The 52,517-nt window shown below is 70.8% G+C and carries 55 protein-coding genes (1 of these 55 running past the window's edge); 31 read left to right on the plus strand and 24 right to left on the minus strand.

What is annotated here, in order from left to right; translation table 11 throughout:
- The 5 genes from AB0H78_RS20620 to AB0H78_RS20640 form a co-directional block, all read left to right on the plus strand.
- A protein-coding gene (locus tag AB0H78_RS20620) for a SpoIIE family protein phosphatase (RefSeq protein ID WP_363235925.1) crosses the window boundary here: on the plus strand, nt 1-183 show its 3' end. Its footprint begins 1,890 nt before the window's first position; only the last 183 of its 2,073 coding nucleotides appear in the window; its start codon lies off the left edge, out of view; its stop codon occupies nt 181-183.
- 104 nt (nt 184-287) lie between these two features.
- Nucleotides 288-1,634: a wax ester/triacylglycerol synthase family O-acyltransferase gene (locus AB0H78_RS20625; protein WP_363235926.1), complete on the plus strand. Its 1,347-nt coding sequence runs from the start codon at nt 288-290 to the stop codon at nt 1,632-1,634.
- 24 nt (nt 1,635-1,658) lie between these two features.
- Nucleotides 1,659-2,615 carry an aldo/keto reductase gene (locus tag AB0H78_RS20630; protein ID WP_363235927.1) on the plus strand — a complete coding sequence of 319 codons (957 nt, stop codon included), beginning with the start codon at nt 1,659-1,661 and terminating at the stop codon, nt 2,613-2,615.
- On the plus strand, nt 2,612-2,923 hold the full coding sequence (locus tag AB0H78_RS20635; RefSeq protein WP_363235928.1) for an L-rhamnose mutarotase: 312 nt from the start codon (nt 2,612-2,614) through the stop codon (nt 2,921-2,923). The genes AB0H78_RS20630 and AB0H78_RS20635 overlap by 4 nt, the downstream gene beginning before the upstream one ends.
- A 4-nt stretch (nt 2,924-2,927) precedes the next feature.
- Nucleotides 2,928-3,770 carry an amidohydrolase family protein gene (locus tag AB0H78_RS20640; protein WP_363235929.1) on the plus strand — a complete coding sequence of 281 codons (843 nt, stop codon included), beginning with the start codon at nt 2,928-2,930 and terminating at the stop codon, nt 3,768-3,770.
- Here AB0H78_RS20640 and AB0H78_RS20645 read toward each other — a convergent pair.
- Nucleotides 3,758-4,414, minus strand: coding sequence for a zf-HC2 domain-containing protein (locus AB0H78_RS20645; RefSeq protein WP_363235930.1), 657 nt, complete (start codon nt 4,412-4,414; stop codon nt 3,758-3,760). The two genes, AB0H78_RS20640 and AB0H78_RS20645, sit on opposite strands and share 13 nt — an antisense overlap.
- Before the next feature lie 72 nt (nt 4,415-4,486).
- Between AB0H78_RS20645 and AB0H78_RS20650 the strand changes: the two genes are divergently transcribed.
- Genes AB0H78_RS20650 through AB0H78_RS20665 form a run of 4 tightly spaced genes read left to right on the plus strand, consistent with a single transcriptional unit; the run spans nt 4,487 to nt 8,301 of the window.
- Nucleotides 4,487-5,236 carry a LytTR family DNA-binding domain-containing protein gene (locus AB0H78_RS20650; RefSeq protein ID WP_363235932.1) on the plus strand — a complete coding sequence of 250 codons (750 nt, stop codon included), beginning with the start codon at nt 4,487-4,489 and terminating at the stop codon, nt 5,234-5,236.
- Nucleotides 5,237-5,291: 55 nt separating this feature from the next.
- Nucleotides 5,292-5,654, plus strand: a complete 363-nt coding sequence (locus tag AB0H78_RS20655) for a hypothetical protein (RefSeq protein ID WP_363235933.1) — start codon at nt 5,292-5,294, stop codon at nt 5,652-5,654.
- Nucleotides 5,651-7,120 carry a cation acetate symporter gene (locus AB0H78_RS20660; protein ID WP_363235934.1) on the plus strand — a complete coding sequence of 490 codons (1,470 nt, stop codon included), beginning with the start codon at nt 5,651-5,653 and terminating at the stop codon, nt 7,118-7,120. Before AB0H78_RS20655 ends, AB0H78_RS20660 begins: the two co-directional genes overlap by 4 nt.
- Entirely contained in the window at nt 7,117-8,301 is a 1,185-nt protein-coding gene (locus AB0H78_RS20665) for a histidine kinase (RefSeq protein WP_363235935.1), read from the plus strand. The genes AB0H78_RS20660 and AB0H78_RS20665 overlap by 4 nt, the downstream gene beginning before the upstream one ends.
- 15 nt (nt 8,302-8,316) lie before the next feature.
- Here the strand turns inward: AB0H78_RS20665 and AB0H78_RS20670 are convergent, their stop codons facing one another.
- Nucleotides 8,317-8,805: a hypothetical protein gene (locus tag AB0H78_RS20670; RefSeq protein WP_363235936.1), complete on the minus strand. Its 489-nt coding sequence runs from the start codon at nt 8,803-8,805 to the stop codon at nt 8,317-8,319.
- A 113-nt stretch (nt 8,806-8,918) separates the two neighbouring features.
- Here AB0H78_RS20670 and AB0H78_RS20675 point away from each other — a divergent pair, with 113 nt between their 5' ends.
- Nucleotides 8,919-9,128: a zf-HC2 domain-containing protein gene (locus AB0H78_RS20675; protein WP_363235937.1), complete on the plus strand. Its 210-nt coding sequence runs from the start codon at nt 8,919-8,921 to the stop codon at nt 9,126-9,128.
- Here the strand turns inward: AB0H78_RS20675 and AB0H78_RS20680 are convergent.
- The gene (locus AB0H78_RS20680) at nt 9,050-9,643 is read right to left on the minus strand and encodes a sigma-70 family RNA polymerase sigma factor (protein ID WP_363235938.1); all 594 of its coding nucleotides are present in this window, start codon (nt 9,641-9,643) and stop codon (nt 9,050-9,052) included. The two genes, AB0H78_RS20675 and AB0H78_RS20680, sit on opposite strands and share 79 nt — an antisense overlap.
- 152 nt (nt 9,644-9,795) lie before the next feature.
- On the opposite strand from AB0H78_RS20680, the gene AB0H78_RS20685 reads away from it, so the two are divergent.
- Nucleotides 9,796-11,007 (plus strand): CapA family protein, encoded by a 1,212-nt coding sequence (locus AB0H78_RS20685; RefSeq protein WP_363235939.1) that lies wholly within the window; start codon nt 9,796-9,798, stop codon nt 11,005-11,007.
- Nucleotides 11,008-11,010: 3 nt separating this feature from the next.
- Here the strand turns inward: AB0H78_RS20685 and AB0H78_RS20690 are convergent, their stop codons facing one another.
- Both AB0H78_RS20690 and AB0H78_RS20695 read right to left on the minus strand, forming a co-directional pair.
- On the minus strand, nt 11,011-11,478 hold the full coding sequence (locus AB0H78_RS20690) for a universal stress protein (RefSeq protein ID WP_363235940.1): 468 nt from the start codon (nt 11,476-11,478) through the stop codon (nt 11,011-11,013).
- Nucleotides 11,479-11,524: 46 nt separating this feature from the next.
- On the minus strand, nt 11,525-11,698 hold the full coding sequence (locus AB0H78_RS20695) for a hypothetical protein (RefSeq protein WP_363235941.1): 174 nt from the start codon (nt 11,696-11,698) through the stop codon (nt 11,525-11,527).
- Between the two features lie 112 nt (nt 11,699-11,810).
- On the opposite strand from AB0H78_RS20695, the gene hemC reads away from it, so the two are divergent.
- Together hemC and AB0H78_RS20705 are read left to right on the plus strand one after the other, a co-directional pair.
- Complete coding sequence (gene hemC / locus AB0H78_RS20700) at nt 11,811-12,743, plus strand: hydroxymethylbilane synthase (RefSeq protein WP_363235942.1); 933 nt, start codon at nt 11,811-11,813, stop codon at nt 12,741-12,743.
- Nucleotides 12,744-12,868: 125 nt separating this feature from the next.
- Complete coding sequence (locus AB0H78_RS20705) at nt 12,869-13,279, plus strand: DUF6221 family protein (RefSeq protein WP_363235943.1); 411 nt, start codon at nt 12,869-12,871, stop codon at nt 13,277-13,279.
- An 8-nt stretch (nt 13,280-13,287) separates the two neighbouring features.
- Here AB0H78_RS20705 and AB0H78_RS20710 read toward each other — a convergent pair whose 3' ends face one another.
- A complete protein-coding gene (locus AB0H78_RS20710; RefSeq protein ID WP_363235944.1) occupies nt 13,288-13,737 on the minus strand; it encodes a hypothetical protein in 450 nt (149 codons plus the stop codon).
- Between the two features lie 159 nt (nt 13,738-13,896).
- On the opposite strand from AB0H78_RS20710, the gene AB0H78_RS20715 reads away from it, so the two are divergent.
- Both AB0H78_RS20715 and merB read left to right on the plus strand, forming a co-directional pair.
- Complete coding sequence (locus tag AB0H78_RS20715) at nt 13,897-14,682, plus strand: aspartate/glutamate racemase family protein (RefSeq protein WP_363236067.1); 786 nt, start codon at nt 13,897-13,899, stop codon at nt 14,680-14,682.
- A 20-nt stretch (nt 14,683-14,702) separates the two neighbouring features.
- On the plus strand, nt 14,703-15,326 hold the full coding sequence (merB, locus tag AB0H78_RS20720; protein ID WP_363235945.1) for an organomercurial lyase: 624 nt from the start codon (nt 14,703-14,705) through the stop codon (nt 15,324-15,326).
- Here merB and AB0H78_RS20725 read toward each other — a convergent pair.
- Together AB0H78_RS20725 and AB0H78_RS20730 are read right to left on the minus strand one after the other, a co-directional pair.
- Complete coding sequence (locus AB0H78_RS20725) at nt 15,323-16,087, minus strand: hypothetical protein (RefSeq protein ID WP_363235946.1); 765 nt, start codon at nt 16,085-16,087, stop codon at nt 15,323-15,325. The genes merB and AB0H78_RS20725 overlap by 4 nt on opposite strands.
- A 16-nt stretch (nt 16,088-16,103) precedes the next feature.
- Nucleotides 16,104-16,607 carry a hypothetical protein gene (locus tag AB0H78_RS20730; RefSeq protein WP_363236072.1) on the minus strand — a complete coding sequence of 168 codons (504 nt, stop codon included), beginning with the start codon at nt 16,605-16,607 and terminating at the stop codon, nt 16,104-16,106.
- Nucleotides 16,608-16,819: 212 nt separating this feature from the next.
- Here AB0H78_RS20730 and AB0H78_RS20735 point away from each other — a divergent pair, with 212 nt between their 5' ends.
- The 3 genes from AB0H78_RS20735 to AB0H78_RS20745 all read left to right on the plus strand — a co-directional run bounded on the left by AB0H78_RS20735 (nt 16,820) and on the right by AB0H78_RS20745 (nt 20,944).
- Nucleotides 16,820-17,758: an SCO0930 family lipoprotein gene (locus AB0H78_RS20735; protein WP_363235947.1), complete on the plus strand. Its 939-nt coding sequence runs from the start codon at nt 16,820-16,822 to the stop codon at nt 17,756-17,758.
- A gap of 202 nt (nt 17,759-17,960) precedes the next feature.
- Complete coding sequence (locus AB0H78_RS20740; RefSeq protein ID WP_363235948.1) at nt 17,961-18,773, plus strand: SAM-dependent methyltransferase; 813 nt, start codon at nt 17,961-17,963, stop codon at nt 18,771-18,773.
- Nucleotides 18,770-20,944: an EAL domain-containing protein gene (locus AB0H78_RS20745; RefSeq protein WP_363235949.1), complete on the plus strand. Its 2,175-nt coding sequence runs from the start codon at nt 18,770-18,772 to the stop codon at nt 20,942-20,944. The genes AB0H78_RS20740 and AB0H78_RS20745 overlap by 4 nt, the downstream gene beginning before the upstream one ends.
- Here AB0H78_RS20745 and AB0H78_RS20750 read toward each other — a convergent pair.
- A complete protein-coding gene (locus AB0H78_RS20750; protein ID WP_363235950.1) occupies nt 20,914-21,816 on the minus strand; it encodes a LysR family transcriptional regulator in 903 nt (300 codons plus the stop codon). The genes AB0H78_RS20745 and AB0H78_RS20750 overlap by 31 nt on opposite strands.
- Before the next feature lie 121 nt (nt 21,817-21,937).
- Between AB0H78_RS20750 and AB0H78_RS20755 the strand changes: the two genes are divergently transcribed.
- Genes AB0H78_RS20755 through AB0H78_RS20765 form a run of 3 tightly spaced genes read left to right on the plus strand, consistent with a single transcriptional unit; the run spans nt 21,938 to nt 25,303 of the window.
- Nucleotides 21,938-22,609, plus strand: a complete 672-nt coding sequence (locus AB0H78_RS20755) for a succinate dehydrogenase (protein WP_363236068.1) — start codon at nt 21,938-21,940, stop codon at nt 22,607-22,609.
- 1 nt (nt 22,610) lies between these two features.
- On the plus strand, nt 22,611-24,560 hold the full coding sequence (locus AB0H78_RS20760; protein ID WP_363235951.1) for a fumarate reductase/succinate dehydrogenase flavoprotein subunit: 1,950 nt from the start codon (nt 22,611-22,613) through the stop codon (nt 24,558-24,560).
- Nucleotides 24,557-25,303 (plus strand): succinate dehydrogenase/fumarate reductase iron-sulfur subunit, encoded by a 747-nt coding sequence (locus AB0H78_RS20765; RefSeq protein WP_363235952.1) that lies wholly within the window; start codon nt 24,557-24,559, stop codon nt 25,301-25,303. The genes AB0H78_RS20760 and AB0H78_RS20765 overlap by 4 nt, the downstream gene beginning before the upstream one ends.
- Here AB0H78_RS20765 and AB0H78_RS20770 read toward each other — a convergent pair.
- Nucleotides 25,293-26,150, minus strand: a complete 858-nt coding sequence (locus AB0H78_RS20770) for a helix-turn-helix transcriptional regulator (protein WP_363235953.1) — start codon at nt 26,148-26,150, stop codon at nt 25,293-25,295. The genes AB0H78_RS20765 and AB0H78_RS20770 overlap by 11 nt on opposite strands.
- 101 nt (nt 26,151-26,251) lie before the next feature.
- On the opposite strand from AB0H78_RS20770, the gene AB0H78_RS20775 reads away from it, so the two are divergent.
- Nucleotides 26,252-26,803 (plus strand): YceI family protein, encoded by a 552-nt coding sequence (locus tag AB0H78_RS20775; protein ID WP_363235954.1) that lies wholly within the window; start codon nt 26,252-26,254, stop codon nt 26,801-26,803.
- On the opposite strand, the gene AB0H78_RS20780 is transcribed toward AB0H78_RS20775, so the two are convergent.
- The 3 genes from AB0H78_RS20780 to AB0H78_RS20790 are packed head-to-tail and all read right to left on the minus strand — an operon-like array spanning nt 26,763 to nt 30,401.
- Nucleotides 26,763-29,120, minus strand: a complete 2,358-nt coding sequence (locus AB0H78_RS20780) for an excinuclease ABC subunit UvrA (RefSeq protein WP_363235955.1) — start codon at nt 29,118-29,120, stop codon at nt 26,763-26,765. The two genes, AB0H78_RS20775 and AB0H78_RS20780, sit on opposite strands and share 41 nt — an antisense overlap.
- 9 nt (nt 29,121-29,129) lie before the next feature.
- A complete protein-coding gene (locus AB0H78_RS20785) occupies nt 29,130-30,131 on the minus strand; it encodes an LLM class flavin-dependent oxidoreductase (protein ID WP_363235956.1) in 1,002 nt (333 codons plus the stop codon).
- 42 nt (nt 30,132-30,173) lie between these two features.
- Complete coding sequence (locus AB0H78_RS20790; RefSeq protein WP_363235957.1) at nt 30,174-30,401, minus strand: dodecin; 228 nt, start codon at nt 30,399-30,401, stop codon at nt 30,174-30,176.
- Nucleotides 30,402-30,606: 205 nt separating this feature from the next.
- Between AB0H78_RS20790 and AB0H78_RS20795 the strand changes: the two genes are divergently transcribed.
- Entirely contained in the window at nt 30,607-31,869 is a 1,263-nt protein-coding gene (locus tag AB0H78_RS20795) for an extracellular solute-binding protein (protein ID WP_363235958.1), read from the plus strand.
- Nucleotides 31,870-31,875: 6 nt separating this feature from the next.
- On the opposite strand, the gene egtD is transcribed toward AB0H78_RS20795, so the two are convergent.
- The 4 genes from egtD to egtA are packed head-to-tail and all read right to left on the minus strand — an operon-like array spanning nt 31,876 to nt 36,135.
- Complete coding sequence (egtD, locus tag AB0H78_RS20800; RefSeq protein ID WP_363235959.1) at nt 31,876-32,841, minus strand: L-histidine N(alpha)-methyltransferase; 966 nt, start codon at nt 32,839-32,841, stop codon at nt 31,876-31,878.
- Nucleotides 32,841-33,593 (minus strand): ergothioneine biosynthesis protein EgtC, encoded by a 753-nt coding sequence (gene egtC, locus AB0H78_RS20805; protein ID WP_363235960.1) that lies wholly within the window; start codon nt 33,591-33,593, stop codon nt 32,841-32,843. The genes egtD and egtC overlap by 1 nt, the downstream gene beginning before the upstream one ends.
- Complete coding sequence (egtB, locus tag AB0H78_RS20810; protein WP_363235961.1) at nt 33,593-34,936, minus strand: ergothioneine biosynthesis protein EgtB; 1,344 nt, start codon at nt 34,934-34,936, stop codon at nt 33,593-33,595. The genes egtC and egtB overlap by 1 nt, the downstream gene beginning before the upstream one ends.
- Complete coding sequence (egtA, locus tag AB0H78_RS20815) at nt 34,888-36,135, minus strand: ergothioneine biosynthesis glutamate--cysteine ligase EgtA (protein WP_363235962.1); 1,248 nt, start codon at nt 36,133-36,135, stop codon at nt 34,888-34,890. Before egtA ends, egtB begins: the two co-directional genes overlap by 49 nt.
- Before the next feature lie 126 nt (nt 36,136-36,261).
- Between egtA and AB0H78_RS20820 the strand changes: the two genes are divergently transcribed.
- A complete protein-coding gene (locus AB0H78_RS20820; protein ID WP_363235963.1) occupies nt 36,262-37,095 on the plus strand; it encodes a TIGR02452 family protein in 834 nt (277 codons plus the stop codon).
- On the opposite strand, the gene AB0H78_RS20825 is transcribed toward AB0H78_RS20820, so the two are convergent.
- Entirely contained in the window at nt 37,080-37,532 is a 453-nt protein-coding gene (locus tag AB0H78_RS20825) for a type II toxin-antitoxin system PemK/MazF family toxin (RefSeq protein ID WP_363236069.1), read from the minus strand. The two genes, AB0H78_RS20820 and AB0H78_RS20825, sit on opposite strands and share 16 nt — an antisense overlap.
- A gap of 83 nt (nt 37,533-37,615) precedes the next feature.
- Here AB0H78_RS20825 and AB0H78_RS20830 point away from each other — a divergent pair, with 83 nt between their 5' ends.
- Complete coding sequence (locus AB0H78_RS20830) at nt 37,616-38,677, plus strand: glycosyl hydrolase family 18 protein (RefSeq protein WP_363235964.1); 1,062 nt, start codon at nt 37,616-37,618, stop codon at nt 38,675-38,677.
- 15 nt (nt 38,678-38,692) lie between these two features.
- On the opposite strand, the gene AB0H78_RS20835 is transcribed toward AB0H78_RS20830, so the two are convergent.
- Complete coding sequence (locus AB0H78_RS20835; RefSeq protein WP_363235965.1) at nt 38,693-39,868, minus strand: ROK family transcriptional regulator; 1,176 nt, start codon at nt 39,866-39,868, stop codon at nt 38,693-38,695.
- 160 nt (nt 39,869-40,028) lie between these two features.
- Between AB0H78_RS20835 and AB0H78_RS20840 the strand changes: the two genes are divergently transcribed.
- Nucleotides 40,029-41,483 carry an APC family permease gene (locus AB0H78_RS20840; protein ID WP_363235966.1) on the plus strand — a complete coding sequence of 485 codons (1,455 nt, stop codon included), beginning with the start codon at nt 40,029-40,031 and terminating at the stop codon, nt 41,481-41,483.
- 61 nt (nt 41,484-41,544) lie between these two features.
- On the opposite strand, the gene AB0H78_RS20845 is transcribed toward AB0H78_RS20840, so the two are convergent.
- Entirely contained in the window at nt 41,545-43,032 is a 1,488-nt protein-coding gene (locus AB0H78_RS20845) for an SPFH domain-containing protein (protein ID WP_363235967.1), read from the minus strand.
- A gap of 122 nt (nt 43,033-43,154) precedes the next feature.
- Entirely contained in the window at nt 43,155-43,373 is a 219-nt protein-coding gene (locus AB0H78_RS20850) for a hypothetical protein (protein ID WP_363235968.1), read from the minus strand.
- 48 nt (nt 43,374-43,421) lie between these two features.
- Between AB0H78_RS20850 and AB0H78_RS20855 the strand changes: the two genes are divergently transcribed.
- Nucleotides 43,422-44,444, plus strand: a complete 1,023-nt coding sequence (locus tag AB0H78_RS20855; protein ID WP_363235969.1) for a LacI family DNA-binding transcriptional regulator — start codon at nt 43,422-43,424, stop codon at nt 44,442-44,444.
- 49 nt (nt 44,445-44,493) lie between these two features.
- On the opposite strand, the gene AB0H78_RS20860 is transcribed toward AB0H78_RS20855, so the two are convergent.
- Together AB0H78_RS20860 and AB0H78_RS20865 are read right to left on the minus strand one after the other, a co-directional pair.
- A complete protein-coding gene (locus AB0H78_RS20860) occupies nt 44,494-45,345 on the minus strand; it encodes a patatin-like phospholipase family protein (protein ID WP_363235970.1) in 852 nt (283 codons plus the stop codon).
- A gap of 183 nt (nt 45,346-45,528) precedes the next feature.
- A complete protein-coding gene (locus AB0H78_RS20865) occupies nt 45,529-47,034 on the minus strand; it encodes an IclR family transcriptional regulator C-terminal domain-containing protein (RefSeq protein ID WP_363235971.1) in 1,506 nt (501 codons plus the stop codon).
- A gap of 52 nt (nt 47,035-47,086) precedes the next feature.
- On the opposite strand from AB0H78_RS20865, the gene AB0H78_RS20870 reads away from it, so the two are divergent.
- Entirely contained in the window at nt 47,087-48,271 is a 1,185-nt protein-coding gene (locus AB0H78_RS20870; protein WP_363235972.1) for a thiolase family protein, read from the plus strand.
- Between the two features lie 52 nt (nt 48,272-48,323).
- Nucleotides 48,324-49,499, plus strand: a complete 1,176-nt coding sequence (locus AB0H78_RS20875) for a 4-hydroxybenzoate 3-monooxygenase (RefSeq protein ID WP_363235973.1) — start codon at nt 48,324-48,326, stop codon at nt 49,497-49,499.
- Between the two features lie 31 nt (nt 49,500-49,530).
- On the opposite strand, the gene trxA is transcribed toward AB0H78_RS20875, so the two are convergent.
- Nucleotides 49,531-49,926, minus strand: coding sequence for a thioredoxin (gene trxA / locus AB0H78_RS20880; RefSeq protein WP_363235974.1), 396 nt, complete (start codon nt 49,924-49,926; stop codon nt 49,531-49,533).
- 116 nt (nt 49,927-50,042) lie between these two features.
- Here trxA and AB0H78_RS20885 point away from each other — a divergent pair, with 116 nt between their 5' ends.
- Complete coding sequence (locus tag AB0H78_RS20885; protein ID WP_363235975.1) at nt 50,043-51,467, plus strand: NAD(P)/FAD-dependent oxidoreductase; 1,425 nt, start codon at nt 50,043-50,045, stop codon at nt 51,465-51,467.
- A 368-nt stretch (nt 51,468-51,835) separates the two neighbouring features.
- Nucleotides 51,836-52,456 (plus strand): pyridoxamine 5'-phosphate oxidase family protein, encoded by a 621-nt coding sequence (locus AB0H78_RS20890; RefSeq protein WP_363235976.1) that lies wholly within the window; start codon nt 51,836-51,838, stop codon nt 52,454-52,456.
- Nucleotides 52,457-52,517: the final 61 nt, after the last annotated feature.

Raw genomic sequence — 52,517 nt, forward strand, 5'->3', positions numbered from 1 at the left:
CGCGTCGAGGTGGAGGACCGGTCCAGCGCCCTGCCGCGCCGTCGGGAGGCGGGGGAATCGGGGGTTTCGGGACGCGGGCTGATGCTCGTGGACCGGCTCGCCGATGTGTGGGGAGTGGAGTCACGAGGCAGCGGCAAATGCGTGTGGTGCGAGTTCATCGTGCCGCATCGCGAGGCAACCTGATCGATACTCGATGGTAACGGTCCGTATCATGAGCGTACTTGACCGTAACCGACTGTGGGCGCTTGACTGCTGGTTCACCCGCCTTCGATGACATCGAGGATCCATTGAGCACCGAGCTTCTGGCACCGCTTGATCTCGCGTTCTGGCACCTCGAATCCGCCGAGCACCCCATGCATCTGGGCGCGCTCGCCGTCTTCGACCCCGCACCCGGCTCCGGCGCCGAGGAGGTGGTGAAGCTCCTCGCGGCGAGGGCCGCCGCGATCCCCCGGCTGCGGATGTGTGTGCGGGGCGTGTGGCTGCCGGTCGGCGGAGCCGCCTGGAGCGAGGACAAGCAGTTCGACGTACACCGCCATGTGCGGCTGGTGCGGCTGGCCGCGAGCGACTTCGACAGCGAAGTCAGGGAACTCGCCGGGGAGTTGATGGAGCGTCCGCTGGAACGCGGAATGCCGCCCTGGGAGATGTACGTGCTGACCGGAGGCGCCGACGGCTCCTTCGCCGTGCTGGTGAAGATGCACCACGCGCTCGCCGACGGGATGCGCGCCGTCGCCATAGGAGCCGGGATCTTCGACCAGATCGCCGGGGCGCGGGCCGCGGTCGGCGCCCGGCGGGGGAGGGCCGTGGCACCCCGCTCGTGGCTGCCCGGACCGCGGCAGGTCGCGGGCTTCGCGCGGGACAGGATGGAGGAGTTCGGGCAGGCCGTGGGCATCGGGGCATCCGTGATGCGGGCCAGCAGGCTCGATCTGTGGGGGGACTCCGCGCTGACCGCGAGTTCGAGCGGGACGCGGCGGCTGGCGACGGCCGTACTGGACCAGTCCGATGTGCTGCGGATCCGCCGTGCGGTGGGCGGCACCGCCAACGACGTGCTCATCGCCACGGTCGCCGGCGGGCTGCGGCGCTGGCTCCTGGAGCGCGGAGAGCAGCTGCCGGGCGCCGACCCGCGTGCGCTGGTGCCCGTGTCCCGGCGCCGCCCGGGCGCGGCGCCCAGTGCCGGGAACAAGCTCTCGGCCTACCTGGTCCCCCTGCCGGTGTCCGAACCCGACCCCTGGCTCCGGCTCGGCGGCGTACGCGACGCGATGAACCGCAACAAGGCGGCGGGCCCCTCGCGAGGGGCCGGAGCGGTGGCCGTACTGGCCGACCAACTGCCGCCCCTTGCCCACCGTTTCGGGGCGGCGCTGGCAGGAAGCGCGGCCCGGGTGCTCTTCGACGTACTGGTCACCAGTGTCCCGCTGCCGCGCTCCACGCTCTCACTGGGAGGCAGTCCGCTCCGCGAGATCTATCCGATGGCGCCTCTGGCGCGCGGACAGTCCCTCGCCGTCGCGCTCTCCACGTACGGCGGACGGGTGCACGTCGGGCTGGTCGCCGACGGCAAGGCGGTGCCGGACGCCGGGCGCCTCGCCGAGTGCGTGAGGGAGGAGCTCGCGGAATTGCTGGCTGAGGTGTTGACTCACTGAAGTGATCCGATGAATATTCGTCGCATGCGGCGGAACATGATCGGACACAGCGGGGTCGAAGTCACCGAACTCTCCTTCGGCGCGGCCGGAATCGGTAATCTCTTCACCCCGGTCGACGACGAGGCGGCTCAGGCGGCGGTCGATGCGGCCTGGGCCGAGGGGATCCGATACTTCGACACCGCACCGCACTACGGCCTCGGGCTCTCCGAGCGGCGGCTGGGTGCCGCGCTGCGCGGGCGGCCGCGCGAGGAGTACGCCGTCTCCACCAAGGTCGGACGAATCCTTGAACCCCGTACGGGCGGAGGCGACGACCTGGCCAACGGCTTCGCCGTGCCGGCCGACTCCCGCCGCGTCTGGGACTTCAGCGGGGACGGTGTCCGCCGAAGCATCGAGGACAGCCTGCAACGCCTCGGCCTGGACCGTATCGACCTCGTCTACCTGCACGATCCGGACGACCATGCGGAAGCCGCCTTCGAGCAGGCCTACCCGGCACTGGAGCGCCTGCGCGCGGAAGGCGTGATCGGTGCGATCGGCGCCGGCATGAACCAGACCGCGATGCTCACCCGCTTCCTGTGCGACACCGACGTCGACGCGGTGCTCTGCGCGGGCCGCTACACCCTCCTCGACCGCACGGCGCTCGCCGAACTGCTGCCCGAGGCGTCCGCGCGGGGCAAGAGCGTCGTCGTGGGGGGCGTCTTCAACTCCGGGCTGCTCGCCGACCCCAGGCCCGGAGCGACCTACAACTACACCGCGGCATCCGCCGAACTCCTCGACCGTGCACTGCACTTGAAGGACGTTGCCGCCCGCCGCGGCGTACCCCTGCGGGCCGCAGCCCTCCACTACCCCGCCCGCCACCCGGCCGTGGCGAGCGTCCTGGTCGGCACCCGGTCGGCCGACGAGGTGCACGACGCGGCCGCCATGCTGCGCCACGAGATACCCGCCGCGCTCTGGGACGAGCTGCACACCGAGGAGCCGAGTTGAGAATCGCCCTGCACACCAAGGTCCGCGAAGACCGGATCGAGGAGTACGAAGCCGCACACCGCGAGGTCCCCGAAGAGCTGACCAAGGCGATACGGGAGGCGGGCGCCACCTCCTGGACGATCTGGCGCAGCGGCACCGACCTCTTCCACCTCATCGAGTGCGAGGACTACGCGCGCATGCTGGCCGAGCTGGAGAAGCTGCCGGTGAACATCGCCTGGCAGGCCAGAATGGACGACCTCCTCGACGTCGTCCACGACTATTCATCGGAGGGGTCCGCGGCCGGGCTGCCCGTCGCCTGGGAGCTCTGAGCCGATGCGGATCATCGACGCACACCATCATGTGTGGGATCTGGCCGTACGCGACCAGGACTGGATCGCCGGCCCCGAACTCGCCCCGCTGAGACGTGACTTCACGCTTGCCGACCTCGAACCCGAGGTCCGCGCTGCCGGAGTCTCGGCCACCGTGCTCGTGCAGACGGTCACCGTCGCCGAGGAGACCCCGGAATTCCTCGCCCTCGCGGACGGCAGCGACCTGGTCGCCGGCGTCGTCGGCTGGACCGACCTCACCGCCCCCGACGTGGACCACACGCTCGCCTCCTTGCGTGAACTGCCGGGCGGGGAGCGCCTCGTGGGCATACGCCACCAGGTCCAGGGCGAGAGCGACCCGCAGTGGCTGCTGCGCCCGGATGTGCGGCACGGTCTCGCGGCGGTGGCCGACGCGGGACTCGCGTACGACCTCCTGGTGCTGCCGCATCAACTGCCCGCCGCTGCCAGGGCGGCGGCCCTGCATCCCGAACTCACCTTCGTACTCGACCACGTGGGCAAGCCGCCGATCGCGGCTGCGGAGCTGGAACCCTGGGCCGAACGGGTGCGCGCGCTCGCCGCCCGCCCCAACACCGTATGCAAGCTGTCCGGCATGGTTACCGAGGCGGCGTGGGCCACCTGGACGGTCGAGGACCTGCGCCCGTACGCCAAGACCGTGCTCGACGCCTTCGGGCCCGGCCGACTGATGTTCGGCTCCGACTGGCCGGTGTGCCGGCTTGCGGCCACCTACGGCGAAGTCGTCGACGCGGCACACGAGTTGACGCACGACCTCAGTCCCGACGAGCGCGCGGACATCTTCGGAGGCACCGCCGCCCGCGTCTACGGAATCTGAGGCCCGAGCGACACCAGAAGCTCACCCGCGGCGGTACGGACCTCGAAGTGGTCGATCCCCTCCAGCGCGAGAGCGGCCCCGCCCTCGGCCCGTACCGCTTTCCCCTCCGGCGCGGACCACGTCGCCACCGTCTGCTCCTCGCCGCCGCGCCCCACGGCCACCAGGACACAGGTCGTCGCCCTGGGCTCGTCGCGTACATCGAGCCCCACCTCGGTGCCCCAGGGTGCCGGGCGCAGCGCAACGGCCGCCGACACCCCCGTCGCCGGATCGGCGGCGGCCCACCGCAGCCCGTCGCCCGCCCCGCCCACGTCGCTGCGCGCGACGGCGAAGGAGCCACCCGCGGCCAGCACGGCAGCCGCCGCCACCAGCGCGAGACGCCGTCTGCGGCCCGTCCGGCGGCCCGCCTCCACCCGCTCCAGTGCCCGGTGCAGCAACCGCTCCGTGTCCCCGGCCACCGGCTCCGCCCCCGGGGGTGTGCTCATCGCGTACAGGGCCAGATGCGCCTCCACCCGCCCGAACTCGCCCAGCAGCGTGCCGCAGTGCGGACAGTCCTGGAGGTGGTCCTCGAAGCGGAAGGCATCGGCCTCGCCGAGTACACCGAGCGCGTAGGCGCCGACGTCGTGATGGAGTTCCAGCGACCTCATGCCTCGTCCTCTCAGCTCACCACCAGGTACGCACCACGGCGCCGAATCACTCACCCCCTACACTCCGGCCTCATGCTGCGCGTACTGGCCGTGGACGACGAGGAACCGGCACTCGAAGAACTGCTCTACCTGCTCCGCTCCGACCCCCGGATACGCAGCGCCGAGGGCGCCACCAGCGCCACCGAGGCGCTGCGCCGCATCGGAGACGCCCTCGGCGCGGGACCCGACGACGACACCGCCATCGACGTCGCCTTCCTCGACATCCACATGGCCGGCCTCACCGGCCTCGACATCGCCAGACTGCTCGCCGGATTCGCCCGGCCCCCGCTCATCGTCTTCGTCACCGCCCACGAGGGTTTCGCCGTCCAGGCCTTCGACCTCAAAGCCGTCGACTACGTACTGAAGCCGGTGCGCCGCGAGCGCCTCGCCGAGGCCGTGCGCCGCGTCGCCGAACTCGTCGACCTGGCAGGCAACGGCCCCACCCCCGTACTGGACACCGCGGCCGACCAGATCCCCGTCGAACTCGGCGGCATCATCCGCTTCCTCGCGGTCGCCGACATCGCCTACGCCGAGGCCCAGGGCGACTACGCACGCCTGCACACCGCCGAAGGGAGCCACCTGGTGCGCATCCCGCTGACCACCCTGGAGGAGCGCTGGCGCTCGCGCGGTTTCGTACGGATCCACCGCAGCCACCTCGTCGCCCTGTCCCGCATCGACGAGCTGCGCCTCGACGCGGGCAGCATGAGCGTCCGCATCGGCGGAGCCGAACTCGCCGTGAGCCGGCGGCACGCGCGCGCCCTGCGCGACCTGCTGATGCGCTAGCGGCCCCTGACCAGGGCCTTCCCGTCACCCCGCCCCGCTGCGTACACTCCGCGCCATGTCCGTAGAGCCCGCACCCCGACGCGAGCGCGTGACGGGCGAGCCCCGGCGCGTGCGGCCGCTGCCCCGTTACCGCGCCCAGTCGGAGATCGACGAACAGACCGCACTCGGCGGCGCGTACGTACGCTCGCTCATCCGCAGCCAACTGCGGGCCGGACTCAGCGCCTTCGCCTTCCTCGCGCTCCTCGCCGGGACCCTCCCGCTGGCCTTCGCCGCACTCCGCAGCGACCTCGCGGTCTGGCTGGTCCTCGGCTTCGGTGCGTACCCTCTGCTCGTCCTGATCGCGTGGTGGTACGTCCGCAGGGCCGAGCGCAACGAGCGCGACTTCGCCCGCCTCGTGGAAGGCCGCCCCGCCCCGTGAGCCAGACCTACGCGGTGGTGGCGGTGACCGTCGTCGTCCTCACCACCGTCCTCATCGGCGGCTTCGGCCTGCGCATATCGCGCACCACCTCGGACTTCTACGTCGCCTCCCGCAGCGTCGGCCCAGGCCTCAACGCGGCCGCGATCAGCGGCGAGTACCTCTCCGCCGCCTCGTTCCTCGGCATCGCAGGACTCGTCCTGGTCCACGGCCCCGACATGCTCTGGTACCCGGTCGGATACACCGCTGGCTATCTGGTCCTCCTGCTCTTCGTCGCCGCCCCGCTGCGCCGCTCCGGCGCGTACACCCTGCCCGATTTCGCCGAGGGGCGCCTGGAGTCCAGGGTCGTACGGCGCCTGGTGAGCGCCTTCGTCATCGGCGCGGGCTGGCTCTACCTCGTGCCCCAACTCCAGGGCGCGGGGCTCACCCTGGCCATCCTCACCGGCGCTCCCGACTGGCTGGGCCCCGCCATCGTCGCCGCCGTCGTCGTCCTCGCGGTCGCCGCGGGCGGCATGCGCTCCATCACCTTCGTGCAGGCCTTCCAGTACTGGCTCAAGCTCACCGCACTGCTGGTTCCCGCGCTCTTCCTCGTCCTGGCCTGGCAGGACGACGGCCGCCCGAGCGTCCCCGCCGTGGGACCCGCGCTGTCCATCGCCAACAGCCTGGGCCGGGCGGACCACCCGCTCTACGCGACCTACGGCCTCATCGTCGCGACGTTCCTCGGCACGATGGGACTGCCGCACGTCGTCGTGCGCTTCTACACCAGCCCCGACGGCAGGAGCGCACGGCGCACCACCATTGTCGTCCTCGCCCTGATCGGCGTCTTCTACCTCCTGCCGCCCGTCTACGGCGCGCTGGGACGCCTCTACGCCTCCGAGCTCTCCCTCACCGGAGACGCGGACGCCGCCGTGCTGCTCCTGCCCGACCGGCTGATCGGCGGGGTCGGCGGAGACCTCCTGGGCGCACTGGTGGCAGGCGGCGCCTTCGCGGCCTTCCTCTCCACCGCCTCCGGCCTCACCATGGCCGTCGCCGGAGTCCTCACCCAGGAGTCCCGCGGCGTACGCCACTTCCGCCTCGCGACCCTCCTGGCCATGGCGATACCCCTGGCCGGCGCCCTGCTGACCACCGGTGTCCCGGTCGCCGACGCCGTCGGTATGGCCTTCGCCGTCTCCGCGTCGTCCTTCTGCCCGCTGCTCGTCCTCGGCATCTGGTGGCGTCGGCTCACCCCGCCGGGCGCCGTCGCAGGGCTGCTGCTCGGCGGCGGCTCCGCGCTGATCGCCGTCTCCGTCACGATGAGCGGCGCCGTCCCACCGGGCTGGGCGCACACCCTGCTGGCCTGGCCGGCCGTCTGGTCCGTACCCGTCGGCTTCCTCGCCATGATCCTCGTCTCGCTGGCCACCCCGGCCCGGATACCGCCGGGCACCCACGCGGCGATGACCCGCTTCCACCTTCCCGAGGCGCTGCGTTGAGCGGGGAGGCGGCCGCCGCGCTGATCGTGCTCGGCCCGCTGCTGCTCGCCGGAGGCTTCGTCCTCGGGCGCCGTCGTCCATCCCGTACGAGCGACGTCGGCACCCCCGTCGAGCGCGCCACCTTCGAGACCCTGCACACCGCGTCGCTCGCCGCACCACCGCTGCGCGCCGGGCTCACCGAGGAGAGCGCCCGCAAGGCCGCCCGCAGGCTGCGCACGCTCCTCGGCACGGACGCCCTGTGCCTGACCGACGGCGAGCGGGTCCTCGTCTGGGACGGGGCCGGGGAGCACCACTCCCCGCACGTCATGGACCAGGTCGCGGGTCTCCTGCACTCCGGACGCGATACGGCCTTCGACAGCGCCTGCGACGACCTGGACTGCCCGCTGCGCTGGGCGGTGGCAGTGCCCCTGACCGTCGACCACCGGGTGCTCGGCTCCCTGATCGCCTACGCCCCGCGCGAGTCCGCGGTGCTCGCGCGGGCGGCCGGCGAGGTGGCCCGCTGGGTCTCCGTACAGCTGGAGCTTGCCGAACTCGACCGCTCCCGGACCCAGTTGATCGAAGCCGAGATCAAGGCCCTGCGGGCCCAGATCTCCCCGCACTTCATCTTCAACTCCCTGGCCGCCATCGCCTCGTTCGTACGCACCGATCCCGAGCGCGCACGCGAACTCCTCCTGGAATTCGCCGATTTCACCCGCTACTCCTTCCGCAGGCGCGGCGACTTCACCACGCTCGCCGACGAACTCCACTCCATCGACCAGTACCTGGCGCTGGTACGGGCCCGCTTCGGAACGCGGCTGAGCGTCACCCTCCAGATCGCCCCGGAAGTCCTGCCCGTGGCCCTGCCCTTCCTCTGTCTGCAGCCCCTGGTGGAGAACGCCGTCAAACACGGACTCGAAGGCGCCGTCAGCAGCAGCCGCATCACCATCAGCGCACTCGACGCGGGCGCCGAGGCCGAGGTGGTCATCGAGGACGACGGCACCGGGATGGAACCGGAGCGGCTGCGCAGCATCCTGCGCGGCGAGGGCGGCGACTCGTCCGGCATCGGCCTGCTCAACGTCGACGAGCGGCTGCGCCAGGTCTACGGCGACGACTACGGCCTGGTCATCGACACGGGCGCCGGAGCGGGCATGAAGGTCACGCTGCGCATACCGAAATACCGTGCGGGCGTGCACGGTTCGTAGCCTCTCCCGTCCGGTTCAGAACAGGTGGATCGCCAGATGCCCCAGCGGCAGCCCCAGCTCCCAGGCCGGGGTCCACACCTGCGGTCCGTCCTCGGCCTCGGGCACCACCCCCGCCGTCACGGCGTCGAGGTCGGCCGCGAGCAGCTCGGTCTCCTCCAGCCACCGCCAGGCGGCCCGCGCCAGCGGCAGATCGGGCCCGTCACCGTCCTCCCGCACCCGGAGCTGATCGAGCCTCCGGCAGACCCACTCCCGCCACCGGGTGTTGTACGCGGTGAGCGCCAGCCACTCGTCGAGGCGGGTCACCACCCGGACGCCGCCCACGGCGCCGTCCGACAGGAAAATGGTCAGCGCCAGCGCGTCGCGCCCCGCCCGGAACTCCAGAGTCGTGGGCGGCATCAGGTCACCGGTGCGCAGTAATTCGTCAGCAATGTACTCGGCGTACATCCATGCCATCGGCACCAGCAGCTCTTCACCACTGGTCCCGTTCGTACTCTCGGGACGCATCCCGTCTCGCCTCTTTCATCTCTCGACCAGGCAACTCCGTGGAGCATTGAACCGGGACGGGGGCCGCCCCGTGGCCAGAAGGACAGGATTCGTCATCGAAGGTGAGGTAGCCCATGACCGCCGCACCTCCGCCAGGCCCGCATGTGCGGCCGCTCCTCGGCGCGTACGTCCTCAGCGCGCTCGCGCCCGAGGAGGACAGCCGGGTGGCGGCCCATCTGCGGACGTGCGACGCGTGCGCGGCAGCCTACCTGGAGGTCGCGGAGGCGCCTTCGCTGCTCGCGCTCTCCAGCGAGGAGGACCTGCTGGGCGACGACGAGCCGTAGCCGGGCAGGCGGCGCCCCAGGACCCGCAGGGCGTAGTACGAACGGGACTTGACGGTCCCCGGCGGTATGCCGAGCACCTCGGCGGCCTCGTTCACGCTCAGCCCGCGGAAGTAGATCTGCACCAGCACCGCCCGGTGCTCGGGGCTCAGCGCCTTCACCGCCTCCCGGACGTCCAGCGCCGCCGCCGACCGCTCCGTGAGGTCCCCGGCCGCCGCGGTGGACTCCAGGACGCCGTCGTGCACCTCGGCGGGCCGGGCCAGCCGGGAGCGCCGGGCATCGATCGCCAGCCGTCGCGCGACGGTGAAGAGCCAGGGCCGCATGGACTCGTGGGGCCCGTCGAACGCCTCGGGGTGCTGCCAGGCGCGTACGAGCGTCTCCTGGAGCAGGTCCTCGGCGCGCTGCCGGTCCCCGTACGTCAGCCCCAGCAGAAAGTGCAGCAGAGCCCGGCCGTGCGCACGCTGCAGTTCGGCCAGCGCGCGTTCGCCGGTGGAAGGGGGTGTCGAAGTGAGGGTCACGGGCGTATGGCAGCGCAGCCGGGCGGCCGGCGACAGCGCTTGCGCAGCGCTGTGCGACAAGCGGTTGAACGGTGCGACGAGCGGCACGCCGAACGGTCGCGCCGTCGGCCGTGACGCTTGACCCCGAGGCCTCCCACCGGCCCAATTCGGATATGACGAAGCGCACGCCACAGCGGCTGGCCGCCGCGGCAGCCGTACTCCTCGCAGCCGCATCGGCCTGTACCGCCCGGCACGAGACCGCCCGCCCGGCCCCGCACCACGCGCACCAGGACTCCGAACGGCCCGCGTCATCGGGCACGGGCGGCGGAGCGGCCGCGCTGCGCGGGTTCACCCTGGTCGCGACGGGTGACGTACTCCCGCACACCTCGATCATCGAGCGTGCGCACAAGGACGCACACGGCCGCGGATACGACTTCCGTCCGATGCTCGCGGCGGTGAAGCCTCTCGTCACCGGCGCCGACCTGGCGATCTGTCACATGGAGACGGTGTACGGCGCGAAGGGCGGCCCGTACACGGGCTGGCCCACCTTCAAGTCCCCGCCCCAGGTCGCCGCCGCGCTCGCGGCCACCGGCTACGACTCCTGCTCGGCCGCCTCCAACCACACGCTGGACGACGGCCCGGCGGGCATCCGCAGAACGCTGGGAGCACTCGACGCGGCAGGCGTCGCCCATACGGGCTCAGGGCGTACGGCAGCCGAATCGGAGCGCCCGGCCTGGCTGAAGGGCGGCAGCGCGAAGGTCGCCCAACTGGCGTACACCTACGACACGAACGGGTTCCCGCAGCCCGAAGGGCAGCCCTGGGCCGTCCACCTCATCGACGAACAACAGATCGTGGCCGACGCCAGGGCGGCCCGCACGGCGGGCGCTGACGTGGTCGTCGTCAGCATCCACTGGGGCACGGAGTGGCAGGACACCCCGAACGACCAGCAGCTGACCCTGGGCCGCGCCCTCACCGCGTCGAAGACCGCGGGCCGCCCCGACATCGACCTGATCCTCGGCACGCACGCGCACGTCCCGCAGGCCTACGAGAAGGTCAACGGCACCTGGATCATCTACGGCATGGGCGACCAGATCGCGGGCGAGATGTACAACCCCACAGGCGCCCAGGACGACCGGGGCAACGAGAGCTCCATCGGCCGCTTCACCTTTACCCCGCCGGCGAAGCGCGGCGGCCGCTGGACGGTGACGAAGGCGGAGTTCGTCCCCCAGTGGATGGACCTGCGCACGGGCCGCGTCGTGAACCTCCCCGAGGCCCTGCGCGGCCACCCGAAGCGCGCCGACTACCGCGCCGCGCAGTCGGCGATCCGCACGGCGGTCCTGAGCAGGGGAGCAGCGGCCGACGGCCTCACGATGGCCGGGAAGTGAGGGTTACGGCACGACCGTGACGGGCCAGCGGCCGGCCTTCACGAGGCGTACGGCGACGGAACCGATGATCCGGTGCCCGGCCGACTCCGAGGCCCCGACGACCACGGCGTCCGCCTTGAGTTCGTCCGCCGCGGTGACCAGGCCGTTGTACGGATCGCCGCGGAAGGTGTGGAACTCCCACCGCACGTCGAAGACCCCCTTCATGCGGTCGACGGCGGTGCGGATCTCCGCGACGAGGCCCTCGGCGATCTCCGAGGTGGTTTCCGAGACCGGTGCGCCCATCGCGGCTCCCGCGGCGAGCACCGGCTGGACGTAGACGATGGCGAGCAGCGCGTTCTGCCTGCGGGCGAGGCCTCCGGCGTACGCTGCGGCGCGCATCGACGACTCGGAACCGTCGATGCCGACGACGATCACCTTGGGGCCGTCCGTGCCGCGTTCGAACTGCTGCCGTTCATGCTGCTGATCTGTCACGGCAGGAGGCTATCGGCTGATCGCGCATACGTCCCCATCAGGTGTTCTATTCGTGCACCTCGCGCGGGGAGGCGACGACCAGGAACGCGTCCGAGGACAGGTCCATGACGACGGTCGCCCTGATCCCGGCACGGCGCTGCTCTGCCGCGAACTGCTCCGCGGGCCAGCTGCCATGAGGTCCTCCGGCAGGGAACGTCTCCAGCACTCGCCGTGACACCATGACGACCACACCTCCACCCGTACGCACAACTCCGTACTGCGCGTCTGCCCCGACTGCGACGTTTCAATCACACGTGGTGAGGCGCTGTCCTGCTCGGCACTATCGTGGGCGCATGTCGACAGCAGCCATCCGTATCGTCTCCCGCTCCTCGCCCATGGCCCTCGCCCAAGTGGAGCGTGTGCGAGCCGAGTTGGCCGTACTCCACCCGGGCCTGCGCACCGAGGTGGTGCCCGTCACCACTTCGGGTGACCGCTGGATGGGCGACCTGGCGAAACTGGGCGGGAAGGGTGCCTTCACCAAGGAGGTCGACGCCGCGCTGCTCGCGGGCGAGGCGGACCTCGCGGTGCACTGCGTCAAGGACATCCCGGCCGACCGCCCTCTCCCGGCGGGCACGGTGTTCGCGGCCTTCCTCAAGCGGGACGACATCCGCGACGCCCTCATCCACCCTGGTGGCGCCACTCTCGACGAGCTTCCCGCCGGAACCCGGATCGGTACGTCGTCGGTCCGCCGCATCGCGCAACTCGCGGCGTCCCACCCGGAGCTGGAATGCGTCCCGATGCGCGGAAACGCCAACAGGCGCCTGGAGAAGCTCGCGGCGGGCGAAGCCGACGCGCTGCTCCTCGCGGTGGCGGGACTGGAGCGCATCGGCCGCACGGACGTGATCACCGAGACGCTCTCGGTGGACACGATGTGCCCGCCGATCGGCGCGGGCATTCTCGCCCTGCAGTGCCGCGAGGACGACACGGCCACGATCGACGCCGTCAGCGGTCTCGGCGACCCCCCGTCGTGGAAGGAGGCCACCGCCGAGCGGATGTTCCTCCACGTGCTCCAGGGGCACTGCAACAGCCCCATCGCCGGCTACGCGCGCGCCGAGCGCAACGGCGAACTCTCGCTGCGCGCAAGGGTGTTCACCCCGGACGGCAAGACCGTACTCAACGCCCACGAGTGGGCGGGCCCGCTGGACCCGGCCACCCTCGGCACCTCGGTCGCGGTGGCACTCCTGCGCCAGGGCGCACGCGAACTGATCGACGGCATCGCGCACTGACGGTCCCGTTATCAGTGGCCGCCCCTAGGCTTGATCCCAACAGTCCATCGAGCAATGGGGATTGCCGAGACTGCACCCCGCCCCGGAACAGCGCACCGGGGCGGGGCACTCGAATCAGGGAGCGTATGTCTGACGCATTGACGGAATTCCTGCGTGCCAGGATCGCGGAGGACGATCGCGCGGCAATGGCCGCCTCCTCCATGCTGCCATGGGTACAGGGGGAGGACCCGGAGGGCAGCCCCACCTTCGTGATCCAGGGGGAGTACGGCAGCCTGGCCATCGAATGCCCGGCCGCGGCCGACGCCGTTCATATCGCCCGCCACACCCCCTCCCGGGTCCTGGCCGAGGTGCAGGCCAAGCGGCGCGTACTCGCCCGGCATGTCCTCAGCCCGGCGAACGGTGAAACCGAGACGCCTTGGGACAACGTCGACGACTGCCAGTACGACGGTGACAACTGGCCATGCCCCGACCTGCTCGATATCGCCCTGCCATACGCCGACCACGCGGAATACCGCGACGAGTGGCGGGTCACCTGAGGGCAGCCCTACTCCGAGCGACGCCGGATCGACGTCATCATGCGGCGCATGCCAAGGACGTGACCGTGCGTGCCGATGACGAGTGCGCGGTAGACGCCGCCGGCCAGGCCGGGGAACGAGGCCCGTGATTCGGCGCTCAGGAGGGTCTGTCCAGGACCGGCGGGTTCGATGCGGAATATCAGGGCGTACGTCGAGAAGCGGTGGCGGCCCTGGAGAATCAGCTCCCGTCCCGGTTCCGCGGTGGTCACGCGGAAGCCTGGATAGGTCGAGCCTTCGGCGCACGGGCGCGGGCCGGACCTGGTCGTGTCGGCGGCGCCGATCAGCTGGGTGTACCGGACCATCCCGGCTCCGGCGAACGAGCGGTCGAGCGTCTCGCCCAGGCCCCGCCAGACGGCGTCGGCATCCGCCGCGATGACGGTCGTGTGCACGTCGACGTACGGCAGTGAAGCGGTCTGCACAAGAGCCTCCATGGTCCCCGGGCCACTCAGCCGGGATTGGCTGTACCGGGTCGGCCGGTCCCTCACCAGACTCGCTGCTGACCGCGTCGAGGCACAACCATCGCACCGGAGGTGACTTTCGTGGAGCAGGGGAGCACGGGGGATTCCACGACCGCCCCATTGAAGATCGCGCTCATGGACGTCGGCATCGGGCTTCTCGCCACGGCTGCCGCCGTACGCCGGCTGCGCCCCGACGCCGATCTTGTTCTCTCCTGCGATCCCGACGGCATGCCCTGGGGCCCGCGTACCCCCGAGGACGTAACGGTCCGTGCCCTGGCCGTGGCCGAAGCGGCGGTCGCGCATCGGCCCGACGCGCTGATCGTCGCCTGCAACACCGCCACCGTGCATGCCCTGCCCGCTCTTCGCGCCCGTCTGGAACCTGCCGTGCCCGTCATCGGGACCGTCCCCGCTGTCAAGCCGGCGGCGACAGGCGGTGGACCCGTGGCCGTATGGGCGACCCCCGCCACCACCGGCAGCCCCTATCTGCGCACTCTCATCAGGGAGTTCGCCGCCGGGGTGCCCGTCGCCGAGGTGGCGTGTCCGGGGCTCTCCGATGCCGTTCAGGACGCGGACGAGGAGGCTGTCGCTCTCGCGGTGGCCTCCGCGACCGAGCGGACTCCGCACGGCACAGAGGCGATTGTGCTGGGCTGTACCCACTACGAACTCGTCGCGGACCTCATCCGCGCGGCCGTTCAGCGGCCAGGCATGCCGCCGCTCGTCCTGCACGGATCCGCCGGTGCGGTCGCCGCTCAGGCATTGCGCAGACTCGGAGAGCGGCTCATGCCCCAGGCGCCCGCCACGGGTGGCCTGGCCGTGCTTCTCAGCGGGCGCGAGGCGCGGCTTCCGGTCCAGGCTCTGGCGTACGCCGAGGGTCGTCTGCTGCAGCCCAGGCGCCCCGCACGCTGATCGCTGGCAGGGTGATCCGCATGGACGTACGGGCACAAGAACTCGCCGACCTGCTGGTGGCCAAGTGGGCCTCCCCCCGGGGCGTGCACCTCATGGAGGCAGGCGCCACCGTGGTCGGCGGGCTCCTCGCGGAGGGGCCGCTCACGCCCGCGCGGGCCGGTGAGCTGCTCGGCTGGCCGGGCGAGCAGGTGCTCGACCGCTTCCGGGAGATGGATTTCGACCTGGAGACGGACCGGCTCCGGCGGATCGTCGGGGCGGGTGTCTCGCTGGACATGGATCGGCCGTATGCCATGGAACTGCAGGGCCGCCGCGTCACGGGCTGGTGCGCCATGGACGTGCTGATGTTCCCGGTCGTCCTCAAGGAGACCCGCTCCGCGGTGACCGGGCGCTGCGCGGCGACAGGCGTTCCCGTGTCGCTGACCGTCACCCCGGAGGGCGTACGCGACCTGACGCCCGCATCCGCCGCGGTGACCCTCGCGCCCGCCACCGGCGCCGACATCCGGCCGGTCTTCTGTGACCGCGTCAACTTCTACGCGGACTCTGAACTGGCCGCCGGCGCCGTGGCCGCCGACCCCGATCTCGCCGTGTGCACGGTGGCGGATGCCTGGGCGGTGGGTCGGCGGCTGGCCGGGCTCTTCGGCTAGGTGCCGATACCCGGGAACAGGTCGAGGAACGGTGCCGCGGTGGCCGCGATGCCGCGGCCGAAGGGGGCGTCGAAGTCCCAGATCAGGAAGAGCAGGAAGGCGATCAGCGCGGAGAACAGGCCGGCCAGGAGGAGTTCACTGGGCGAGCGGCGGATCTGGAGGGTGAAGATCAGGCCGACCGTGACCAGGGCTCCTGTGATCAGGCCGAACCAGACGACCCCGGGCATGGTGGCACCGGCGCTCTGGCCGCGGGCTCCTCTGGCGTCGTCGGCGGCCGCGACCTGGTCGACCAGCGGCTGGTAGGCCTGGCCCTCGTGGTCGGTCCTGGGCTGGTAGTCGGTGACGTCGCGGCGTACCTGGTTCAGGAGCTCGGTGCCCTTGTCCGTGAGCTCACCGTGGTCGGCCATGTGCTTCCACTCGGTGTCGATCACATAGGTGACGTAGGCGTTGACGTCGCTGCGGATACGGTCCCGGACCGCGGCGGGATAGACCTCCGAGCGGACATCGACCTCGTGCAGCGCCTGGGCTTCCTGGCGTACGGACTCCTGGGCCGCGCTCCGCGCCTCCCAGACGCCGGCGATGGCAAGCCCCAGGACGATCGCGTAGACCACGCCGATCATCATCGTCATGTACTCGATGACGTCGGGAGTTTCGGTGGGGTCGTCGTCATCTCCGATTCTGCGGTTGTTGATGAGAGTGATGGTCAGCACGACGGCGCAGGCGGCAGCCATCGCGATGGAGAGAACGAGCCATTCCGACATGGGGCATCTCCGTCGATCAACGGGAGGAACGCGGGCGCAGCACAGCGACCGCGAAGACGGCGGGGGCCGTGACGAGAAGGGTCAGCGAGACCAGGGAAGGGCTGGTCTGGCGCTTCTTGCGGGGTGGTTTGCGGTACGCGGGAAGCGCCACCGGCCGGGGTGGCGCCGGGCGGACCGTCGGGGTCGGTGAGGGTTTCGGCGGCTCGGGCGGCGGCGGAGGAGGAGGCGGCGGTGGTGGTGGAGGGGGTGGCGGTGGTGGCGGGAGCGCCTTGCGGACCGGTGGGGGTTTGCGCGCCGGCGGCCGGTGCTCCGCCTTGCAGCTCGACGAGCCGGACGAGCCGGACACCGCGATCGCCGTGCCGGAGGGCGCCTCGCCGTTCTGCGACACGGACGCGTACGTGCAGTTGTCCGCCGTGGCCGGCAGGGGCGTGAGGAGCAGACAGGTGAAGGCTGCCGCGGCGAACAGCCGCCCGATGAGCGGGATGAGAGTCAGCTGCGGTCGGTACACGACGAGGAGCATGAGCCGAAGTGGAGGGCAACACTCCGTGGTTGAAGCGGATTCCCCCGGAAGGTGGGAGAACTGCGGCTTTGCGTTTGAGACCGGCCCGGTCGATCAGAGGCCGAAAAATTTCTCCGCCCGCATTGAACACGGGCGGCACTCCGGACCGTACCTAGGGCCATGAACGGCGCACCCATCGCGCCGCATCCCGCAAACGGACAACTGGAGTTGACATGAATACCTGGCGGAACGCCTCGCTCGCGGTGACGGCGGTGGCAGTGCTGGCGCTGACGACGGCGTGCGGTCAGGAGACGGGCGCTGGTGCGGCGAACGGGCAGGCCGTGGGCAATGCGAGCCCTGCGGCGCAGGCCGGCGACGGCGCATACGGCGCGGGGGACGGGTACGGCTCGGACGCGACGGCGGGAAATGCGAAACCCGCCGGACAGCTGGCCGTCTGGGACAGCAAGAAACTCGGCAAGGTGGTGACCGACAGTGCGGGATTCACCCTCTACCGATTCGACAAGGACACCGCGAGTCCACCGAAGTCGAATTGCGACGGCGATTGCGCGAAGGTGTGGCCTCCCGTTCCCGCGGGCAGTGTGACCGCGGCGGCCGGCACCGATGCGTCGGTGATCGGTGAAGTCGTCAGGGCCGACGGCAGCAAGCAGCTCACGCTGGGCGGATGGCCCATGTACCGCTTCGCCAAGGACACCAAGCCCGGGGACGCCAACGGGCAGGGTGTGGGCGGAACTTGGTTCGCCTCCGCGCCCGACGGGAAGAAGGCGGCGGCGCCGGCGGCCGTGGCCGCACTGCCCGGTCTCTCCGTGCGCAAGGACGCCAAACTGGGCAACATCGTCGTGGACAAGCGCGGAATGACGGTTTACCGCTTCAAGAAGGATTCCGCCTGGCCGATGAAGTCGGCGTGCACCGGTGCGTGCCTCGACAAGTGGCCCGTTCTCGCCCCTGTGGCCAAGAGCGACACCGTCGGCATCATCAAAAAGGGATTTGTCACCTTCAACCGGCCCGACGGCCTCAAGCAGCAGTCCCTCAACTGCTGGCCCACCTACACCTTCTCCGGTGACATCAAGCCCGGCGACACGAATGGGCAGGGCATCGGCGGCACCTGGTACGCGATCTCGCCCGATGCCAAGCTGATCGGAGCGCCCAAGTAGTCTTCTCCGCAGACTTCCGGCCCGTCGCCGCACCCCCCGTTGCGGCGACGGGCCGGTCGCACATGCCGGAGGCGTGTGACCAATAACGGACCGCCAATTTCCGTTTTTGCTCGCTCTCCTGCCGGAGGATCAGTAGCCTCGGCTCGAGCACCGGTCATGGACATGGCCGTGACCGTCGTGTGGCGACTTGTTGGAGACATTGATGGAGCGTCCCGCCTGGGCCCCGCAGGGCATCGACATATCGATGCCGAGCGTCTCGCGGATCTACGACTACTACTTGGGCGGATCGCACAATTTCGAGGTGGACAGGGAAGCCGCCCGCAAGGCCATGGAGTTCGTGCCCGGGCTTCCCAAGGTCATGCAGGCGAATCGTGCCTTCATGCGCCGGGCTGTACGTTTCGCGGCCGACGCGGGGGTCACCCAGTTCCTCGACATCGGCTCGGGCATCCCCACCTTCGGCAATGTCCACGAAGTCGCCGAGGCGGCCAACCCCGAGTCCCGCGTCGTGTACGTCGACCACGACCCCGTGGCGGTAGCCCACAGCCAGGCCGTACTCGAAGGCAACGACCGGGCCCGGATCGTCGCCGCCGATCTGCGCAAGCCCCAGGAGATCCTGGACAGCCCCGAGGTCGCCGAACTCCTCGACCTGGACCGGCCGGTGGCCCTGCTCCTCGTCTCCGTACTCCACTTCATCGAGAACAGCGACGACCCGTACGGCGCCGTGGCCGCACTGCGCGACGCCCTGGCGCCCGGCAGCCTCCTCATCCTCTGCCACGCCTCCTACGAGACCATCCCGGTCCCGCAGGAGCAGTCCGCGGGCGCGGTCGGCGTCTACAACAACATCCGCAATCCACTGGTGATGCGCACCCGCGAGGAAGTCGGCCGGTTCTTCGACGGCTTCGAACTGCTGGAGCCCGGACTCGTCGCCATGCCGGACTGGCGGCCGGAGGCGCCGACCGAGCAGGAGGACCCGTTCGCCTTCGCGGGCCTTGCAGGGGTGGGACGAAAGGCGTGAGCGTACCCCCGCAGGCGTCCGGCCCCCCGACCGGACAGGACTGCAGCGAAGACAGAATCGGGCGGTTCGCCACGATCTGGAGCCGGGCCATCTTCCCGGCGACCGCGACCTCGCTCACCCGGGCGGAGTTCGAGCAGCATCTGCTGCCGCTCGCCCACCGGTTGAGCGAGGCGTTGCACGCCAGGCCCTTCGACGCGGCGCCCGCCCAGCGGATCGGCGCCGATCTGGTCGCACTGCACTGCACGGACCCGGAGGCGCTCAGCCGCAGCCTCGGGGTCGTCGACTCGTACCTGGTGCTGTACTGCGCCCAGGACGACGAACTCAGCCCCGAGGAAAGCCGCGCCCGCTGCTCCCGCCTCCAGCACGCACTGGCCGCCGGGTTCTCCCAGGCACTGCGCGAACGCACCCTCACCGAGCAGGAGGCCATCGCCCGCTCCGCGCTCTCCGCGCGCAGCGCCGCCGAAGAGGCACTGCACGCCACCGAGGCCCGCTTCCGCGCGGTCTTCGAGGGCGCGGCCATCGGGATAGGCATCGCCGACCTCGAAGGCAACGTCCTGGAGCTCAACGAGACGCTGCAGCGGATGTTCGGCGGGTTCGGCCAGAGCCTGCGCAGCCGCAATGTGAGCGAGTGGGTCCACCCCGAGGACGCGCCCCAGGTCTGGGGCCTGTACGGGGAGTTGGTGCGGGGCGAGCGCGAGCACTACCGGGTCGAGAAGCCGTACTACCGGAGCGACGGCACCGTCCTGTGGACCAACCTCACCGTCTCGCTGCTGCGCGACGCGGAGGGCGTCCCGCAGTACCAGCTGGCGCTGATGGAGGACACCACCGAGCGCCGGCTGCTCAATCTGCGTCTGCGGTACGAGGCGACACACGACGCGCTCACCGGCCTGCCCAACCGCACGCTGTTCTTCGAGCGGCTCGACAAGGTGCTCGCGGCCCGCGACGGCACACGCTTCGGCCTCTGCTATCTCGACCTCGACGGCTTCAAGGCGATCAACGACAGCCTGGGCCACTCGGCCGGTGACCGCCTTCTCGTCGAGATCGCCGACCGGCTGCAGAGCTGCGCGCCCGCACCCGGCGAGATGGTCGCCCGGCTCGGCGGCGACGAGTTCGTCGCACTCACCACGGGAGGGGACACCGAACGCGAGGTCGGCGAACTCGCCGCCCGTATCCTCTCGGTGCTCTCGACCCCGATCCGCCTGGACGGCCGCGAGCTGACCGTGCGCGGCTCCATCGGCATCGTCGAGGGACCGACGGGGGAGCGCACCGCCGCCGAGGTGCTGCGCAGCGCCGACATCACCATGTACCGGGCCAAGGCGGCAGGCGGCAACCGCTACGAGATCGCCGACGCGGAGGCGGACGCCCGCGCCATCACCCGGCACGGGCTGACCATGGCGCTGCCCGCCGCCCTGGACCGCGGCGAGTTCTTCATCGAGTACCAGCCGCTCGTGCACCTCGGTGACGGCAGCGTGCACGGGGCCGAGGCGCTGGTGCGCTGGCTGCACCCGCATCACGGGGTCCTGGGACCCGACCGCTTCATCGCGCTTGCCGAGCACACCGGGCTGATCGTGCCGCTGGGCCGCTGGGTCCTTGAGGAATCCGTACGGCAGGCGAGATTCTGGGAGGAGCAGCATCCCGCGCACAGCGACGGCGGGCCGCTGCGGATCAATGTGAACCTCTCGCCCACCCAGCTCCACCACCCCGGTCTGGTCGCCGACACGGTGGACGTACTGGAGCGGTCGGGGCTCTCACCGGGCGCGCTCTGCCTGGAGGTCACCGAGTCCGCGCTGATCGGCGCGGACGAGGACCTGCTGAAGCCGTTGCGGCAGCTTGCCGAGATGGGCATCGACATCGCCCTCGACGACTTCGGCACCGGCTACTCGAATCTCGCGAACCTGCGCAGGCTGCCGGTCAGCGTCCTCAAACTCGACCGCTCCTTCACCCAGGGCATGCAGACCCATCCGGCCGACCCCGTCGATCTGAAGATCGTCGAGGGGATCGTGTCGCTGGCCCACAGCCTGGAGCTGGCCGTGACCGTGGAGGGCGTGGAGACGGGGGCGCAGGCCGACCAGCTGCGGGAGTTGGGCTGCGACACCGCACAGGGCTGGTACTACGCCAGGCCGGGCGCCCCCGACCGGATTCACAGCCTGCTGCTGGCCGACGCCGTGTGACCCGACAGCAGGACGTCCTGCAGGACGCGCGCGGCACGCGGCGGGGCCACGTCGCTGCGGTGCGCGAGCGCGATCGTACGGTGCAGACCGGGACGGGCCAGGGGTGTGACCAGCAGGTCGCGCCCGGCCCGCGCGGCCACCATGCGAGGCACCACGGCGACGCCGAGGCCTGCCCGCACGAAACCGAGCACCGCGTCCATCTCGCCGCCCTCGACGGTGAAGTACGGCTCGAAGCCCGCCGCGCGGCAGGCGGAGAGCGTGAGGTCGCGCAGGTCGTAGCCGTGCCGGAACATCACCATCGGCTCGCCCTCCAGGTCGGCGATGCGCAGCGGTGAGCGGGGTGCGGGCGCGGCCGCCGAGGAGACCACCACCAGGTCCTCGTGCAGCAACTCGACGGTGGTCAGCGCCGGTGCCGGGGCCGGCAGGGGGAGCACGATCAGCGCCAGGTCGAGGGCGCCGCGCGCCAGTTCCCGTACGAGATCGTGGCTGCCGCCCTCCTCGATCATCAGCTGGATGCCGGGGTGCTGGTCGTGGAAGGCACGCAGCACGTCGGGGAGCAGCCCCGTGCAGAGACTCGGCGTCGCCCCCAGGCGCACCCTGCCGCGCCGCAGCTGAGCCAGTTCGAGGACCTCGTGGCGTGCGGTGTCCGCGTCGGCGAGGATCCGCCGGGCGAGCGGAAGCAGGGCCTCTCCGGCGTCGGTGAGCGTGATGTTGCCGCGGGCGCGGCTGAACAGCTCGGCGCCGAGCTCCTTCTCCAGCGCCCTGATCTGCTGGGAGAGCGACGGCTGGGAGACGTGCACCTCCTCGGCGGCGCGGGTGAAGTGCCGGGCCTCGGCGACGGCCACGAAATAGGTGAGCTGCTGGAACTGCATGAACACCACGATAGGCCATGGCTATGGAGATGAGCCGGACCATGTCTTGGACCTCTGGCCCTATGCAGGCCTAACGTTTCGTGTCATGGCACTGGCAACGCGGACGGACCGACGGCCGTCGATGGCGCGGACGGTTCTGAAATCGACCGTCGGGAAAAAACTGATCATGGCGGTGAGCGGCCTGATCATGCTGATGTACCTGGTCGTCCACATGCTCGGGAACCTGAAGATCTTCTTCGGGGCGGGGGAGTTCAATCACTACGCGCACTGGCTGCGCACGCTCGGCGAGCCCTTCCTGCACTACGAGTGGGCGCTCTGGCTCATCCGCGTGGTGCTGGTCGCGGCCGTCGTGGCGCACGCGGTCTCCGCGTATCAGCTCAGCAGGCTCGACCGCAGGGCCCGCCCGGTCGCGTACGCCCACCGGCGCAAGCGCTCCAGCTATGCGACCCGCACCATGCGCTGGGGCGGGATCATCCTGGCGCTGTTCATCGTCTGGCACCTCCTGGACCTGACGACCGGCACCGTGCACCCGGGGGGATTCCAGCAGGGGCACCCCTACCAGAACGTCGTCGACACCTTCGGCACCTGGTACAGCGACGTCATCTACATCGTCGCGATGCTCGCGCTCGGGCTGCACATCCGGCACGGATTCTGTAGCGCCGCGCAGACCCTCGGCGCGGGCAACGCCACCCGCGACCGCTTCCTCAAGGTCACGGCGAACGTCCTCGCGCTGGTCCTGACCGTGGGCTTCATCGCCGTACCCGTCGCCGTCATGACCGGAGTCGTGAGCTGACATGAACGAATACGCGCAGTACGCGACCGGCGCTCCGCTCGCCGACACCAAGGCCCCGCAGGGGCCGGTCGCCGAACGCTGGGACACCCGCCGCTTCGAGGCCAAGCTGGTCAATCCGGCCAACCGCCGCAAGCACACCGTCATCGTCGTCGGCACGGGTCTCGCGGGCGGAGCCGCGGGTGCCACGCTCGCCGAACAGGGCTATCACGTCGTCCAGTTCTGCTTCCAGGACTCCCCGCGCAGGGCCCACTCCATCGCCGCGCAGGGCGGCATCAACGCCGCCAAGAACTACCGCAACGACGGCGACTCCATCCACCGGCTCTTCTACGACACCGTCAAGGGCGGCGACTTCAGGGCGCGCGAGTCCAACGTCCACCGCCTCGCCCAGATCTCCGTGGAGATCATCGACCAGTGCGTCGCCCAGGGCGTGCCCTTCGCCCGCGAGTACGGCGGCCTCCTCGACACCCGGTCCTTCGGCGGCGTCCAGGTCTCGCGCACCTTCTACGCACGCGGGCAGACCGGCCAGCAACTCCTGCTCGGCGCCTACCAGGCGCTGTCGCGGCAGATCGCCGCCGGCACCGTCGAGATGCACCCGCGCACCGAGATGCTCGACCTGATCGTCATCGACGGCAAGGCGCGCGGGATCGTCGCCCGCGACCTGATCACCGGCAGGATCGACACGTACTTCGCGGACGCGGTGGTCCTCGCCAGCGGTGGCTACGGCAACGTCTTCTACCTGTCCACCAATGCCATGAACTCCAACGCCACCGCCATCTGGCGGGCCCACCGCCGCGGCGCCCACTTCGCCAACCCCTGCTTCACCCAGATCCACCCCACCTGCATCCCGCGCACCGGCGACCACCAGTCCAAGCTGACGCTGATGAGCGAATCGCTCCGTAACGACGGCCGCATCTGGGTGCCCAAGGCGCAGGGCGACACCCGGGCGGCCGCCGACATCCCCGAGAGCGAGCGCGACTACTACCTGGAGCGCATCTACCCCGCCTTCGGCAACCTGGTCCCACGCGACATCGCATCGCGGGCCGCCAAGAACGTCTGCGACGAGGGCAGGGGAGTGGGCCCCGGCGGCCAGGGCGTCTACCTCGACTTCGCCGACGCGATCGCCCGCATGGGACGCAAGGCGGTGGAGGAGAAGTACGGCAACCTCTTCGACATGTACGCGCGGATCACCGCGGAGGACCCGTACGAGACCCCCATGCGGATCTACCCCGCCGTGCACTACACGATGGGCGGACTCTGGGTCGACTACGACCTCCAGACCACCATCCCCGGCCTGTTCGCCATCGGGGAGGCCAACTTCTCCGACCACGGGGCCAACCGCCTCGGCGCCTCCGCCCTGATGCAGGGCCTCGCCGACGGCTACTTCGTCCTTCCCTCCACCATCAACGACTACCTCGCCCGCAACCCGCACCACGGCGAGATCGATGCCGCGCATCCGGCGGTCACCGAGACCGTCACCGCCACCCAGGAGCGCCTGGAGCGGCTGCTCGCCGTCGACGGCGACCGCACCCCCGACTCCTTCCACCGCGAAATCGGTGAGCTGATGTGGGAGTTCTGCGGAATGGCCCGCACCGAGGAAGGGCTGCGCAAGGCGCTCGACCGCATCCCGCAGATCCGCGACGAATTCTGGCGCCGGATCAAAGTCCCCGGCAGCGGCGAGGAGTTCAACCAGTCCCTGGAGCGCGCCAACCGCATCGTCGACTATCTGGAGCTCGCCGAGCTCATGTGTCTCGACGCGCTGCACCGCGCCGAGTCCTGCGGGGGTCACTTCCGCGAGGAGTCCCAGACCCCCGACGGCGAAGCGGCCCGCAGGGACGAGGAGTTCAGCTACGCGGCCGCCTGGGAGTTCACCGCCACCGGCGTCGCCCCCGTCCTGCACAAGGAAGACCTCGTCTTCGAGTACGTCCACCCCACTCAGCGGAGCTACGCATGAAGCTCACCCTGCGCGTCTGGCGCCAGAAGAACGCCGACGCCCCCGGCGCGATGACCACCTACCAGGTCGACGGCATCTCCCAGGACATGTCGTTCCTGGAGATGCTCGACACCCTGAACGAGGAGCTCACCCTCAAGGGCGACGAACCCGTCGCCTTCGACCACGACTGCCGCGAAGGCATCTGCGGAGCCTGCTCGCTGGTCATCAACGGCGACGCCCACGGCCCCGAGCGCACCACCACCTGCCAGCTCCACATGCGGTCCTTCGACGACGGCGACACCATCGACGTCGAGCCCTGGCGGGCCTCGGCCTTCCCGGTCGTCAAGGACCTCGTCGTCGACCGTTCCTCCTTCGACCGGATCATCCAGTCGGGCGGCTACATCTCCGCCCCGACCGGCGCCGCGCCCGAGGCGCACTCCACCCCGGTCCCCAAGCCCGACGCCGACTTCGCCTTCGAGCACGCCGAGTGCATCGGCTGCGGGGCCTGCGTGGCGGCCTGCCCCAACGGCTCGGCGATGCTCTTCACCTCGGCGAAGATCAACCACCTCAATGTGCTGCCGCAGGGCGCACCCGAGCGCGAGACCCGGGTACTGGACATGGTCGCGCAGATGGACGAGGAGGGCTTCGGCGGCTGCACCCTGACCGGGGAGTGCGCCACCGCCTGCCCCAAGGGCATCCCGCTGCCCTCGATCGCCGCGATGAACAAGGAGTGGCTGCGGGCCACCCGCAAGGTCAGCCGCTGACCGCGCGCAGCGCGCCGGGACGGCGGCCGCCCAGCCGGTCCAGCGCCGCGGATGTCGCATCGTCCGCGGGGAGATGGACCAGCAGGCGCTGACCGTCCCGGCCGGGGAGCTCCAGCGTTTCGTACGCGAGGCGCAGCGGCCCCGCCTCGGGGTGCACCAGCCGCTCCACCCCGGTCCGGGTGGGCAACTCGCGCTGCTGCGTGAGCCGTTCGGAAAACGGGGCGCCCGCGGTGACGGTGAGTTCATTGACGAGTTCCAGGGCGTACTGGTCCTCGCGGGCGATCTCGAAGCGCAGGCCTGCGGCGTACGCGTCGGCCACCTTCTCCCAGTCGGGGAACACGTCCCTGGCCCTGGGGTGGGTGAACACGTAACGGATCAGGCTGGGAGGTTCTCCCTCCAGCATGCCGAGCGGGCCGGCCAGCCGCTCGTATCCGCCGGTGAAGGCGACCACCTCGCTCAGCCGGTTGAGGAGCACGGCGGCCGTGGGCTCCAGACGGTCGAGGAGGGCCTGCACGGTGGGCCGTACGGAACGGACCGGCGACTCGGCGCCCGGGCACAGCAAGGAGCCGCTCTCCTCCTGCTTCAGCAGCTGGCGCAGCCGCGTCCTGGCATCGGACGACAGCCGCAGCGCGTCGGCGAGTGCCGCCATGACCTGTGTGGAGGGGTGGCGGTCGCGGCCCTGTTCGAGCCGGGCGAGGTACTCGACGCTGATCCCCGCGAGGGTCGCCAGCTCGGACCTGCGCAGCCCGGGAGTGCGGCGGCGCGGGCCTTCCACGAGACCCACCTCCGAAGGCGTCACCGACTCGCGGCAGGTACGCAGGAAGGTGCCCAACTCGTTGTCGCTCACAGGGAGATCGTAGCGAGGTGCACCGCCGCGGAGGGTAGCCCTGCCACTACCAGCATCGGCCGGGCCTTCCTCCGCCACGCCGCACTCGGCAGTCTTTCCCCATGACTTCAGAAACCAGCACCACGTCCCCGCTCCCGCTCGCCGCAGGCCGCTGGGAGATCGACACCAACCACTCAGAGGTGGGTTTCACCATCCGCCACCTCGGCATTTCCAAGGTGCGCGGCCACTTCGGCCAGGTCGAGGCCGAGCTGGTCGTCGGCGGGACGATCGAGGAGAGCGCGATCACCGCGACCGTCGCCCTCAGCTCGATCGACACCGGGAACCCCCAGCGTGACGAGCATGTCCGCTCCGCCGACCTGCTTGACGTCGCGAACCGGCCGACCATGACGTTTCGCTCCACCAAGGCGTCCGGCAAGGGCGAGGAGTGGGTACTGGAAGGCGACTTGACCATCGGTGACGTCACCCGGACGGTCACCTTCGAGGTGGAGTTCGGTGGAGCCGTGGACTTCGCCGACAACCGCAAGCACGCCGGGTTCGAGGCCAAGAGCGAGATCCGGCGCAGCGACTTCGGCCTGAACTTCGGTGCGGCCGACGCCCTGCTCGGGGACGTCGTCAAGATCCAGCTGGACGCGCAGTTCCTGTCACCCGCATGAGATAGGGCGCGGTCCGGCTGCCCGGTGCGCAGGCCACCTCGGCCGGCGTACCGGCGGCGACGATCCGTCCGCCCTCGTCACCGCCGCCGGGCCCCATGTCGATCACCCGGTCGGCGTCGGCGACCACCGTCATGTCGTGCTCGACGACGACCACCGAGTGGTCGGCGTCCACCAGGCCGTGCAACTGCCGCATCAGCACCTCGACATCGGCCGGGTGGAGCCCGGTCGTCGGCTCGTCGAGTACGTAAAGGGTGTGGCCGCGCCCGGCACGCTGGAGCTCGGAGGCGAGCTTGATGCGCTGTGCCTCGCCGCCCGACAGCTCGGTCGCCGGCTGCCCGAGCCGCAGATAGCCGAGTCCCACATCGAGCAGGGCGCGCAGACTGCGTACGGCGGCGGGGGTGCCCGCGAAGAACGCGGCCGCGGACTCGACGGTCAGGTCCAGGACCTGGGCGATGTTCAGCCCCTCGTGGGTGATCTCCAGCGTCTGCGGGTTGTACCGCGCCCCGTGGCAGTCGGGGCAGGGGGAGTAGGTACTCGGCAGGAACAGGAGCTCGACCGAGACGAAGCCTTCGCCCTGACAGGTCTCGCACCGGCCGCCCGGCACGTTGAAGGAGAACCGGCCGGCCTTGTAGCCGCGCGCCCGCGCCTCGTCGGTGGCGGTGAACAGCTTGCGTACGACGTCGAAGAGACCGGTATACGTGGCGAGGTTCGACCGAGGCGTACGGCCGATCGGTTTCTGATCGACCCTCACCAGCCGCTGCACCCCCGGCAGTTCCTCGGTGATCTCGCCGATGAGCGTGGACTTGCCCGAGCCCGAGACGCCCGTGATCGCGGTGAAGGCGCCGAGCGGGATCTCCGCGGTGAGGCCGTCCAGGTTGTGCCGGGTGACGGGACCGATCCTCAGCAGGCCCGACGGGGTGCGCACCGGTCGTGCGGCGCGGGGGGCCTCGTCGAAGAGGAAGCGCCGGGTCACCGACTCCGCCACGGCTGCCAGTTCCGCGGGCGGACCGCTGTGCAGCACCAGACCGCCGTGCTCGCCTGCGAGGGGGCCCACGTCGACGAGCCAGTCCGCCCGCCGTACGACATCCAGATGGTGCTCCACGACGAAGACCGAATTGCCCGATGCCTTCAACCGGTCGAGGACCACCAGCAGGGCCTCGGTGTCGGCCGGGTGGAGGCCCGCCGACGGCTCGTCCAGGACGTAGACGACGCCGAACAGTCCGGAGCGCAGCTGGGTGGCGAGCCGCAGCCGCTGCAGCTCGCCGGAGGACAGCGTCGGGGTGGTGCGGTCCAGGCTCAGATAGCCCAGGCCCAGTTCGGTGACGACCTCGATACGGGCAAGGAGGTCGCCGGTCAGTACTCGGGCCGTCTCGCTCGCCTGATCCTCGCCGAGGATCTTGGCCAGCACGGACAGCGGCAGCCCCGCGAGTTCGGCGATCGTACGGCCGGCGAAGGTGACGGCGAGGGCTTCGGGCCGCAGCCTGCTGCCCCCGCACACCGGGCAGGGCTCGCTCGCCAGGAAACGCTCGGCCTTGGCGCGCAGCGTCTGGCTCTTGGAGTCGGAGAAGGTGTGCAGGACATAGCGCTGGGCGCTCATGTACGTGCCCTGGTAAGGGCGTTGGATGCGCCCGGCCTCCCTGACCGGGTGCACGGTGACGACCGGCTGCTCGTCGGTGAAGAGGATCCAGTCGCGGTCCTGCTGGTCGAGCTCCCGCCACGGCCGGTCGACGTCGTATCCGAGGGCGTCCAGTACGTCGCGCAGGTTCTTGCCCTGCCAGGCGCCGGGCCAGGCGGCGATCGCCCCCTCGCGGATCGACAGCGCGGGGTCGGGGACGAGCAGTTCCTCGGTGGTGCGGTGGACGCGGCCGAGGCCGTGGCATCCGGGGCAGGCCCCGGCCGCCGTGTTCGGTGAGAAGGCGTCCGAGTCGAGGCGCTCGGCGCCCGCCGGATAGCGGCCCGCGCGCGAGAAGAGCATCCGCAGGGAGTTGGAGAGCGTGGTGACCGTGCCGACCGATGAGCGCGAGGTGGGCGCCGAGCGGCGCTGTTCCAGGGAGACCGCGGGCGGCAGGCCGCTGATCTCCGCGACCTTGGGGGCGCCGACCTGGTGGATCAGGCGGCGCGCGTAGGGAGCCACCGACTCGAAGTAGCGGCGCTGGGCTTCCGCGTAGACCGTGCCGAAGGCCAGCGAGGACTTGCCGGAGCCCGAGACCCCCGTGAAGACGACGAGCGCATCGCGGGGGATGTCCACGTCGACGCCGCGCAGATTGTGCTCGCGGGCGCCACGGACACGTAGATACGGGTCGTGAGGGCTTTGCATACCGGAATTCTAGGCCGTGATCCGGGCCAGCCGCCGGTAGGAGTCCAGCATCGCCCCGCGGTCGTAGGTGCTTGTCGTGACCAGGTACTCGTCCGCGCCGCTGCGTCCGATGATCTTCTCCAGGCCGTCCGTGACCTCGTCCTCGGTGCCGTGCAGCTGCCCGCGCAGGGCCTCGTCGAAGAGCGTGCGCTCGCGGTCGGTCATGGACAGGGTGAGCACCTTCTCGGCGGAGATCAGCGGCGGGAATTCTCCGTGCGTACGCGAATACGCCGTGGACCAGGCCTCCGGCAGCAGAATGCGCCGGGCCTCCTGTGTGGTCTCCGCGACGGCGACCGTCCCGGAGAGGACGACGTACGGGCGCTCGCCCCAGGCCGAGGGCCTGAAGGCGTCCCGGTACTCCTCGACGGCGCGCAGCATCGCGTCCTCGCCCCGTACGGCCGCGATCACCAGCGGCAGCCCTGCCTCGGCCGCGACCTGCGCGCCCGCGCCCGTCGCCAGGACGAACGCGGGCACCCGCAGACCCTCCGCGGGGCGGGCGTGGACCTGCGGGTGGGCGGACTGGTCGCCGGTGAAGTAGCCGAGCAGCTCGGCGAGCTGCGCCGTGAAATCGCCGGCGTCCTCCTTGCCGCGGCCCAGTGCCTTGCGTATCCCGCCGGTGAAGCCCACCGAGCGGCCGAGGCCCATGTCGATGCGGCCGGGGAACAGGGACTCCAGGACGCCGAACTGCTCGGCCACGACGAGGGGTTGGTGGTTGGGCAGCATGACGCCGCCCGTGCCGACCCGGATCCTGGTGGTCGCCGCGGCCACCGCCGCTGCGAGCACCGTGGGCGCCGAGCCCGCGACCCCGGGGACGCTGTGATGTTCCGAGACCCAGAAGCGGTGGTAGCCGAGCGACTCCGCCTCCCGGGCGAAGGCCACGGTGTCGCGCAGCGCCTGCGGAGATCCGTGGCCCTCGCGGGTGCGCGAGCGGTCCAGTACGGAGAAGCGGGTTTGCGCGATCACAGTGCTCACACAGAGTTCAACGTCCTGGTGGCGCGCGCATTCCCCGGGCGGTCAGCCGGCGGCCGCGTCACCGTCCTCGAGGCGGAAGCCGACCTTGAGGCCGACCTGGTAGTGCTCGACCTCGCCGTCCACGATGTGGCCGCGGACCTGGGTGATCTCGAACCAGTCGAGGTTGCGGAGCGTCTGTGCGGCGCGGCGCACACCGTTCTGGACGGCCTGGTCGATGCCTTCGCGCGAGGTGCCGACGATCTCGGTGACCCGGTAGGTGTGGTCCGACATGGGGCGTCGCCCTCCTTCTCTCGTGTCACTCCACGGTGCCCCAGGGGAGCGCGCCGCGCGAGAGATCGGACGACGCGACGCTGGGTCACCCCTTGACCTACGCATTGGTACAGACCAAACTTCATCCTCACACCCGATCAAGCCATTCGCGCTTCCCCCACGTCGGGTCATGCACTGCCGTGCCCATACGTCAGAGGTGACCTCCGTGAACCACCGTTTTCTCGCGGGCTGTACCGCGCTCGTGTCCTCCCTCGCGCTCGCCGGCTGCGGCCTCCTCCCCGGCAACAGCAGCGGCACCAAGACCGTCACTGTCTGGCTGATGAAGGACAGTGCCACCGACGAATTCATCGCCCGCTTCAAGAAGGCGTACGAGCAGGAGCACGGGGACATCACGCTCGACATCCGGATCCAGGAGTGGGCCGGAATCGGCGGCAAGGTCACCGCGGCCCTGAAGAGCAAGGACGGCAAGGGGGTGCCCGATGTGATCGAGGTCGGCAACACCCAGGTCGCCCAGTACGCGGACAGCGGCGGCCTGCGCGACCTGACGCTGGAGTCGCTGCGCGACCTCGACAGCAAAGACTGGATCGCCGGTCTCGCCGACCCCGGATCCATCGACGGCTCGCAGTTCGGCATCCCCTGGTACGCGGCGAATCGCGTGGTCATCTACGACAAGCAGCTCTTCGCCGACGCGGGCATCAAGCATCCGCCGAAGACGCGTGCGGAGTGGCTGCAGGACACCGCGAAGCTCAACACCGGTGGGCGCCAGGGCATTTATCTGGCAGGCCAGGACTGGTACACCCTCGCCGGATTCATCTGGGAGGAGGGCGGGGAGCTCGCCGAAGGCTCGGGCGGCAACTGGGCCGGGGCGCTGAACAGCCCGGCCGCCCTGCGCGGCATGGAGTTCTACAAGCAGCTGCAGCAGCTCGGCCGGGGCCCCAAGAGCGCCGACGAGGCACACCCCTTCCAGTACAAGGTCTTCGCCAATGGCAACGTCGCCCAGCTCATCGCCACACCCGGCACGGTGAAGAGCATCGAGCAGCTCAACCCCGAGATGAAGGGCAGGCTGGGCTACTTCCCCATGCCGGGCAAGCGCGCCGGGAAGCCTGGCGCGGTCTTCACCGGCGGCTCCGACCTGGTCGTCCCCGACAAGGCCCCGGAAGCCGCCGCCGGGGTGAAGGTGGTCGAGGCGCTCGCCGGCGAGAAATGGCAGACCGACCTGGCGCGCACCATGAGTTACGTACCGAACAAGACCACCCTGGCCCGGGTCATCGCCGACGACCCGGGCGCGGCGGCGATGGCCGCGGCCGCCGCACGCGGCCGGGCCACCCCCAACTCGCCCAAGTGGGCTGCGGTCGAGGCCGACAACCCCATCAAGACCTATATGACAGAGGTCCTCATCGGGGCGGACCCGCAGAAGGCCGCCAGGACCGCATCGGCGCGCATCACCGAGCTGCTGGCGGACTTCTGAGGCGGGCTACTGATGCGGACCGCTGAGAGAGAGCGCGAACCGGCCCTCGGAGTCCGTCCACCACTCCCGCAGTTCCAGCCCGGCGGCGGCGAGTTCGGTCCGTACGCCCTCCTGCCGGAACTTCGCCGACACCTCGGTGCGCAGCTCCTCGCCCTTCTCGAACTGCACCACCAGGTCCAGTTCGGGGATCTTCACGGTGAGCGCGCTGCGGGCGCGCAGCCGCATCTCGATCCACTCGTGTCCCCGGTCCCACCGGGCGACGTGGTCGAAGTCGGACGCGTCGAAGTCCGCGCCGAGCTCGCGGTCGATGACGGCCAGGACGTTCTTGTTGAACTCGGCCGTCACCCCGGCCGCGTCGTCGTAGGCCGCGACCAGAACATCCTCGTCCTTCACCAGATCGGTGCCGAGCAGGAGGCTGTCGCCGGGTACGAGCAGCCCGCGCACCGCGTGCAGGAAGGCGGCGCGCTCGGCGGGCAGGAGATTGCCTACCGTGCCACCCAGGAACACCACCAGGCGGGGTCCCGGTGACTGGGGGAGGGCCAGCGTGCGGGTGAAGTCGGCGATCAGTGCGTGCACCGAGAGGCCCGGGCGCTCGGCGAGGAGCGCCTGTGCGGCGGCCTTGAGGGCACTTTCGCTGACGTCGACCGGCAGGTAGCTGTGCAGGTCCGGCAGGGCGTCCAGGAGGTGCCGGGTCTTCTCGGAGGAGCCCGAACCGAGCTCCACCAGGGTCCGGGCGCCTGTCGCCGCGGCGATCTCTCCCGAGCGTGCGAGGAGGATCTCGCGCTCGGCGCGGGTCGGGTAGTACTCGGGGAGAACGGTGATCTCCTCGAAGAGTTCACTGCCGCGCGCGTCGTAGAACCACTTGGGCGGCAGCGACTTCGGCGTGGCGGTCAGGCCATCGAGGACATCGGCGCGCAGTGCGGCGTCCGTGGCGTCCTCGGGCAGCGTGCGGGTGAGCTGGAACGGGGGCACTATGCGGGCTCCTTGAGCGGGGTCAGCAGGACATCGGTTCGGGTGGCGGCGAGCAGGGTGTGGTCGGGCACCTGCTGCCAGTGCGGGGCGTCGTCGTACGGTTCGGAGGCGACCACCGTGCGGCGGCCCGGCTCGGCGAGGTACCAGAGCGTGTCGCCCCAGGCGACCGCGCACACCGCTTCGCCGTCCGTCAGCAGCAGATTGAGGCGTGAGCCCGGCGCCGCCGCGGCCACCTCGGTGACCGTTTCCGCGAGGGCCTGGCCCATCTCGTCGCCGTCCCGCAGCCGGTGCAGGATCAGCGCCCACAGGAGCGCCGAGTCGCAGCGCGCCTGGAGGGAGAGCAGTTCGGTGGCGGGGAGAGCGGCGGCGAGCGGCGCGAGAGAGCCCGGCCAGCCCTTGACCGCGCCGTTGTGGCTGAAGAGCCAGGGGCCGGCGGAGAAGGGTGCGGCCGCGGCTTCCCCGTCGGCGCCGGCCTCGGTGGCATCGCGTACGGCGCCGAGCAGTGCGGTCGTGCGGACCACCCGGGCCAGGTCGCCGAAGGACTGGTCGGCCCAGATGGGTCCCGCACGCCGGTAGCGGGCGGGCACCGGATCGTCCTCGGCGTACCAGCCGACGCCGAATCCGTCCGCGTTGACGGTGCCGTGCTGCTGTTGGCGGGGCGCCCAGGACTGCCGGTAGAGCGCGTGCAGCGGCTTCACCAGGACGTCGCCCAGCGCCAGGGGCGGCCCGAGATAGGCGAGATGGCGGCACATCAGGCGTCCCTCGCCGTACGGAAGCCGGAGAAGATCTGCCGCCGAACCGGCAGGTCCCAGTTGCGGAAGGTGCCCCGGCAGGCCACCTCGTCCACGGAGAACGCGCCCCCGCGCAGCACCTTGTGCGCGCTGCCGAAGAACACCTCGGAGTACTCGCGGTAGGGGAAGGCGGCGAAGCCGGGGTAGGGCAGGAAGTCGCTCGACGTCCACTCCCACACATCGCCCGTCAACTGCCGTACGCCGAGCGGTGATTCACCCGCCGGATAGCTGCCCGCGGGCGCGGGCCGCAGATGGCGCTGGCCCAGATTGGCCCGTTCCGCCGTGGGGTCCTCGTCGCCCCACGGATAGCGCAGCGAGCGGCCGGAGACCGGGTCGTGCCGGGCCGCCTTCTCCCACTCCTCCTCGGTGGGCAGCCGCCGCCCCGCCCAGCGGGCATAGGCGTCGGCTTCGTACCAGCTCACGTGCAGCACCGGTTCCTCGACCGGCACGGCCTCCAGCACGCCGAAGTGGCGGCGCAGCCACTGGCCTCCCTCCCGCTGCCAGAACAGCGGTGCGCGGATGCCGTGGGTCTGGATCTGCTCCCAGCCGGCCTGCGCCCACCAGCGCTCCTGCTCGTACCCGCCGTCCGCCATGAAGCGCAGATACGCACCGCAGGTGACCGGTGTGGTGTCGATGTGGAAGGGCGCAACGTCGCGTCGGTGCGCGGGCCTCTCGTTGTCCAGGGCCCAGGGCTCGGTCGACGTGCCCATGGTGAACGGGCCGCCGGGGACCAGGACTTCGGCTTCGAGGCCGGCGGTGCTCGCGGCCGGCGGCGCGGGCGCGGTGAGCGCTGCGGGGCCCGAACGCAGCTGATGGGTGATCAGCATCGTTTCGTCGTGCTGCTGTTCGTGCTGGGCGATCATGCCGAAGGCGAAGGCCGCGTCCAGCAGCGGCCTGCCGTGCAGCGGGATCTTCTCCAGTACGTCAAGGACCCTGCCGCGTACGTCGGAGGCGTAGCGGCGCGCCTCGGCGGGCGCGAGCAGCGGCAGGGAGGGCCGGCTGGCGCGGGAGTGCTCGAAGGCGTCGTAGATCGAGTCGATCTCGGGGCGGATCGCATCACGCCCCGCCACGGCCCGCAGCAGCCACTGTTCTTCCTGGTTGCCGATGTGCGCCAGGTCCCAGACCAGGGGTGACATCAACGGCGAGTGCTGGGCGGTCAGTTCATGGTCGTCGACGCAGGAGGTGAGCAGGGCGGTGCGCGTCCGCGCGGTGGTGAGTGCGTCGATGGCGCGCAGTCTCAGGTGCTCCGGGTCGGTCACGGGGTCAAGTCCTTCGTCTCGTGCGGCTGGTCGTCGGCGGGACATCGGCCGCGTACGACGTAGCGGGCGGCGAATTCGGCCACCGCGTCGCATACGGCGGTCGAGGCGCCGAGCCGGGGAAGTGCCTCCAGGGCGGTGGCGAAGCAGACGGCGGCGGCCGCGTGCAGTTCGGGGTCCGACAGTCCGTCCCGTGCCGCGTTGCGCCACAGCGGATTGCGCGGAGCGGGCAGCGAACCGGCCGTCTCGGCAAGGGGTTTGAGCGCGCGGTAGGCCGTCTCGGCCGCGGCCGGGTCCTCGAAGAGCGCCGCCGTGACGGCGAGCGGGACGATCCAGCCGTCCTCGCCCGGCTGGGCATCGATCATCCGCAGCTCGAGGTGGCCCCGCGGCCGTACCGGCGGGAAGAGGGTGGTCAGGTGGTAGTCCAGGTCGGCCCGGGTCGGCGGCCGTGGACCGCCGCCCCGCAGCCAGCCCCGGAAGGTGAGTCCCTCGGGCACCTGCCACGGCCCGTCGTCCCGGCGGATGCACATCACCGGGGTGTCGAGCACCTGGCGGCTCCAGGCGGCCCGCGGTTCGCCGTCCAGATCGGGTGCGAGTGAGCGGCTCGGGTCGAGGTCCGCCCACTGCGCCTGCCGGGTGGAACGCCATCCGGTCGAACGTCCCTGGGAATAGGCGGAGTTGGCGAAGGCCGCCACCAGTACGGCGCCGAGCAGATGCGCGAGCTGCCACCGCCTGCCGTGGCCCAGCGGTCCCGGCTCCTCGTGACCCGCGTCCAGATTGACCTGGACCGATGCGGAGCCTCGCATCATGGAGCGGCCCGCCGTGCCGTACCGGTCGAGGTAGGTCTCCATGGCGTCGTACCGCGGATGGTGCAGCACGCGGTCCTGCAGGCGCCAGGGCTCCTGGCCGATACCGGTGAGGGTGAGTTCCGCGGCGCGCAGTGAGGTGCGTACGGCGTCGAGGTCCGCGGAGACGGAGTCGATGAGCTCCGTCAGGGATGCGGCGGGGAGCGAGCTGAGCTCCAGCTGGCCGCCGGGTTCGAAGGTGAGGGCCGAGGCGAGGGGCAGGGCGCGCAGTGCGCCGTACGCCGCTTCACGCCGGTCCGTGGAGAGGGTGAGCCGGGGGTCGTGCACGTCGTGGACGAGCCATTCGAGCTCGACACCGATGGTGCGGGGCGGCCCGGTCTTGAAGCAGATACATCGGAGTAAATCCTCCGCGCCGGACTCGCTGAGCAGTTCTACGGCCATGATCGGTTGTCTCCTTCCGAGGTGTTCCGTCCCACCTAAGCCACTGCCGCGCGTTCGCACAAGAGTGCGTTTCCAGGGAACAAATTCCGTTGCGCGGACGTTCGTCGGCCGTTCATGATGCGGCATATGAGTGCACGACTGCGTGGCATCGCGAAGGAGACGGAGAAGATCGTCGAGGCCGGTCACTACCGCGCGCCGGACGGCCGGGAGGTGTCCATCGCCGACGAGCTGAGGGCTTCGCTCGCGGGGGTCCGGGTCCACGGCCCCGAGCCGGTCCCCGCAGCCGTACGCACCGACAGCCGCACGGAGTTCGAGGTCACGGGGGAGAGCAGCACCGGAGCGGCAGCCAGGCTGACCGCCGAGCGGCCCGGCGTCGTCGCCGTCCTCAGCTTCGCCTCGGCGCGCAATCCGGGCGGCGGATATCTCAACGGCGCCCAGGCGCAGGAGGAGGCGCTGTGCCGGGCCTCCGCCCTGTACGCGACCCTGCTGCGCGCACCCGGGTTCTACGCCCACCACCGCGCCGACCGCGACCCGTTCTACAGCGACCGCGTCATCCACTCGCCGGGTGTCCCGGTCTTCAGGGACGACCGCGGCCGACTGCTGTCCGCACCGTTTTCCGTGGGCTTTCTGACCTCGCCCGCGCCCAACGCCGGTGTGATCCGGGCCCGTTCCCCCGAGGAGGCCCACCGCATCCCGCAGGAGCTCGGCGCGCGCGCCGAGAGAGTCCTGGAGACCGCGGCCGCATACGGCTACCGGCGGATCGTGCTCGGAGCCTGGGGCTGCGGGGTCTTCCGCAATGAACCGGCCCGGGTGGCGGGCGCGTTCCACGCCCACCTCACGGGGGCGGGCCGGTTCGGCGGACACTTCGAACAGGTCGTCTTCGCCGTGCTCGACCGTGACCCCGCATCGGCCACCCGGGCCGCGTTCGCCGACGTATTCGCCGGTCAGTCCCAGCCGTAGAGTTCCGTCAGCCGCTGGACGACGGAGTCGAAGCGGGGCCGGTCCAGCGCGCACGCCTCACGCCGCATCCCGTCCTCGTGCACCCGCAGGACGCGGTCGGCGTCGACCCAGGACTCGCGGCCCTCGCTGTCCCAGGAGCCGGATCCGATCGCGACCCATTCACGGTCGAAGTCATGGCGCTTGCTGGAGAGTTGGACGGCCAGCAGCGTGCCCGACTCCTCGCGGGCCACCACGAGCACCGGGCGGTCCTTGCCTCGGCCGTCGTTCTCCTCGAACGGCACCCAGGTCCAGACGATCTCGCCCGGGTCGGGATCGCCGTCGCGGTCCGGCGCGTAGGAGGTGTGCACCGGGCCGATGTCACGGGGGTCGGCCTCGGTCGTGGCGGTCGGTCCGCTGCTGCCGGGCAGCTCGGACTGTTCGGTCTGGTCGTCATTCAGAGAGGTCGTCACCCGGGACACGTTAGGACCTGTACGGGCTACTCCGCAGGGCGGGCACGCCGATCGGGCACCAGGCTCGGGCCATGGTCATTCCGCGACTCGCCCTGCTTGCCGCCTCCGGTCTCCTGCTCGGAGCGGCCTGCCCGCCGGACCCCGCACCCGACCCGGCGCCCGCGCCCCCCGCCGCCGTCTCGGCACACCGCACCGTCTCCGCCTGGCTCCCGTACTGGGACCAGGAGGGCGCCTACCGAGACGCGCTGCGCCATGCGTCCCAACTGCACACCGTCAGCCCCTTCTGGTACCAGGCCAAGTCGGCGACCCGCATCGACCGCCACCCCGGTGCGGGAGAACGCCGCATCGTCGACGGACTGCACCGCGCCGGGATCAAGGTCGTGCCCACCGTCATGGAGACGCTGCGCCCCGGAGCGCTCGCCGCGATCGTCACCGCCCCGGCCAAGCGCGCCGCGCACATCAGGGCGCTGTCCGCCCTCGCGCGCACCCGCGGTTACGACGGCATCGACATCGACTACGAGACGATCGCGCCGACCGGCACGGCGAAGTACCGCACGGTCCGCGCCGGATACGCGGCGTTCATGACCGGCCTCTGCGCGGCTCTGCACGCCCAGCACAAGCAGTGCATCGCCACCGTCTCCCCGCAGACCCCGGCCACGGGCCGGATCTGGGACTACCGGGCGATCGGCCGGGCCGCCGACCGGGTCAGGATCATGGCGTACAACCTTCACTGGGCAGGCGGCCCGGCTGGACCGCTCTCCGGCGCCGGCTGGTACGAGGAGATCCTGCGGCGGGCCACCGCGCTGATCCCGCGTCACAAGATCGAGATGGCGTTGCCGGCGTACGGCTGGAACTGGCGGGCCGACGGCAAGGGCAGCGCCAAGCACGTCACCTGGAAGGAGGCCGAGGCGCTGCGCCGCAAGACGCACGCGCGCTATCGGCTCGACCCGGTGTCCAAGACCCCGTATTTCACCTATCGGGAGGGGAAGGTGAAGCGGACGGTCTGGTACCAGGACGCCCGCGGCGTGGCGGCACACCTGCCCGCACTGCGGAAGTACGGGGTCGTCAACACCGGCTTGTGGGCGCTGAACTTCGAGGACCCGGGCCTGTGGAAGGTGCTCGCCCGGGGCTGACGGGGCTGATCCGGACTACGCCCCGGCGCGCCGCTCGAAAGCCACGTCCCGCGCCGTGTCCAGCGCCGTCGCCACCGCCCCGAGCAGCACCGCGTCCTCACCGAGCGCGCTCGGGGCGACCCGCGGCCGCAGCGGGGTGAGCGTGCGCAGGGTCTCCCGTACGGTGCTCAGCAGCAGGTCGGCACTGTGGCCGACGCCTCCGCCCAGCACGACGAGGTCCGGGTCCAGCACGGCGGCCACGGCGGCGACGGTGTGCGCGAGGCGCTCGCCTTCCTGCCGTACGGCCTGCACGGCGGCCGGATCCCCCGAACGGGCCGCGGCGAAGACGTCCTTCGCGCTGAGCGGCCCGCTCATGCCGTGTGCGCGTGCCGCCGCCACGACGGCGTCCCCGGAGACCGCACCCTCCAGCGTGTCCGGTTTGGTCCGTCCCGGCCAGGGCAGGAAGCCGATCTCGCCGGCCGCTCCGTGCGCCCCGGTGAAGAGCCGGCCCTCGGCGACCACACCCATGCCAAGGCCGGTGCCGATCAGTACGTACACGAAGAGCCTGCTGCCCGCCCCGGCGCCGAAGGTGTACTCACCGAGCGCGGCGAGGTTGGCGTCGTTGTGCACGGCGAGCGGGACGCCCAGGTCTTCGCGCATACGGTCGAAGAGCCCGGCGCGGCCCCAGCCCGGCAGATTGAGGGCGTACCGCACACGTCCGCTCTCCGCGTCGTACACACCGGGGGTGCCGACGACCGCCTGCGCGACCTTGGCGGCGGGCACGCCGGAGTCGGCGACGAGCCCGCGCGCGGTGGTGACGACCAGGTCGGCCATGGCGCTTGAGGTGCGCGCCTCGTTGCGCACCTCGGAGCGGGCGACGACCGTGCCGTCGAGATCGGCGAGGGCGACCCGCAGCCAGGCCCGGCCGATGTCGATGCCCAGGGCGTATCCGGCGGTCGGGTCAGGGGCGTAGAGCACGGCGGCGCGGCCGCGTTCGGGGGTGTGGGTGCCGACCTCGCGGACCAGGCCCGCCTGTTCGAGGAAGGCGAGCGCCGTGGAGACGGTCGGCTTGGACAGGCCGCTCTCGCGGGCGAGTTGGGCGCGCGAGGCGGCGCCACCGGTGCGCAGCCGGTCCAGCAGCATCCGCTCGTTGGTGGAGCGCAGCCGCTGTCGGTTCCAGGGCTGTTCCGCGCTCTCGTCGCTGCTGGTCATCGCATCATTCTCCGGTATCGATCGCCACCGACTCCTGACGACCTCTTGACGCATCAAGTAAAGGTACTTAACTTAATCACGCCCGGCGCCGAGCCGGAGTTCCGCACGGGCGAGAACAACTGCAACTCCCGTCCCCGTCTTCAGCCCAGGGAGGCTCCCCATGTCCGGAACTCCGCCACCCGCAGGCGGCTTCGTCCGCCGTATCGGGATGTTCCAGGCCACCGCCATCAACATGAGCCAGATGTGCGGCATCGGCCCGTTCGTGACCATTCCGCTCATGGTCGCCGCATTCGGCGGCCCGCAGGCCGTCATCGGCTTCGTCGCCGGGGCGATACTCGCCCTCGCCGACGGACTCATCTGGGCCGAACTGGGCGCCTCCATGCCCGGATCCGGCGGCAGTTACGTCTATCTGCGCCAGGCCTTCCAGTACCGCACAGGCCGGCTCATGCCGTTCCTGTTCGTCTGGACCGCGATGCTCTTCATCCCGCTGATCATGTCCACGGGTGTGGTCGGCTTCGTCCAGTACCTCGGCTATCTGGCGCCCGACATGGGCTCCACCACCGGCGACCTCATCGGGATCGGCGTCATCGCCCTGGTGATCCTGCTGCTGTGGCGCGGCATCGAGCACATCGCACGCATCACCGCCGTGATGTGGGTCGTCATGATCGCCTCGGTCACCCTGGTCATCGTCGCGGCGGCCACCCACTTCAGCCCGCACATGGCCTTCACCTACCCGTCGGGCGCCTTCAGCCTGACCAGCAGCAGCTTTTGGATCGGCTTCGCCGCAGGTCTGACCATCGGCATCTACGACTACCTCGGCTACAACACCACCGCCTACATGGGCGCCGAGATCAAGAACCCGGGCCGCACCCTGCCGCGCTCCATCGTCTTCTCGATCCTCGGCATCATGGCGATCTACCTGCTGCTGCAGATCGGCACCCTCGGCGTCATCGACTGGCACCGGATGCTGGACCCGAACGACATCGCATCGACCTCCGTCGCCTCCGCCGTCCTGGAGAAGACCTGGGGCAAGGGCCCCGCCGACGTGGTGACCGTACTCATCCTGATCACCGCCTTCGCCTCCGTCTTCACCGGACTCCTCGGCGGATCGCGTGTGCCCTACGACGCCGCCCGCGACCGGGTCTTCTTCCGCCCGTACGCCAAGCTGCACCCCAAGCACCGCTTCCCGATGCTGGGCCTGGCCACCATGGGCGTCATCACCGCGATCGGCTTCCTGATCGGCCGGCACACCGATCTGGCCACGCTCATCCAGCTGCTGACGACGGTGATGGTCATCGTCCAGGCGCTCGCACAGATCGTCGCCGTGAGCGTGCTGCGCAAGCGCCAGCCGACGCTGCGCCGCCCGTACAAGATGTGGCTCTATCCGCTGCCGAGCGTCGTGGCCCTCGTGGGCTGGCTGGTGATCTACGGATACGCCGACAAGAACTCGCCCGGACGCCACCCCATCGAATGGTCCCTGGCCTGGCTCGCCCTGGGGTGTGTGGCCTTCTTCCTCTGGGCCAAGTACGAAAAGGTCTGGCCCTTCGGACCGCGCGAGGTCCGGGAGGAGTACCTGGAGAGCCAGGACTCCGCGGACGAACCGGCCGCGGTCTGACCTCACCGCCGGCGTGTTGCCCCCACCCGTCCGGGCGGGGGCAACGCGCCGTTGCGCCTGGTTACTTGTCGCCCGCCACCGGGATCTTCTCGCCCCGCGCCGGGGGAGTGACGGCGCCGTTGAGCCGCGCCGCCGCATTCGTCGCCGGATCGGAGTTCATCGACGCGAGGAGCTGACGGGCCAGGCCGAGACCCGTACCGCCCATGGTCAGCGCCTTGGCGAACATCTCCGCCATGCCGTCCGCGCCGTTGAGCAGCACCATGTGCTCGACATTCCCGAAAGCCTCGGCGCCCGCCCGGACGATCTCCGGCCAGTTCTCCGCCAGTTGCTGGGCGACCACGGCCTCCTGGTTCTGCGCCAGGGCCTCCGCCCGCGCCTTGATCGCCTCGGCCTCGGCGAGGCCCTTCGCCTTCGCCGACGAGGCCTCCGCCAGACCCCGCGCCTGCGTCGCCGCGGCCTCCGCCTCACCGGTCGCCCGGGTGGCGGACGCCGATGCCGCACCGCGCGCCTTCGTCGCCTCGGCCTCGGCGGCGGCAGCCGCCTTGACCCTGGTGGCCTCGGCGACCGCCGCGAGTTCGGTCTCCTTCGCCTGGGCCTCGGCCGCCGAGATGCGCGCATCGCGCTCGCCCTCGGCCAGGGTCCGCTTCTCGTACGCCGCCGCGTCCGCCGGTTTGCGTACGTCCGCCTGGAGCTGCTGCTCCCTGCGGTGCGCCTCCAGCTCCGCGACCCTGGTCTCCTGGACCACCACTTCCTGGCGGGCCGCCGCATCGGCGAGCGGACCCGCCTGGCGGGAGGAGGCCGCGGCCTTGTCGCGCTCGGCCTGGTAGCCGGCCTGCAGGATCTCGCTGTCCCTGGTCGCCTCCGACATCCTGGCGAACGCGGCCTGTTCGGCCTCGGTCGCCTGCAGATTGGCCTGTGCCTGGGCGATGCGCGCGTCCCGCTGTACGGCCGCGGCATGCGGCATCGCGAGGTTCTTCATGTACCCGGTCGGGTCCTCGATCTCATGGATCTGCAGCGAGTCCACGATCAGACCCAGCTTCTCCATCTCCGTGCCGCAGGCGGCACGCGTCTGCCCGGTGAGCTTCTCCCGGTCGCGGATCATGTCCTCGACGGTCAGCCCGCCCACGATCGAGCGCAGGTGACCGGCGAAGACGTTGTGGACCCGCTCCGACATCAGCGCCTGCTGGTCGAGGAAGCGCCGGGCCGCGTTCGCGATCGACACGAAGTCGTCGCCGACCTTGAAGATCACCACGCCGCGCACCTTGAGCGGGATGCCCTGGTGCGTGACACAGTCCACGAGGAGCTCGGTCTCGTTGAGATCGAGCGACATCTTCCTGACCGCCTGCACACCAGGCAGTACGAAGGTTCCGCGCCCGGTGACGATCCGGAAACCCATGCCTTCCCCGAGGCCCTCCGTCTTGTGCTTGGACCCGGAGATGACGAGTGCCTCATTGGGCTCGGCGACCCGCCACATGAGCTTGAAGAGACAGATCAGAACGATGATGGCAGCGAGCACAAAACCCGCCGCGACGCCGATGACCATCGGCATACGCCCCCTTCACGCGGTGCCCTGACGGCACGACTCGACAGGAGTGTGCGCCTGTGCAAGTCCGGCGGGCAGATGCTGACGATTCCTTGTCGCGTTCTTGATGCGGGGCGGGGACCGGATGGTCAACTTCCGTACGCGGAGGCGACATAGACCGTGCGCGGGGCCAGATATTCGACGACGGTGACGACCGTCCCCGACTCGATCCGCTCGCCCGGATCCACCGGGTACGCAAGGAAATGCTCGGCCCCGCCCCTGATCCGGACGATCACCTCGCCGACCAGACCGGGACCGATCGTGCCCGTCACGCGCCCGGTCAGCCCCACCATCGACGCATCGTCCATGGGTGGAGCGTAAGCGGCGGGCCGGAGTCTGGAAAGATACGGAATCCGATGAGCCAAATACCGCAAGCCTCCGCCGAGCGACCCGTCCCGACCAGCGCCGATGTCGCGCGCCTGGCCGGTGTCTCGCGGGCCACGGTCTCCTACGTACTCAACGGCACCTCCGCCGTCCGGATCAGCGAGGCCACCCGCCTCAGGGTCCGCGAGGCGGCCGACGAACTCGGCTACGTCCCCCACGCGGCCGCGCGGAGCCTGCGCTCCGGCAGCAGCCGGATGGTGCTGCTGCCGGCATCCGCCGTTCCTGTCGGCCCGCTCTACAGCAAATTCTTCAACGAGTTCCAGTGGGCGCTGCGCCACCTCGACTACACGGTCGTGCAGTACGGCAGCCTCGGTCTGGCCCCCGACGAGGCCGCCCGCGCCTGGGCGGAGCTGCGCCCCGTCGCGGTGGTGGCCCTCGGCGCCCCGCAGCTCACGGCCGCCGGCACGCAGCTGCTGCGCCGCTCGGGAGCGAAGGCGGTCATCACGCTCGCGCCGCAGCCGGTCGCAGGGGCGCACGCGCTGGCCATGGACCACAGCCAGGTCGGCCGGTGCGCGGGCTCGCATCTGCTGGAGCGCGGCCACCGCCGCATCGGTGTCGTCGTGCCGCAGGAGCCGGGCCTCGAGATGTTCTCCGAGCCGCGCCTCGCCGGGGTCCGGGCCGCCGTGGAGGGCAGCGGAGCCACGGTCGTGCCGCTGGAGCTCGCCTACGAGGAGGAGTCGGCTGCGGCCCTCGCCGGACGCTGGCGGACGCTCGGCCTCGACGCGGTCTTCGCGTACAACGACGAATACGCGATGCTCCTGATGCGCGCGCTCCAGGACGTGGGCATCGACGTACCCGGCGAGTGTGCCGTGATGGGCGCGGACGACCTGATGCTCGGGCGGCTGCTGCGCCCCCGGCTCTCCACCGTCCAGCTGGACATGGCCACCGGGCAGCATCTGGCCGAGTTCGTGGACCGTGTGGTGCGCGACCCCGACGGCGCATCCGAACGGCACGACCTGATGGTCGCCAGGACCGTCCACCGGGAGTCCACCTAGGCCTCGTTCTGGAAGCGGCTTCGTGTGCCGCCCGGCCCCCGGTCGTGGATCACCAGAGCGCCGAGACCTTGTCCGCCAGGCCGACTCCCTGTGTCCTGCCCGCCTGTGCCGCGTCGGCTCGGCGCTGGGGATCGTACGGGTTGGGTCCGATCGCCTCGATGCTGGCTTCGTCCGGTGCGATGAGACAGACCTCGGCGTCCGCGGCCAGTGCCTCGGCGTCGGCGGCGGCACCGGGGATCTTGCCGTAGCCGGCGGGCATCGGTGCCAGGATGACGATCCTGTCGTGTCCGGAGGCCCGGCGGGCGTTGGTCGTGGAGACCATGCCGCCGTCCACCCAGGCGCGGTCCTGGAAGTGTTCGAGTGGCCAGACGCCGGGTACCGCGCCGCTCGCGGAGACGGCGTCCGCCAGCGGCACGCCCGAGTGCCGGTCGAACAGGTGGAGCTCACCGGTATCGGCGTCGATGGCGGTGACCTGCAGGCTGTCCGGCCAATCCGTGGTGACCAGCCGGGAACGCACCACACGCCGGCGGGCGGCCTGAGGCACGGGCTCGGGATTCGCTTTGGAGATCCGTCCCATGGCCGCGCCGACCATGCGCGGATCGTCGCCGCCCTCGGCGAGAGCGGCCCACCAGGCAGCCATCGTGGTCTCGGATGCGCTGACGTTCACCTCGTTCTCGTCCGGGATCACCTGGGCGGCGAAGAGCCGATCCAGGTCGTAACCGCTGGCGACGGCGGTCCCGACGAATGATCCCGCCGATGTGCCGAGCACGGTGGTGGCCCGGCCCCAGTCGATCCCCTGGGCGCTGAGTCCGGCCAGGACGCCGACCTCCCAGGCGATGCCCGTGACCCCACCCCCGCCGAGCACGAGAGCGCGTGAGGGTGACCGAGTCGAATTGATCATGGGCCCGACCGTACATCCGGCGTCGGCTGGAACAAAGCCACCACGAAGGTGGAGCGTTCCATCGCCGGGTCGAGCGGCGTGGAGTCGAAAACACCCGACGTACGCCACGGAAGGCCGCGGCATGTCGACACCCCAAGCGTGCGATTCGCTTCCGATACGGGGCCTGACCGCTGCGCGCGGCGCTCAGAACGGCCGCAGTGCCCGTATGTCCGCCTCGATGTGTTCAGCCGCCTCGCGCAGCGCGGGCAGCAGCGCAACTCGCGCCTCCTCGGCCGTCCCGCGCCCGGCGTGCTGGGCGACGTTGAGCGCGGCGGCCACCCGGCCCCGGGCATCGCGCACCGGGACGGCCAGCGACCGCAGGCCCTCCTCCAGTTCCTCTTCCACCAGCGCGAAGCCCTCTGCGGCCACCCGCTCGACGATCTCGCCGAGTTCACGGGCCGAGGTCACCGTGCGCTGGGTGAGCGCGGGAAGCACGGTGGGCAGCTCGGGGCGTTCCTCTGGGGCGAGACCGGCAAGCAGCACGCGTCCCATCGACGTCGCGTACGCGGGGAGGCGCGTCCCCACCGTGATGCTGATGCTCATGATCCGCACCGTGGGGACTCGCGCCACATAGCGGATGTCCGTTCCGTCGAGGACGACAAGCGAGGCCGACTCGTGTACGCGCTCCACCAGTTCGGTCAGATGCGGCTGCGCGATCTCGGGCAGCCGCAGCTCGGAGAGCCGGGCGCAGCCGAGCTCCAGGACGCGCGGCTCCAGCCTGAACTGGCTTCCCTCGCACGACACTTGGCCCAGCTGCACCAGGGTGAGCAGTGAGCGTCTGACGGTCGCCCTGGCCAGCCCGGTGGCCTCGGCGACGGCGCTCAGCGTCATTCCCTCGCCCCGGTCCCCGCCGAGCGCGACCAGGACGGCGAGCCCGCGTGCCAGTGACTGGAGGAACTCCGGGCCGAGTTCGCGCTTGAGGGTCAGGGAGATGTCCGTCGTGGCGGGCGGGGCCTCGCCCGTGCGGGGTGCGGCCAGGGCGGCTTCCAGGTCGGTCCGTACGTCCCGCAGCCGGGGCAGCACCGCCTCCCTCAGTGACTGAAGGGTGTGCCTGCTGGTGTGGCTGACCACGCTCACCGCGCACACCGTCCGCCCGGCCGGGCCGCGTACCGGCACGGCCACCGCGATCAGCCCCGGCTCGATGAGCTGGTCGTCGCCTGCCCACTGGTCCTTGCTCCACGGGGCCGCGAACAGCGCGCCGGGAGCGCACCGGGCGGCCGGCAGCAGGTCGCCGATACGGAAGGACACGGACATCGCACGGCGCCGCCTGGCCTGCGTCACGAACCGCACCCCGTCGCCGTCCGGCACGGAGACGGACACCGACTCGTCGAACTCGTCCGCGAGCCGCTGCGTCAGGGGCCCGAGCGCGGCCGGGATGCCGCAGGAGCGCAGATAGGCGCCGGACACCTCCATCAGCCGGGGTGCCAGCGACACTTCGCGGCCGTCGCTGCGCACCAGGGCGAGCCGGTCGAGCGTGGCGACGACACGGTCCACGGTGGAACGCGCCAGGCCCGTGGCCCGTACGAGATCGCTGTGCCGCAGCCGGTCGGCGTCCGGCGCGCAGAGCACACGCAGGACGGCGAGACCGCGTTCGAGGGGACCGACCCGTTGACAGTCGGTCGCATCGGGAAGAGACTCTGGCGACGTCATAACTGAACGATAGTTCACCAGGCGAACACATGGTGGGCGTGGGAGAGATCTGATGAGCATCCGAGACGTGTACGTCGTCGACGCGGTCCGCACCCCGATCGGAAAGTTCGGAGGCGCCCTGTCCTCGGTACGCCCCGACGACCTCGCCGCGCACGTGGTCAAGGCACTCGTCGACCGTGCCCCGGACCTCGACCCGTCCGCGATCGACGACGTGTACTTCGGCGACGCCAACGGCGCGGGCGAGGACAACCGCGACGTGGCCCGCATGGCGGTCCTTCTCGCCGGACTCCCCGTCTCTGTACCCGGCGTCACGGTCAACCGGCTCTGCGGCTCGGGCCTCGAAGCCGTCATCCAGGCGGCCCGTGCCATCGCGGTCGGGGACGCCTCGGTCGCGATCGCGGGCGGCGTCGAGTCGATGTCGCGCGCCCCGTGGGTGATGCAGAAGCCCGAGCGGGCCTTCCCCGCCGGCCACCAGCAGATGCACTCGACGACGCTGGGCTGGCGGATGACCAACCCGAGGATGCCCGAGGAGTGGACGGTCGCTCTGGGGGAGGGCGCCGAACTGATCGCCGACAAGCACGCGATCACCCGCGAGCAGCAGGACGCCTTCGCCCTCGCCAGCCACACCAAGGCGGCCGCGGCGTGGGACGCGGGTCTGTACGACGGCGAGGTCGTCCCGTACGACGGTGTCGATCTCCTGCGCGACGAGTGCATCAGGCCCGGCTCCACGATGGAGACCCTGGCCCGGCTGAAGCCCGCCTTCCGTAAGACCGGATCGGTCACCGCGGGCAACGCATCCCCGCTCAACGACGGTGCGGCGGCCCTGCTCCTGGTCGACGAGGCAGGGCTGCGCGCCACCGGGCGCGAGCCGCTCGCGCGTATCCGCACCTCTGCCGTGACCGGCATCGAGCCGCAGCTCTTCGGTCTCGGACCGGTGGAGGCCGTGCAGAAGGCGCTCACGAAGGCGGGGAAGTCCTTCGCCGACCTCGCCACGTTCGAACTCAACGAGGCCTTCGCCGCCCAGTCGCTGGGCTGCCTCGCCGAGTGGCCGGACCTCGACCCCGCCGTGGTCAACCCGCGCGGCGGCGCCATCGCGATCGGCCACCCGCTCGGCGCCTCCGGCGCACGCCTCGCCGGATCGGTCGCCCACCAGCTGGCCGCGGCGGGCTCGGGCACCGGGCTTGCCGCGCTGTGCATCGGAGTCGGTCAGGGGCTCGCCCTCGTACTCGAACGCTGAACCCGCAGGCCGGACCCGGACCCGAACCGCCCGCAGAGAAGGAGACCCGCAGGTGCGCACCACCGTAGGAATCATCGGAGGCGGACCCGCGGGCCTGCTGCTCGCGAGGCTGCTGCACGCCGAAGGCATCGACTGCGTCGTGCTGGAGAGCCGTACGCGGGAGTACGTCGAGCAGCGCCAGCGCGCCGGAATCCTCGAACAGGGCACGGTCGACGCACTGCGTGCCTGCGGCGCGGGCGCCCGGATGGACGCCGAGGGTCTGGTCCACCAGGGGATCGAGCTGCGCTTCGACCGGCAGCGCCAGCGCATCGACTTTCCCGCACTCACCGGCGGCCGGAGCGTGATGGTGTACGCGCAGACCGAGGTGGTCAAGGACCTCGTTGCGCTCCAACTCGCCGAAGGCCCGCCGCTGTTCTTCGAAGCGCAGGCACTAGCCGTCGAGAAGCCGGAGAGCGACCGCCCAGTCATCCGCTTCACGCACGGCGGCCGCGAACAGACACTGGAGTGTGCGTACGTCGTCGGGTGCGACGGCTTCCACGGCATCGCCCGTGCGGCGATCCCGGAGACCGTACGGCGCAGCTACACACGCGAGTATCCGTACTCCTGGCTCGGGATCCTCGCCGATGTCCCGCCCTCCTGCGAGGAGTTGATCTACGCCCGCGGCGAGCGCGGCTTCGCTCTGCACTCCATGCGCAGCCCCACCGTCTCCCGCCTCTACCTCCAGGTCCCCAACGGCACCGACCCCGCCGACTGGCCGGACAGCCGCTTCTGGGACGAACTCGACACCCGCTTCGCCGTCGACGGCGACTGGCGCCTGGCACGCGGCCCCATCACCGCCAAGTCCGTCACCCCGATGCGCAGTCACGTCACCGAACCGATGCGCCACGGCCGGATCCTGCTGGCCGGCGACGCAGCACACATCGTCCCGCCCACCGGCGCCAAGGGGCTCAACCTGGCCGTCTCCGACGTCCGTATCCTGGCCCGCGCCTTCGCCCGCCTCGAGCACACCGGGTCGGCGGAACTCCTCGACTCGTACTCGGACGACTGTCTGCGCCGCGTCTGGCAGGCGACACGCTTCTCGTACGACATGACGACGATGCTCCACGCGGGGCCGGACGAGGACGTCTTCGACCACCGCGTGCAGCTCGCACGTCTGCACCGGATCGCGGCTTCCAGGCCCGCCGCGACCGAACTCGCCGCCAACTACACGGGCCTTCCCCTCGACTGACCGGCAGCCGTAAGGGGGCGGCCGGCCGGACTCAGGCTTCGGCGGGGTCCTGCGGGCCGCCCTGCTCGGCCTGCTGCTCGGCGACCGACTTGCGGACCTCGTCCATGTCCAGCTTCCGGGCCTGGCCGATCACATCTTCCAGCGCCACCTCAGGAAGCGCGCCCGGCTGGGCGAAGACCGCGACGTTGTCACGGACGATCATCAGCGTGGGAATGGAGCTGATGTCGAAGGCCGCGGCCAGCTCCTGCTGCGCCTCGGTGTCGACCTTCGCGAAAACGAGGTCGGGATGGCGCTCCGATGCGCCTTCGTAGACCGGGGCGAACTGCCGGCACGGACCGCACCACGACGCCCAGAAGTCGATGAGGATGAAGTCGTTGTCCGTCACGACGTCATCGAAGTTTTCCTTGGTGAGCTCGACCGTGGCCATGCTGTTCCGCCTTTCCTGGCTTCCCGGTGAAACTGTTCCCGGTCAACCGTGCACTGTTCTGACGTATTCCGCCTGCCCCTGTGGCCACGGCTCACACCCGGGACCAGACTGGCCCTATGACAGATGCGACGGAGTACGACGTGGTGGTCCTCGGGGCCGGCCCGGTGGGCGAGAACGTGGCGGACCGAGCGAGGGCGGCAGGCCTGAGCACGGCCGTCGTGGAAAGCGAACTGGTCGGTGGCGAATGCTCCTACTGGGCCTGCATTCCCAGTAAGGCGCTGCTGCGCCCGGTGATCGCCCGCGCCGACGCCCGCCGCGTCCCCGGACTGCGCCAGTCGGTGCAGGGCCCGCTCGACGTCCAGGCCGTACTCGACCACCGCGACTACTACGCCTCGCACTGGAAGGACGACGGCCAGGTCGGCTGGCTCGACTCCATCGGCGCCGACCTCTACCGAGGCCACGGCCGCCTCTACGGTACGAAGAAGATCGCGGTGACCAGCCCCGACGGCGAGCACCACGTACTGGCCGCCCGCCACGCGGTGGTCCTCGCCACGGGCACCCGTGCCGTAGTCCCCGATCTGCCCGGCCTCGCGGACATCCGGCCCTGGACGAGTCGCGAGGCGACCAGCGCACAGCAGGCGCCGGCCCGCCTGGTCATCGTCGGCGGGGGAGTGGTGGGCGTGGAGATGGCCACCGTCTGGCAGGCGCTGGGCTCCCAAGTGACCCTGCTGGTAAGGGGGGACGGCCTGCTCCCGAAGATGGAGGCCTTTGCCGGCCGCCTCGTCGCCGAAGCCCTCACCGAGGCCGGCGCGGACGTACGCACCCAGGTGTCGGTCACCGCGGTCGAACAAGGCGCCGAGGGGATCACCGTCACTCTGGACGGCGGGCAGAGCATCGAGGCCGACGAGATCCTCTTCGCCACCGGCCGTGCCCCGCGCACGGACGACATCGGCCTGGACACGGTGGGCCTGGAGCCCGGCTCCTGGCTTTCCGTCGACGACAGCTGCCGCGTCGAGGGCAGCACCTGGCTGTACGCGGTCGGCGACGTCAACCACCGGGCGCTCCTGACGCACCAGGGCAAGTACCAGGCGCGCATCGCGGGCGCGGCCATCGCGGCCAGGTCGCAGCACGTGCCCATCCTGGAGACGGACGCCTGGGGCGCCCACGCGGCGACCGCCGACCACGCTGCGGTTCCGCAGGTCGTCTTCACCGACCCCGAGGTGGCCTCGGTCGGCCGTACCCTCGCCGAGGCCGAAGCGGCGGGGATCCGCGCACGCGCTGTCGACTACGACCTCTCCTCGGTGTCCGGCGCCGGCCTGTACGCCGACGGCTACCAGGGCCGGGCCCGCATGATCGTCGACCTGGACCGGGAGATCGTGGTCGGTGCCACCTTCGCGGGACCGGGCGTCAGCGAACTGCTGCACTCGGCGACCGTGGCCGTCGCGGGCGAGGTCCCCATCGAGCGCCTGTGGCACGCCGTCCCCGCGTTCCCGACCATCAGCGAGGTCTGGCTGCGACTCCTGGAGACGTACCGCGGTTAAAGCTGGTGCGCTGACCGCATTGGGGTGATGTCCGTCGATCTGACCGTTGGGGGCAGGCCGACCGATCAGGAGGGGGAACCGGGTGCCAGGGATTGCCCAGTTGGTGCAGGCCGACGAGGACACCGTCCACGGCGTTGTTCACCGGTTCAACGAGATCCGCCTGCTCCCCCGCCGCGGCGTCACCTTCCAGCGAGCCGAGCCATCCGTCCCCCGCCGCGGCTCGGGGAGCGTATGCGGGGGAGATCACGGGGAAGGGGTGACCTTGGCAGGAGGCCGGCCGCTCAAGCGCGGAAGGTAATCTTCCGCACGTCTCGTGAGCTCCGGACCATACTGGCCCGTCCCCGACACCATCAGGAGAACGACCCGCTGTGAGCACGCACCGCCCCGTTCCCTCCCAGGGGGAACGCCGTCTCCAGGGACTGCTCGGCACGAGCGCCCATGCCGACGACTTCTACGACCGCCAGGTCCATCCCTGTCTGACGCCCTCGATGCGAGAGTTCATCGGACTGCAGACCATGATGTTCCTCTCCACATCGGATGCGCGCGGTCACTGCGACTCGACCTTCCGGGGTGGCCCACCCGGGTTCGTCACGGTTGTGGATGATGTGACCCTGGCGTATCCCGAATACCGTGGGAACGGCGTCATGGCCAGTGCGGGGAACATCACGGAGAACCCGTTCGCGGGACTGCTCTTCATGGATTTCACACGTGATCACATCGGACTCCACGTCAATGGGCAGGCCCATCTCGTCGGCGACGCGGACATGCGCGCCGCGCACCCCCTGATGCCGGAGGACACGGCACCCGGCCGCCGACCGGAGATGTGGGTGCGCATCAGCGTGCACGAGGCGTACGTCCACTGCTCCAAGCACATTCCCCATCTGGAGCCGGCGTTTCGCCCCGGACGCCGCTCCTCCGAGCGTCCCAAGGACGGCGAGTACTTCACCGAGCAGGCCGCTGTCCCCAGCGGATCGTTCGGCAAGGCCTGAGGGCCCAGGAGCCACCCGGGGAGGAGGGGCTGATATTGGCAGTACTGCCAATATCAGCCCC

The organism is Streptomyces sp. NPDC050738 (assembly GCF_040654175.1).
Taxonomy (GTDB): Bacteria; Actinomycetota; Actinomycetes; order Streptomycetales; family Streptomycetaceae; genus Streptomyces.

Bases quoted from the DNA above. Each gene is read 5' to 3' on its own strand.
- AB0H78_RS20630 (WP_363235927.1), top strand. From the start codon at position 1,659: ATGCGGCGGAACATGATCGGACACAGCGGGGTCGAAGTCACCGAACTC.
- AB0H78_RS20640 (WP_363235929.1), top strand. From the start codon at position 2,928: ATGCGGATCATCGACGCACACCATCATGTGTGGGATCTGGCCGTACGC.
- AB0H78_RS20645 (WP_363235930.1), bottom strand. From the start codon at position 4,414: ATGAGGTCGCTGGAACTCCATCACGACGTCGGCGCCTACGCGCTCGGT.
- AB0H78_RS20650 (WP_363235932.1), top strand. From the start codon at position 4,487: ATGCTGCGCGTACTGGCCGTGGACGACGAGGAACCGGCACTCGAAGAA.
- AB0H78_RS20655 (WP_363235933.1), top strand. From the start codon at position 5,292: ATGTCCGTAGAGCCCGCACCCCGACGCGAGCGCGTGACGGGCGAGCCC.
- AB0H78_RS20670 (WP_363235936.1), bottom strand. From the start codon at position 8,805: ATGCGTCCCGAGAGTACGAACGGGACCAGTGGTGAAGAGCTGCTGGTG.
- AB0H78_RS20675 (WP_363235937.1), top strand. From the start codon at position 8,919: ATGACCGCCGCACCTCCGCCAGGCCCGCATGTGCGGCCGCTCCTCGGC.
- AB0H78_RS20685 (WP_363235939.1), top strand. From the start codon at position 9,796: ATGACGAAGCGCACGCCACAGCGGCTGGCCGCCGCGGCAGCCGTACTC.
- AB0H78_RS20695 (WP_363235941.1), bottom strand. From the start codon at position 11,698: ATGGTGTCACGGCGAGTGCTGGAGACGTTCCCTGCCGGAGGACCTCAT.
- hemC (WP_363235942.1), top strand. From the start codon at position 11,811: ATGTCGACAGCAGCCATCCGTATCGTCTCCCGCTCCTCGCCCATGGCC.
- AB0H78_RS20705 (WP_363235943.1), top strand. From the start codon at position 12,869: ATGTCTGACGCATTGACGGAATTCCTGCGTGCCAGGATCGCGGAGGAC.
- merB (WP_363235945.1), top strand. From the start codon at position 14,703: ATGGACGTACGGGCACAAGAACTCGCCGACCTGCTGGTGGCCAAGTGG.
- AB0H78_RS20725 (WP_363235946.1), bottom strand. From the start codon at position 16,087: ATGTCGGAATGGCTCGTTCTCTCCATCGCGATGGCTGCCGCCTGCGCC.
- AB0H78_RS20730 (WP_363236072.1), bottom strand. From the start codon at position 16,607: ATGCTCCTCGTCGTGTACCGACCGCAGCTGACTCTCATCCCGCTCATC.
- AB0H78_RS20735 (WP_363235947.1), top strand. From the start codon at position 16,820: ATGAATACCTGGCGGAACGCCTCGCTCGCGGTGACGGCGGTGGCAGTG.
- AB0H78_RS20740 (WP_363235948.1), top strand. From the start codon at position 17,961: ATGGAGCGTCCCGCCTGGGCCCCGCAGGGCATCGACATATCGATGCCG.
- AB0H78_RS20750 (WP_363235950.1), bottom strand. From the start codon at position 21,816: ATGCAGTTCCAGCAGCTCACCTATTTCGTGGCCGTCGCCGAGGCCCGG.
- AB0H78_RS20755 (WP_363236068.1), top strand. From the start codon at position 21,938: ATGGCGCGGACGGTTCTGAAATCGACCGTCGGGAAAAAACTGATCATG.
- AB0H78_RS20760 (WP_363235951.1), top strand. From the start codon at position 22,611: ATGAACGAATACGCGCAGTACGCGACCGGCGCTCCGCTCGCCGACACC.
- AB0H78_RS20765 (WP_363235952.1), top strand. From the start codon at position 24,557: ATGAAGCTCACCCTGCGCGTCTGGCGCCAGAAGAACGCCGACGCCCCC.
- AB0H78_RS20775 (WP_363235954.1), top strand. From the start codon at position 26,252: ATGACTTCAGAAACCAGCACCACGTCCCCGCTCCCGCTCGCCGCAGGC.
- AB0H78_RS20780 (WP_363235955.1), bottom strand. From the start codon at position 29,120: ATGCAAAGCCCTCACGACCCGTATCTACGTGTCCGTGGCGCCCGCGAG.
- AB0H78_RS20790 (WP_363235957.1), bottom strand. From the start codon at position 30,401: ATGTCGGACCACACCTACCGGGTCACCGAGATCGTCGGCACCTCGCGC.
- egtC (WP_363235960.1), bottom strand. From the start codon at position 33,593: ATGTGCCGCCATCTCGCCTATCTCGGGCCGCCCCTGGCGCTGGGCGAC.
- egtB (WP_363235961.1), bottom strand. From the start codon at position 34,936: ATGTCCCGCCGACGACCAGCCGCACGAGACGAAGGACTTGACCCCGTG.
- egtA (WP_363235962.1), bottom strand. From the start codon at position 36,135: ATGGCCGTAGAACTGCTCAGCGAGTCCGGCGCGGAGGATTTACTCCGA.
- AB0H78_RS20820 (WP_363235963.1), top strand. From the start codon at position 36,262: ATGAGTGCACGACTGCGTGGCATCGCGAAGGAGACGGAGAAGATCGTC.
- AB0H78_RS20830 (WP_363235964.1), top strand. From the start codon at position 37,616: ATGGTCATTCCGCGACTCGCCCTGCTTGCCGCCTCCGGTCTCCTGCTC.
- AB0H78_RS20835 (WP_363235965.1), bottom strand. From the start codon at position 39,868: ATGACCAGCAGCGACGAGAGCGCGGAACAGCCCTGGAACCGACAGCGG.
- AB0H78_RS20840 (WP_363235966.1), top strand. From the start codon at position 40,029: ATGTCCGGAACTCCGCCACCCGCAGGCGGCTTCGTCCGCCGTATCGGG.
- AB0H78_RS20845 (WP_363235967.1), bottom strand. From the start codon at position 43,032: ATGCCGATGGTCATCGGCGTCGCGGCGGGTTTTGTGCTCGCTGCCATC.
- AB0H78_RS20850 (WP_363235968.1), bottom strand. From the start codon at position 43,373: ATGGACGATGCGTCGATGGTGGGGCTGACCGGGCGCGTGACGGGCACG.
- AB0H78_RS20855 (WP_363235969.1), top strand. From the start codon at position 43,422: ATGAGCCAAATACCGCAAGCCTCCGCCGAGCGACCCGTCCCGACCAGC.
- AB0H78_RS20860 (WP_363235970.1), bottom strand. From the start codon at position 45,345: ATGATCAATTCGACTCGGTCACCCTCACGCGCTCTCGTGCTCGGCGGG.
- AB0H78_RS20865 (WP_363235971.1), bottom strand. From the start codon at position 47,034: ATGACGTCGCCAGAGTCTCTTCCCGATGCGACCGACTGTCAACGGGTC.
- AB0H78_RS20870 (WP_363235972.1), top strand. From the start codon at position 47,087: ATGAGCATCCGAGACGTGTACGTCGTCGACGCGGTCCGCACCCCGATC.
- trxA (WP_363235974.1), bottom strand. From the start codon at position 49,926: ATGGCCACGGTCGAGCTCACCAAGGAAAACTTCGATGACGTCGTGACG.
- AB0H78_RS20885 (WP_363235975.1), top strand. From the start codon at position 50,043: ATGACAGATGCGACGGAGTACGACGTGGTGGTCCTCGGGGCCGGCCCG.